Below are 57,671 nucleotides of genomic sequence, written 5' to 3'. Positions count from 1 at the left end.
AATAGATAACCTAGATAACTTTGAAAAGCAATACTTTGACTAGATACAATGCCATTCCAAATAATTGGAAATCCAGCTGTGCAAGGTAACTCGATCATTGATGCGAAAAATCCAATCAGTATAGAAGCAATAATGAAACCACTTAATCGTTCCGTGGAAAATAATTTATCTCTCACCTTCTGAATAAAAGCTTTCTTATGACCTGTTGAAATAGAAAACGTCATTTTCTTGTTTTCTTTTCCTAAAGCATCTCTAATATTTACCGATGCAAAAAAAGCTGCTAATGAAAATAATAAAAACCGAACCCAAAAATAATCAATGATCTGAATAACAACTGCAAACGTCCCTAAGATAAACAAACCATAAATAAATGATACAGTTAATATGTAGGTTCCTCCAACTACAAACATGAGTTTTCTAGATTTAAATCGTATAATCATACTGATCAAAAACATTAACGCCCATAAAGAACATGGATTGAATCCATCTACTATTCCAATAAGCATTGTTGTAAAAAACAAGGAGTAATTTGATAAATCCCACCCAAATAACTCCACATTTTCATCAGTCTCATCTAATGAAAACGAACAATCTTCATTTTCGTTATTCTCGCTACACGTTCCTCCTTCTGAAAAGGAAATATTTTCATCTCTACTTTCCCCTAAAAGTCGATTATTTAGGGATCTTTCGACTACTTCATTAAATCCTTGCCAAACTTCACCTTTATAGATGAAAATTGGGACAGACTGAGATGTTATATCATACTCATTAATTAATTCTATAAATCGATCTCGATCATTAGAAATTTCCACTCTTTCTATAGTAAGAGTGGTTTCTTCCTCCAATTCATCTAAAAATTTGCTCGATGTTTCACAAACAGGGCAAGACTCGCTCCACAAATAATAAAGCTGCTCATCTTCCGCATTAACAGAAACAACACTAGTAAATATGTTAAATAAGACCAGAAGTAATACTACTTTATTAATAAATACATATTTCATTTCATGACCTCCTATCACTGATACTGATACGTCATTCTTATTAAAAGGAAAGTATCTCTATTTTACCATTTTGACAATCATTTCTATTTAGAATGATTGAACTAATTAAGACATTTTTTCTCTAATGAAAAATGAAAAAAACCCTCCTACAACTAATCTGAGAAAGGTTTCTTAATGATAAATTTAAATTTTCGTAGTCGTTTCTTATTCTGATAAATTTTTAGAGGATTCGCGTGGTGAATGAATTTAAATTCGTTGCATTCATTCGCATTCTTGTGGCGCCAATGCTAAAACTTGTCACACTTCATATTTGTTTTAACGAACATCATTTCTATCTTCGTTTTATAGAAATTTTAAATGTTCCAAACACTCTTGATAATCATCGTTTTGATCTGCTTTAAATGAATTATTAACAAAAGTAATCTTCCCGTATTTATTTATAACAAATACGGACCGCTGTGCTGTCATATCTTTATTAAGTACGCCATAATTCGTCGCTGTCTGTTTAAACCAATCAGACAATAATGGAAACGGGAGTGTTCCTAAACTTGCTTGAAAAACGTTATGCGAAAAAATATGGTCAACACTAACTGCTAAAATTTCCGTTTCAAGTTTTTGAAGCAGCTCATAATCCTCTTTCCAAGAGGTTAGTTCTTTAATTCAACCAGGTGTGAAATTTAAAGGGTAAAATGCTAATAGTACGTTTCTTTTTCCTATGTAATCACTAAGTGCTATTTTTTCTTTTCTCGTAGAAGCCAAATTAAAATCTGGAGCTTGCATCCCGATTTCTAACACTGTCATTATATCCACCTTCTTTATTTAAGTCATCTGAACAACGAATAAGCTGTATTAATTATTGTTCTCCAAATTGTATGCAGTATACTTGAAGGAAAAAAGTTCTAACAATATTTAAAACATGCTGATTGAAAGGCAGGATATTTATATAAGTAAGTCGAATCAATCAATGTATTCTTTTAAAAAAGCCCCTACGGTTTCAAATGGCCAGAAAATTTGTTAAGGAGGTTAGTATATGTCAATTAACAACAATAATCTTGATCAAGATTATGACAAAGAAGGTTTGTTCAATGTTCCAATAAGCTCTCTTTTCAATAAATTCGCAAACGAACGAGATGTATCATTGGTTTATGGAGATATTATTGAAGTGAAGAACAAAAAAATTCTCCCTGTGGCAAAAGCATCTTATGCTTTTGGTGGTGGTAGTGCAAACATTGAAAAAACGAAGAAAAATTCGTCTGAAAGGAGCGGAGGTGGCGGTGGTCACTTTACGATCTCACCAATAGGAGTGTTTGAAATTACGGAAGAAAAAACGTTATTTAAACGAACATCAATGAGTAAAATGAGTTTCTTTCTAGGAGCTGCTACAGCTATAAGTCTTGTAAGCATGATAAGTCAAATTAGAAAATAGAAAAGGGGATTGTCAATGAACAATAATGCAAACAAATGGATAAAAGATTTAGATCTCCTTCCTCATCCAGAAGGGGGATTTTACAAACAAGTACATAAAAGTGAGGAATCTTTTACTCTTGAAAATGATAATGTTAGACCCGCATATACGAGTATATATTTCCTTCTCACAAATAAAAGTCCCTCTCACCTTCACCGCTTAGCATCGGATGAAGTTTGGTATTACCATGACGGTTCCCCTCTTAGTGTTCACATGATTCATAAAGATGGTTTTTATGAGAAAGTCATGTTAGGGAGAAATCCAGAAAAAAATGAACACCTTCAAACCGTTGTTCCGAAAGGCACTATATTTGGCTCATCCGTTGATGACGAAGAGGCATTCGCATTAGTTAGTTGTATGGTATCTCCTGGATTTGATTTTCAAGATTTCGAACTTTTCTCTCAGAAAGATTTATTAGCTGATTTCCCGGAGCACAAAAATATCATTCTAAAACTAGCTTATGAAAAACTACCAGAATAATTTTCTGATTACAGAAGTTTGAGTGATTGTAAAGAGAGAAAAGAGAAGAGGTTCTAATGGAGCCTCTCCTCTATCTTTATCTGTTCCATTCAAATATCTCTAACGTCTCCCTCTAAAAATCATGATGAATTTCAGCAATTGTAAAACAGCCATTAACGTACTTGCCACATAAGTCAGTGCCGCTGCATTTAAGACCTTTCCAATTCCTTTTTCTTCTCTATTCGCAATCATACCAAACTCCAGTAATTTATTTTTCGCACGATTAGAAGCGTCAAATTCAACAGGAAGAGTGACGACTTGAAACAATACAGCTCCTGAAAAGAGTACGATACCTACACCAATTAAGTTTGTCATTCCTAGTAAAAGCCCTCCAAGAAAAAGCATTGGTGCAAGTTGAGATCCTATACTCGCTAATGGAAATAATTTATGTCTTAATACAAGCATGGAATATTTTGTATCATCTTGAATAGCATGTCCAACTTCATGAGCAGCTACTGCCATTGACGATATAGAATTTCCACGGTACACAGGTTCGGATAGGCGAACAGCCTTTGCAGTCGGATCATAGTGGTCAGATAATGCTCCACTTTTCGAAAGTTCTACTCTCACATGAGACAAACCTTCTTTATCAAGGATATGTCTTGCTGTTTGAGCTCCCGTCATATTAGATGAAACTTTTACATTAGACCATTTTTGAAAGTTACCTTTTACTCTTGATTGTGCCCAAAAGGCAAGACCTAAAGCGATAATAATGAGAAAATCCATTGGATGAAAAAACACGAAACTGCCCCCTCGATGATGGTATTTTTTAAATAATGAACCAATCTATTTGCGAATACATTTTTTGTACCGGCTTTTCCAATACAATATTGTATCTATTCATTATTATAAAAAATCAATATGAACAGAAAATGAATTACTATTTTAACTAGTACGTGTATAAGCGATAAAACAGAAAAAACCCGAATAAGGAGCACTTTCAGCTTCCATTATTCGGGTTGGCTTTTTTTATTTTTAAAAACGAATGCATGATTTATAACCTAACCTTCATGACTATTTACTTGTTTACGTGTCTCTCTAAACAAAGATAAAAATAAGAATATTAGAGCAACAATATTTAAAACGAGCATTACTATATAATAATTACTTTGACTACCTTCCACTAGATAAGTTAAATATCTCACTCCATTTAGAATTAGAATGACGATCAAAAAAATCAGCGACTTCCTTCCCAACAAATTCATTCCCCCTAGATTATAATCGTTTCTTACTATGTATACATTGATATATTTATATTCACACGATGATGAACGAGAAAATGAATGCTTTACCACGCCACTCTTTGGAATTACATTTCATTTTTTATCGACCAGTGGCCTTTAGATGATCCATATTTATAACAAATTCTATTTTCCACTCTTGTATTTTATCAGTAAATCGAATTTTCATCATCTTTTGATTTTATCAGATAAAGAAATTTTATTTGGAGAATTAAACAGGCATCTATTTAAATGATAGATGCCTGTTTATTATACGAATTTATCGGATGAATCGATGTTGCAGAGTTTTTCGAAATGGTTTTTACCACCAGCTAGTATAGTAAAGTTTACCTTTTTTAAAATCAAATGTTGTTATGATATTTTTTAATTCATCTTTCGTTCTTTTCAATTCATTAAAAAAATACTTATCATATGCTGTACTCCCAAAAAAGAATCCATCAAGTGTAGGTAAGATTTCATGCGCTCTATCTTTCTGACGAAGTGCTGACCGACATGTGTTATATAACCTAATCAAGTCTTGATGCGTCACTTCATAGACTTCACATTTATCCTCTCCTTCTTGAATATTTTGCACAAACCAATGATGAATTTGATTGGCCTTTCGCCAATATAAGACAACATCTTCATTGGACATAACGTTAGAATCACTTTCCTTTTTATTGATTAAATACATGTCTAAACCCATCCTAATCAACTCCTAAGATTAAAAGGATCGAATCATACTAGGAGACTTTAACAGAGTATAATAAAATAATTTCTGAATCAATTTGAAAGTATCTCATATAGGGGTTCTTAAACTAATTGTGGAGTGGATTTTCTGATTAATAAAATCGAGAAATAAGAAATGTGTATTAGTAGCTTACACACAATGAGAGGTAGGAGAGTAAATAGATAACCTGTTATTGCAGGAATTACTCGGGAAGCAAATCATTAGGTTATCAAGTGAATATTAATCGGAAGGCAAGAAGCATTCTCACACAAATACGTGATGAAAGTAGTATCTTAGAAAACAGTCTATTAGATGATTCGTCAAATATATTATATCGCAGATAAGGAGAAAATAGAATGGATGTTCTATAACAATCTTTCAAAATATTTTTATTTCAAGTTATTTTAGCTGAAATATAATCTTTATGTTTCTTATAATTAATAAATCGAACGATCGTTCATTACCTATATTTTCTAATCATGTTAAACTATTAAACAACAAAGGAGTTGAAATGATGAGAATCAAAAATGTGTCCTTTACTTTAGGAATGCTTACTTTCTTATTACTTGCAGGCGGGTGTGAAACAAATAACGAGTCAAAAGAAACAACTGAAAATAATAATATCATCGAAGAAAATATGGAAGAAGCTGAAAATAATCAAGAGAGTTATTTAGAATCAGAAAATGAGAACACGAATAATCAAATTAATAATAATCAAGATAATAATAATGAAATAGTAACAAATGAAATGAATAACAACGAAACAAATGAAAAAGATGAAATCGTTGAAAGTGTCTCGGAAGCCTCTGAAAATCTAGATGAATTATCCGTTCATTTTATTGATGTTGGACAAGCTGATGCAACATTATTTAATTTTACATACGAAGACGAAGAATATACTGTTTTATTTGATACTGGAAACTGGAATCGAAATGATGTAAAAACTTATATAAAGAGTCAAGACATCCATTCTATCGATGTCTTGATTGGAAGTCATCCCCACGCTGATCATATTGGTCAAATGGACCTAATTATTCATGAATTTAACATAGATGAAATTTGGATGTCTGGAGATATAGCAAGTTCTCAAACATTTGACCGTGTGTTGGATGCGATAGAATCTAGTGATGCAGATTATGATGAACCTCGTTCCGGTGATGAGTTTCAGGTTGGTCCACTTACGATCGAATTTTTCAATCCAGAAAGCTTAACTGGTGATCTACATGAAGGATCTCTTTCTGCTAAATTCTCCTATGGTGAGGTATCGTTTCTCCTGACTGGTGATGCTGAATCTCAAACAGAGCGAGCAATGATAAATCGTGGGCATGATCTACAATCAGACGTTCTACAATTAGGACACCACGGATCAGACACCTCTACTACTTCTGAATTTTTAGAAGCTGTATCTCCAGAAAAGGCAGTGATTTCAGCGGGGGCCAATAATTCTTATGGACACCCTCACGATAGTGTCGTCGATAGAGTCGTTCAGGCTGATGTGACACTTTATAGCACAGTCGATCATGGGACAATCATTATGGAAACAAAAGGAAAAGATATAAATACGCTCACTAGCAGCGAAGGAACCATTTCGCCATCTTCTACTAGTGGTCAAGGAAGCAGCGATCCAACAAATTCTTCTTCGGAAACTTCTGAAGAAAGTGACGATTATTCTTCAAACGAGACAACAGCTCCTAGTCATTGTATAAATATTAACGATGCTTCATTAGAAGATCTTCAGGAGATTACACATATTGGCCCTGCTCGTGCGGAAGAATTAATTGAATTACGTCCCTTTGACTCTGTTGAAGATCTAGAAAGAGTTAATGGAATCGCTGCTGGAAGATTAGCAGATATTATATCTGAAGCGAAAGCTTGTGTAGGAGGATCTAATGAATAAAAAGGGCGTTATTGACAGATTAGAAGACAATAAATTAGCAGTTATTTTAGTAGAAAGCGAAGGATTAGAATATGTTGTTCCTAAAGAGAAATTGCCAAAAGAAGCAGGTGCAGGAACATGGCTTACTTTCGTTGTTGAAAACAACAACATGACAGATATTAGCATTGATTATGCTAAAACTGACCAATCTCTAGTCAATGCAAATGCTAAACTCAATCGAATTCGAAAAAAATCGGCAGGCAGTAAATTTAAAAAAAAGTAATTTGAAAATAATAAAGCATGAAGGAAAGCCCCTTCATGCTTTTTATAGTCGATTAATTTTCTTTTTTAGACAGCTTTAATGCTTGTTGAATTCCTGTTTTGAACGAAAACTTCCCATACATAAGAACGCCACCTTTATAAATTCGAGCTGCCAAAATGTTAATTAAGATCGCACTAATAATTAAAATGCCAATAATTAATGTAACTTCCCATACAGGAACAGTACCCATCCCTATTCGAAGGAAAAGCAGTTGTGGCGTGAAGAACGGAACGTAAGACAGAACTTGAATAAATGTTGTTTCAGGAGCATTTAAACCAAACATGGAGATGAAAAATGCTATCATCGCTAAGAAAATCAACGGTTGAATCGCTTGGTTCACTTCTTCTGCACGACTGACAAGGGCTCCGAGCATTGCAGCAATACCACCATAAACAAAATAGCCTAAAATGATAAAAACTAGTGCATAAATGATTAATGAATAATCGATGACTTCTGTGAAAATTGTCGTGATAAAGTCATCTCCACTCATCGTTGACCCAATGAAAACAGCTAATGCTAATGCTGCCAAATTCACCATTCCTGCTAAACCAATCCCTAATATTTTTCCGAGCATTTGTGTCACTGGATTTATACTTGAAACAATGAGTTCCATCACTCTCGAAGACTTTTCCGTTGCTACTTCCGTTGCAATCATGGATCCAAACGTAATGACAATAAGATAAATGGCAAAAACAAGGCCGTATACCATCCAATACGCTTGCATATGAGACTCTTCTGTTTGCATTTCTCCATTTTGACTTAAGGAATTTTCAATGAATGTAACCGGATTAAAAATCATCGCTAACTCTTCGTCATTTAAATCTAATTCCGTTGTCACTAACGTTTCTTTGACTCGTTGCACATCTTGATTCACTTCTTGTGCAACAGTAAAATCCGTTCCTTCTCCAAAAAACTCTGCTTCCATATTTGCAGATTCTCCGCTAATGGCAAGAACATAATCGTAGTTATTATCGTATGCTTCTTCCAGTGCATCATTCACATCCCCATACGTAAAATGGATATATTCAAATGCCCCCTCTTCCATTGATGCTAACATTTCTGCATACTCTCCATCGCTATCCGTATTGTCAACAACAGCAATACTAGATACTAGTTCGTCGTCATCGCTTGTGAAATTTTCTAAAATACTGTTTAAATTTAATAACCCAATAATTAAAACAACCATGATTCCAGTAGCAAAAATAAAGGATTTCGATTTAATTCTTCGACTAGCGGTATGAGTAAACGTTGTCCAGAAATTATTCATCCGAATCACCTCCTGCATGATCTATGAAAATATCATGTAGAGAAGGTTCTTCTACTTCAAATTTCCTAACAAATCCACTATTGGCTACTTCTTTGAATATTTCTTCTGCTATACTTTCACTTTCAACATTGATAGCTGCCCCATCTTTATTTTTATCAACATTTAGGACACCTTTAATATTCTTTAAAAAATCAAGTTCATAATCTGCTTTAATAGTAATCGTTTTCATTCCATAGGAACGCTTGATATCTCTTAAATTTCCTTGTAGTACAGCTTTCCCATGTTTTAACATAATAATATCTTCACAGAGTTCTTCAACATTATTCATTTGGTGACTAGAAAATACGATCGTTGTCCCTTCTCGTTGTATATCTAAAACCGCTTCCTTAAGCATATCTGCATTTACTGGGTCCAATCCACTAAAAGGTTCATCTAGAATAAGTAGGTCTGGTTTATGTATAACGGCTGCCATAAATTGAATCTTTTGTTGATTTCCTTTAGATAATTCTTCTATTCTTTTGTTTTCATACTCTGGAACTTGGAAACGTTGAAGCCAATGGCGAATTTCTCTAATAATGTCGGGTTTTTTCATTCCCTTTAACCTCATAAGATAAATAAGTTGTTCTTTTACTGTTAATTTTGGAAACAGTCCTCGTTCCTCAGGTAAATACCCTACCAATTTTGTTCGTTTATATGATAATCGTTCCGCATCCCACGTAACGAAACCTTCAGTAGGATCGATCAAGCCAAGAATCATACGAAAAGACGTTGTTTTCCCTGCACCATTAGCACCCAGCATGCCAAATATTTCTCCTTTTCCTACAGTTAACGTTATACCATCAACTGCACGATGTTCATCAAATCTTTTTTTAAGGTTATTGATTACTAACGTCATGTTTTCTTTTTCCTCCCTTGTAAGTAATTCATGATAATGAAAGAATTTTTCTTTCGGTTTATCGTACGTTTCCTTCGATCTGTAATACTTACTTCTAAATGCTCCCTCTTAAAATTCACAAGTATTTCCATTATACGATACGATTGTTTCATTTAAAAGGTTTCAAAAAATTACTCTTCTTATCTCTATGTATACCATGAATACGAATTTGAACCGATTGATTTCCTGGCAGGTTAATGAAATATTCTGAAGATATATAGACATCATAGTAAAACAGATGAAAGTAATTGTTCTTGGTAGCACAAAAGTGGTTACTTTCCTCATTTTCTTAAATATAGATATGTACACAAGCAGTTGCTTCTCATTTACATACATTGTAGAGATTTAAAATAATAAGGAGGAATCAAAATGACAGTTAAACATCAAAAATTTACCGATGATTGTGTTTGTAACGTTGTAAGAGATATTGTAGCAGCTCAAGACGCAGTAATTAAGAATGACGATTGTTGCACAACCAGTTGTGAACAGTCTATTGACCAATTACTTTCACCACGAGTGGAGAATCTTGTTAATACAACTATTCCTTTCATCCTTTATTGTAAAGATTGTACGCCATTTATCGGTAGTGGTGTATTTGAAGGTGAATTAGGAGCATCTGGAAATACTTTTTTCGGTTGCGTAGAAAGTCCCATTTTTAGAGCTAAAAGATTTGTTAAAGGAAGTGACTGTTGCGTTCAGCTAGAGTTGTTACTGCCAGTCACAGAAGGTGGGGCTACTCCCGGTCCAACAGATAGTGGTGTAAGTGATGTATGTAAGTTTTTCCCTGGTAGAAGTATTAGAGATTTCCAAGCTACTGGAATCTGTTTAACAGTAGACTTAAATTGCTTCTGCGGAATCACGTGTCTAGACCCTATTACACCTATCCCTTCTGGACAATTTTCAATGAATAGTAATGATGACTAACTTTATTTATCTTAGGTCAGTCTATCGAGCCAAACTACTTCAAAAGCTAAAAACTATCTAAAAATAAAAGCTAGGTCGGCGGACCTAGCTTTTACATTATATATTAAAAAGTTCACGCTACCTTACAGTTACCTTTTCTAGTTGTTCACTAATTTCCTTAGAACGGTTCATGGCACCTTGAATCGCTGCTTTGATCGCCTTACCTCCACCATTCGCTGCTAAAGCTTCTAACCCTGATGCAGTTGTTCCATTTTTAGATGTAATGTTTGTTCTCAGTTGTTCGGGGGATTCTTCTCTCTCAAGGATCATTTTTGCAGCACCTAAAATGGTTTGAGCACCTATCTGTCTAGCTTGTGACGGGTCCATTCCATTTTCTGTAGCAATTTTTTCAATATGCTCCATTAAATAGTAATAATAAGCTGGACCACTTCCAGCAATTCCAGTGAAAAGATCCATTTGCTCTTCATCAATGACATACACTTCACCAATGGCTTTCAGAAGAGTTTTCGCTAATTTAACGTTTTTCATCGTTACGTTTTCACCTGGTGAAATAGCTGTTGCTGATTCCTGTATCATACTAGAAGTATTCGGCATTACTCGAATCACTTGTTGGTCATCTTGTAAATGTTCTTCCATAAATGATGTAGAAATACCTGCTAACACACTCATAACAACTTGATTAGGTTTAATCTGATTTTTAATAGATGCAAGGCAAGTTTCTGCGTCTTTAGGCTTCATTGCTAAAATAATTACATCTGCAGATTCAATTGGTAAACGATCTCTCACCATTCCTTGAATCCCGTAGCGATTATGCAATTCCAGTAGTCGTTCTTCGTTACTATGATTTGTTACAATGATTTGTTGTGGTTCGAGTGTTCCTGTTTTTACAATTCCAGAAATCATCGCTTCTGCCATGTTTCCTGCTCCAATAAATGCGACACGTGTCGTTGTTCCTGACATCCATATCCAACTCCTTGTGTTGTTTGCATACCCGTATTCTTCTTAGTCCGTTTACAATCTTACCATGCAGTTAATTGACTTCAAGGGGGTTTTGTGAGGTAGTGAGTATAAACGGCAATTAGTCCGTGTAAGCGCCACCATTCACTGATTAACTTAAGGAAATCGTCAAATTTGCCGTGAGAGAGCTTGAGAAAACGTTAGACGCATTTTCAAAAGGCTATGTCCTTCCACATAAAAACCTTTGCTCAAAACAAGCAAAGGTTTTTTGGATATTACTAACAATCACGATGATAATTAAACCAAGAGACTAATCTCTCGAATCGATCAAGTTGATGGGAAGGTCGAGATAAGCCATGGAATTCATCGGGATACCTTATCATAATCGCTTCCTTCTCTATCCTTTTCAATGCGACAAAAAACTCTTCCGTTTGCGCAATGGCTACGCGGAGATCATTTTCACCATGCATAAGCATCATTGGGGTGTTTACTTTATCTACATGTCCCAGTGGAGAATGGTTGATTAGATGGCTGCTATCTTTCCAAGGGGTTCCACCATACTCATATTCGTCAGCTAACGTAATATCAGATGTTCCGTATCCACTAAGTAAATTCGTCACACTGGCGCCTGCGCAAATTGCCTTGAACCGATCCGTTTGCGTGGAAATCCAACAAGACATATACCCTCCATAGGACCAACCATGGACAAACATTTTGCTCGTATCAATGAATCCTTTTTCAACAAGTGTATCAACCCCTGCCATCACATCTTTATAATCAAGATCTCCCCATTTTTTATCGATACAACTAGCGAAATCCTGCCCGTAAGTTTCACTTCCCCGAGGATTTGTGTACAAGACAATATACCCCTCGTTCGCAAATAGTTGTGCATCAAACATAAAGGTTGGACCATAAGCGGCATGAGGACCACCATGAATAAGTAAAATCAATGGATACTGTTTCGTTTTATCAAATTTTTGCGGGTAAACAACCCAGCCATCAATTGCCTTCCCATCATTACTTTCATAAATTATTTTTTCCGAATCACAAATCAAAGTTTCTTTGAGAAAATCGTTATTTATGTTTGTAATTTGTTTTTCTTCCCCATCCCACAAGTATAATTCTTGCGACTTTGTAGGTGTTGTAAATGTATAGACCAATAGATCGTCATCAACAGCTAAGGTTGATAACGAGCGATTCTCGATTTTTAAAACCGGTTGCGCGAACAGAGATAATGGATCAACTTCATACACGTTGTTCGCCCCTTTATCAGCTACCAAAAAAATAAATTTATCTTTTTGCCAACCTCCGCTACCTGCGATCGGACGATCAAACCTTCTCGTAATATTGCTCGCGTCGCTTGGTAGCAAAGGCGTTGTTTCTTGATTGTTTTGTATCTGAGACAAAAACAAAGAAACATTTAAAAGCCATAAATCTGTTGAGGTTGATGCGCCAACTCGCTGATCGTGTCCAGAAAAACAAAGGTATTTCCCACAAGGAGACCAGTTTGGACTAGACGTAGGTCCAGGTGCATCATATAGTAAGTGTTCTTTTCCAGTATCTACTTCTATTAACCATAAATCGGATTTATCTTCAAGATCTGCTCGTTCACTATGACGAGAGCTACAGACAACGTATTTTCCGTCTGGAGATAATATTGGATCAGTATAGTCATAATCCTTCTTCGATAGTTGCTTGCCTTGAGGTTTTCGGTCCAATTCAGGTTCTTCCATTACAGGAGTAATAAAAACATGATTTCTCCTATCCCCATAATAACCATGACGATCAAAACGATAGCTGAATCTCGTAATCACTTTCACTTTGTTTTCCTTTTTATCTTTTTCATCTTCCTTGTTTTTTTCTTTATGTACATTATCAGCTAATTCTTTTAACCGTTTTCCATCGTTTTCTGGTGCTCCTTGATATGGAGTCCATTGGTCCTTTTCATGACTAAACACTTCTGAACAGTATACAATTTCATTACAATGAGGTGTCCAATGTAAAGGAGGCGACACTGCCTCCTTCGTTTTTAAACACCATGCTTCTCCACCTTCTAACGATAAAATCCAAATTTGACTTTTTTCCGTGCGAGAAGAAATAAATGCAATTTTTTTACCATCAGGTGAAAAAGAAGGGGCGCTGTCTTCACCAGAGAAAGTTAATTGCTTCGTTTTACCTAGATTATAATCATATAAATATAAATTTGATTGTGATTTGTCCTTCTCTTTATCCACTCTACTTACAACATAGGCTACCTTATTTCCTCTAGGTGCAATCGAAGGACTAGCTATACTTTTTATCCTTACGAAATCTTCCACTTCCATTTTTCTTTTCATAAATCATAGCCTCCATTATCCTCTTTTACTCTTTATTCTTCCATTCTACATTCTTATCCTCTATACTCATACTTTTTTCTCATACCTGAACCTTAATATTGTCCTAATAACCCTTTTTTCATCGCAATTTTTTCGCATCGATGAAATACAATTAACCCTAATATGAAGTAAATAAAAGAATTCAATAATAAAATAGTGACATCTGAAAAGGCAATTTCAGACAAGGTAAGATTCTCTATCATCACTGTTCGAACGAGGTTGACCCCTTTAACAAAAGGAGCAAAGGCTAATATTGGTGCTACAGATAATGGAATGAAAACTAAACCCATTAATACAAACTGAAAAATTTGTAAAAATGCTTGAATTTGTTTCACAATAATCGCAAGACCAGCAATCATGAAACTAACACCAACCATACTAACCATCGTTATTAGTATAATTGGTATCGTAGTCATTGGATTTAAATTAAGCCATTGTCCTGAGGTACCCATTGCTGCAAACAGTAAAATGATCATGAGGATCGACTGCAAGGCGAATTGTCCAATGATTCGAGTAAGCATGATTTTCCATACTCCCATCGGTGACATATATAGTTGTTCTAACGTCCCCCTCATTGCCTCAGTAACCACTGAAAATCCTATGAAATTCATCGTCAGCATCGTTAAACTCCAAAACACAACACTAACAATCGAATATTGCACATTCGCTTCAAAACTTGCCGGATCACCAATAAAGACAATCCCAAAAAATGCTGCTAAAAAGATAATATAAAAAGTAACTAAAAGCGCCAATGTATTTGGAAAATAGCGTTTCATTTCAATATATTCTTTACGAAAATTTGCCTTTAATAAGTTAAGCCATCTCATAAATAGACTCCCCTTTCACTATTTGCATAAACACTTGTTCGAAATCTATGGATGTACGATCAATACTGTCGATAATTGTTTCTACCTCTTTGAATATATCGATAAGCTCATAAATATCTTCACTTCGGTCTAAATTCACTTCAACAATAGTTTGTTTCTGTTGTTTTTTATAGTTACACAGAGGGAATTTACGAAATAAACGTTTTTCTTGCTCACGACTTAACGGTTCTCCTAATTTAATAGAATAGGCTCTTGTTTCAAAAAAACGGAGTGAATTCTCGACATTCTCATCTACAACAACCGTTCCTTTATTAATAATGATCGTTCGATCGCAAAGTTCTTGCACAACTGGCATATCATGCGAACTAATGATAATCGTACGGTCTTCCTCTTTAACAACCGTTTTAAGTATTTCTCTCAATTCATAACTAATTTCAACGTCTAACCCTAAAGTAGGTTCGTCTAATAAAATAACATCCGTATTTGCCAATAATGCCACAGCGATAGCTAGCTTTTGTTGCATCCCACGAGATAATCCATTCACAAGTTCATTCTCTTTCTCTTTCAAATGGAATTGTCCGAGTAGCTTATCTACCTGTGCATGTACTTCTTTACGAGAAAGCCCACGATTCCCAGCGAAATATTCTAAGTTTTCCCTAACTGTCAAACGCCAATATAAATTTCGATTTCCTTCTAACACTGCACTGATATGACGCAATGCCTTTAATCTCTTCTTTTGTATATCTAAACCATTAATCAAAATCGAACCTTGATCTGACTGTAATAGCCCACAAATCATTTTGATTGTTGACGTTTTTCCAGCCCCATTAGGCCCAAGTAAACCAAGCACCTCTCCACGATGAACATCAAAAGATATGTCATTTACCGCGGTAACTTTTTCTTTCGTTTTTCTTTTAACGTACGTCTTATGAATACCATTCACTTCAATGATTTTTTCCACTCTCTGCACCCTCTCTTTTTTTACTATATAAAAAATTATAAATTGATTTGAACATCCGTCACACCTGCCTTAGGTTGAATAAAACTCAGCCTCTGGTTGGATATTTATTACATTTGAGATACATTATCGAAAAAAGACAAATAATTAATGATCAGAGATTTTAGTGCTTAAACATCGATCAACTATATAACACCAAGCATAATTCTAGAAATGTTTAATAGTTATTTATAAAGAAGGACAAATCGTATTTTCTATATTAAATGAAGAAAAGAAAGGAGGAAAAATGAATACGCTTACGTCATTATCAACTAAATTAATGCAAAGGTATTTACCGGATCCTTTTTTATTCGTTGTCCATTGTTCTTATAACAAATAAACCTATCCATCCTTTCCTTCCCGAATACGCGCGGGTAGCTGCTGAAAGGCACTATACATACCCTTTCCTTCCCCAATACGCCGCGGGTAGCTACTGAAAGGCACTATCTATCTCGCTTACTGCCTTTCATCGTCGACGCTTTCGCTCGCCACGAAATTATCTAACGTGCGTTTCGTCTGCTGTAAAAAATGCGGGAGGAATTATTATTCAATTTCCCTTTTACGCTGGAATAATGGGCATGATGGTGACATCAGGATTAGCAGTAACGTTTTCGGAATGGTTCGTTGCTATTTCGACGGAAACAACATTCCCATTATTTGCGTTTTTGAGCGCTGGTATTGTGAATTTTTTTGTGCCATCTGGCGGCGGTCAATGGGCTGTGCAAGCTCCAATTATGCTAACTGCAGGAGCGGATCTTGGAGTTAGTTCAGCAAAAACTGCTATGGCGGTAGCATGGGGGGATGCTTGGACAAACATGATACAACCATTTTGGGCACTTCCAGCATTAGCTATTGCAGGTTTAAATGCTAGAGATATAATGGGCTTTTGCATTTGGGTTCTTTTTCTAAGTGGGGCAATTATAGGCATAGGGTTGACGTTATTCTAAGAATAGTCATGTAACAGAGGAATTTGTTTATATCGAGGAAATACATTGTGTAATCAAATATTAATGGATGAGGTGGAATTCTAATAACACCTCATCCTATCATTCGTTACTCTATTACATAAACTGGAATGATTAACTCATGTAACTTTGATCCGTCTTTTGCACTTTCTTCAAATAAGATCACTCTTCCTGAATAATCAACAACGTCATCTAGTTCAATAACGATTTCAAATTCTCCCCATCCAGGTCCCCCTGCAGAAGCTGTTGTGAAACCTTCATCTAAAATATAATGACCATCTTCAAATTCATATGAGACGGTTCCTTCATAGACTCGGGCTAGACCTCTTACAACAATTTCACCTTTCACTTCACTATCTGCAGCTGGTTCATAAATTTTAAATGCATCATTTTTCATGGTAATTTCACGAGAATCTTTTTCATCGATCCATAAAAAATCGTCAGGCTCATTTGCAAAAAACGGCTCTCCGGAATAAACATGACCAAAAAGCGATTCAAGTACTTTCCCTTCCACTAAAACTTGTGTCTGTGCATATCCAAATTGCTCCATTATCATTGCAATCTGAGTAGCAAACATGGATTCGCCACTTGATCCCATGCTAGTCTTTAGAATTTCTTTAGATAAACTTACGTGGGCAACACCATCCACTTCTTCAATATATTCTACGATGACACCTGAATAAACCCACCCTGATAACTCTTCATGGTCAGGTCCCTTTAACCACTCTCCAATGGCAATTTTTTCTAAATCATCTCCAACATTTATTTCTACTTCTTTTTTAATGCGATACGTATCCATTAAATCACGATCAGAGAAATAGAGAATAAGATGGTGAGTTTCCTGTTCAAGTTCTAAAGCTTCCGATTCGTTTGCTTCTCCATTTATATCTTCATTTGTTTCTTCTTTGACATTTTCAACTGGATCATTCGATTTGGTTTCGTCTATTTCCTTGTTCTTTTCCTTCTCTTTCACATTATTTTCTTCCTCATTATCTTTAGTTTGATCTGATAAATTATTTAAATTTTCATTTACAATTTGATCATTACTATTACTACTATTCGCTGCATCGTTTGAACAAGCTGATGTTAAAGAAAAACAGATAAACATAAGAAATAACAATTTTTTCATCATAAAAACCTCCTCTTGAGATTTTTTCAAGAAAAATCATGTCCTTTTCTTAACGAACTATCAATATATACACTTACATTATACAGAATTTTCTGAATTTATGTGACGTAATATTTTCCTGACTACCTCTCACACGTTTTAACATTAGATGAATAAGATACTATTAAATTAGAAAGTGATTTTCTCGAAGTCATCATCTAAAAAAATTCATTCTTCAGATATGATAGGATATAGAAACTTTATAAGTAAGGAGTATGATCATGAAGAAAAAAAGAAGACATCCACCGCCAAAATGGTCGAAGTTGAACAAAGATAATTTAGAACCTTTACAACCTGAAGCTGGCTCTTGGCCAATGTATTATTTTCGGCGTAACTTACTTGGACAAATCACTGATTTAAATGGAAAGTTAGTCCATTTTAAAATAAAGAATCCCTATTTTATTGATTTTATGGAATCAGAAATTGAGATTGTAAAAAATACACTTAATAAACTGACGAACCAAGAAAGAGATATAGCAAAGTATTATAGTTTTGGTCCACCTACAAAACAATGGACACCTGTGATTGATCGTTTAATTGATACCTACGAAGTGACACCAGTGCATACTGCTAGAATTATTGCAATCACACAGGCAGCAATCAATGATGCGATGGTCATTACATGGCGAATAAAGTATTTAACAGATATTGCTCGACCAAATCAAATTGAGCCAAGTTTAAAAATAGTTATACCAACACCCGCTTTTCCAGCATACCCATCCGGCCATGCAACGATGTCCGGCTGTGCCGAAGTCATTTTAAGTTATTTCTTTCCGAAAGAAGCCACTCGTCTTAAAGAAATTGCCGAAGAAAATGCCTATTCTAGATTGCTTGGAGGCGTTCACTTTAAAGCAGATAATGATGAAGGTCTTCGGCTTGGACGACAAATCGGAAAACATATATTAAATTACGTTAGGAGACAAAGAGACGCTGCGCGTAATTTTATAGATAAACCTTTTGTAGAAAATAAAAACGCTATCCTTCCCCCACCGCCTTATGAACAAATAATTCCATTTCCACCTCTTAAAGCATGGCATGAATAGACGAACAGTTATGGCACTGTTCGTCTATTTATATTTGATCGAGATTCAAATTAAATCGGCTTACACTCTTAAGAACGGTAGGTTATATTTCTTTATAATCCAAGTCAATTTGTTTAATTATTTTCGCAGGATTACCACCAACGACTACGTTGTCCGGTACATCTTTTATAACGACAGATCCTGAAGCAATCACAACATTATCGCCGATTGTTACACCAGGGTTAATTACTGCTCTTCCCCCTATCCAAACATTATCACCAATTATCACAGGTTTTGAGTATTCTATTCCGGAATTACGTTCTCTTGGCGTAATAGGATGAGTAGCAGTATAAATATGAACACCAGGTGCCAAGAAACAATACTTCCCTATTTTCACAGGGCTAACATCTAAAATGACACAGTCGAAATTTGCATAAAAATGGTCACCAACATGTATGTTGTAACCATAATCACATCGAAAAGTTGGTTCTACAACGATGTTTTTTCCAATCGATCCGAAAAGCTGTTTGAGTGAATCATGTCGCTCTTCTATTTCAGTCTCGCTCGTTTGATTATACTTTCGCGTGATTCCTCTCGCTACTAAACGTTCCTGTTCTAATTGGTTATCAGAAGGATTATATAACTCCCCACTTACCATCTTTTCTTTTTCAGTTCTCATCCTATCTCTCCTTAAATGATTTTTTTATGTAAAATAGAAAATAGATAATAATCCATCATCGAATAGTTACATCTTTTAAGAACTTATGATACGATTTATCTTATCAAAAGTTCGTCTTAAAAACGTTCATTTCATTTAATATTCTTAGAAAACAATCTCTCACTTAAGGGTGTGTATCACATGCGTATAAACAAATTTATAAGCGAATCCGGAAAAACTTCAAGACGGGGTGCCGACAAATTAATCAAAGAAAAACAAGTGACAGTTAATGGTAGAATCCCAAAACCAGGATATCAAGTGAAACCCGGTGACAAAGTCCTCGTTAGCGGTGACCCAATACAGATGGCCAATAATTATGTATACCTCGCATTAAATAAACCTGTTGGGATTACAAGCACGACTGAAAAAAATGTCAAAGGAAATATCGTAGATTTAGTCAATCATCCACTACGAGTTTTCAATATTGGTCGACTGGATAAAGATTCCGATGGGTTGATACTACTTACAAATGATGGAGATATTGTCAACGAAATTTTACGAGTAGAAAACGAACACGAAAAAGAATATATTGTCTCTGTGGACAAACCGATTACGGATGAATTTTTAAAAAATATGGAAGAAGGAGTAAATATTTTAGGGACAAAAACCCTTCCTTGTAAAGTATATCAAAAATCAAAATTTGAATTTCAAATCATATTAACACAAGGATTAAACCGTCAAATTCGTCGTATGTGCGGAGAACTCGGATATGACGTGTTAAGACTTCAGCGAACGCGAGTGATGAATATTACATTAGGCAATCTTCCAGTTGGACAGTGGAGGGATTTATCCAAAAAAGAACGTCAACAATTGTTTAGAGAATTAAATTACCAACCGAAAGAATGGTAAAACTACGTCCATTCAAAGAAAAACGATCAGATTTCCTGATCGTTTTTTCATAATCACTTCAAAAGCAGTCTTTGTAGTTCGTTCTCATTTACTAGGAGATCGCTTAATGTATAAGAATCAAGTACGTTCATGTAAGCTTCCAACGCTTCATGTAAAACTCCTTTTAATCGACATGCCGATGTAATTTTACATTTATTGTTTTCTTTATCAAAGCACTCAACAAGATGCAATGGTGATTCTGTATGTCGAACCAATGATCCGATATTTATATCTGAAGGTTGTTTGGCTAGTTTAATGCCCCCATTCCTCCCTCTAATCGTCTCCACAAGACCAAATTTACCCAATTCAAACACAACTTTACTTAAATGGTTGTTTGATATGTTATATAAGTCTGATATTTCTTTTATATTTGATTTTTTATTTTCAGGTTGAACACCTAAGTAAATTAAAACTCTGAGTGAGTAATCTGTATAGGTCGTTAATTGCACCATTATCACCTATTTCCATCTAAATTATTGTCATTTCACTTTACCACATAATAGATATATAGAACCACAAATTGAGCTCGTGTTTTTAAGATGTATTTAATATATTGCTTTAAAGCACATTTACCTATACAATAAAAGATGTATTTCAAATACAAGTTTTATACTGTGACTATATTACAAAAGGGGTTTTTAATAATGTCAGCACCACAATTAGATGCAAAAACGATCGAAACAGTAAAAGCAACGGTTCCTGTATTAGCCGAACATGGTGAAGCGATTACGAAACGATTTTACGAAATGATGTTTGAAGATCATCCAGAATTAAAACACATCTTCAACCAAGCTAATCAAAAACAAGGAAGTCAGCCAAGGGCTTTAGCGAATACAGTCTATGCAGCTGCCCAGTACATAGATAATTTAGAAGCAATTGTTCCTGTAGTGAAACAAATCGCCCATAAACATCGAAGCTTACAAATCACACCAGAACAATACCCTATCGTAGGAAAGTACTTATTACTTGCCATAAAAGAAGTTCTAGGTGACGCCGCAACGGACGAAATTATCGATGCATGGGAAAAAGCTTATAATAAAATTGCTGAAGTATTCATTCAAATAGAAGAAGAAATGTATAAAGAAGCGTCCAATTTAAAAGGAGGATGGGATGGATTTAGAGAATTTGTGATTGCTAAAAAAGTTTCTGAAAGCAGCGTTATTACCTCTTTTTATCTAAAATCAAAAGATGGAAAAGCAATCGCAGATTTTACACCGGGGCAGTATATTAGTATAAGATGCGACGTTGAAGGAGAAGAATATACTCAAATCAGACAATATAGCCTATCTGATGCGTCAAACAAAAATTATTATCGTATCAGTATCAAACGGGAAAAAACAAGTGACAACACCCCTGATGGTATGGTCTCTAATTTTATGCACGATTATATTAATGAAGGGGATGTTGTAGAAATTACCTCTCCTGCTGGCGATTTTGTTTTAGATATGAAAAAATCTGATCCTGTCGTTTTACTAAGTGGCGGTGTTGGTTTAACACCAATGATTAGTATGTTAAGAACGGTCGTTGAACAGCAACCTGAGCGAGAAGTTACGTTTGTCCATGCCGCTATCAATAGTGATGTTCATGCAATGGACGATCAAGTGAGAGAGTTATCTAATAATCATGAGCATGTTAACTATTATTTATGTTATGAAAAGCCAACAGCGTCTGACCGTGCGAATCAACAATTCCAAAAAGAAGGATTTATCGATGAGAGGTGGTTAGAATCTGTTTTAAAAAACAAAGAGGCAACATTCTATTTTTGTGGACCTTTACCATTCATGAAAACGATAAAACATATTTTAGCAGATTGGAAAGTACCTGAAGAAAAAATTCACTTTGAATTTTTTGGACCAGCCGAACAATTGAATTAGATTAAAAGACCGACCAAGAGTTACTTTAACTCTTGGTCGGCTTTGGTTATTGTAACCTTATGCACCTTGACTGTCTTTTTCATGCACATATTTATGTTGTTCTAGAAAAGAAATCGCACTATCATTAAATTCTGCACTCTTTTCTAAATTGCACACATGGCCACAATTAATTAACTCCACTAATTGACTATATTGGTCTGTTGGCACATGTTTTTTTAGTAGTTTAATAAAGAGATGGTCTTCACTGCCAGAAATATAAAGACGAGGAACTTTACACTTTTCAATATTACGCGAAATAGACTTAACATATTTCGTCAATTCAAACCAACGAAAAAATTCGTCTTGCCGCATTTTTCTAGCTTCCACTATAAACATTGTCCGAGACTGCTTATGATTATTTTTCGGCATCATAATGTGAGCAAACAGTTGATAAAGCCACATATATGGTACAAACTTTTTCACCATATGACCAGCTGCTAACAATGTTTTTGATAGCGTATTAAATTGCATGATCATACCACCTAATACAGCTGAATACATTCTTTCTGGATACATTTTCGCAAAATGATGAATAAGCACTGAACCTAAAGAAATTCCGATAAAATGAGCCTTTTTAATTTCATATTCATCCATGATTCTTAAAATCATATCAGAACAAAGGTCAAATGAATATCCAACGTCCCATTCTTTCATTTCCGGATTAGGATAATGACCTGGAAGATCAATCGTCATGACATGAAACCCTTTTTTAAAATGCTTTATTTGCTTATACCAAATTTTCGAGTTTCCTCCAATTCCATGAAGAAGAACAATCCAGGGAGCGTTCGGGGTTTTTTTATTCTTAAAAATTTGATGATTAAGAATCGATTTAGGTAGAGACATGATAGCATTTCTTCCTTTCTATAACAAAAGCACGAAACAATATATTTTTTAGAAATCACTATTTGAACCTTATTAACATACTAAATAAGTATACCACCCTTAATATTAAACTTGTGACCGATATTTATGGTAAAAAAAGGTCCTGTTCTAATATAACAAGACTTTTCTAGTCAATCAAATGAGGAAGTTTCTATACAGGCAACTATTCTGCTTCAACACTAAACTTGTTTTGACATATTCGTTTCCTCATTTTCACCGTCCGGTTGTTGTTTTGGGAGAAAACTTGCAACAACTACACAAGCGATAGCAAGTATAAACAAAATAATAAATACAGATTGGAGCCCTTCAGCTAAAAGATCAGGGGCAACATTTGTCCCATTATTTGTTTGCCCACCAATATGTTGATTTAATACAGTGCCAAGAACAGTAATTCCTAGAGTTTGACCTAACGTACGAAGAAAAGCATTCGTTGATGCCGCAGTGCCACGATTATTCCAATCAACAGATGATTGGACGATAACGGAGAATATCGTCATTGATAAACCAAAACCTAATCCTACAAAGAACATGATAATAATTAATGTAAAATTAGGAGTGGTATTCGTAATAAAGGTAAGGGCAAATGTTCCACCAGCAATGAGACTCACCCCAGTTAGAGAAATCGGTTTGGTCCCTAAACGAACGATAAATTGACCACTTAAATAAGCTCCTAGAGGCCAGCCAAGTGACATTGGTATTAATGTTAAACCTGAAGAAGTAGCTGCTAATTCAAGTACCCCTTGTACCCATAAAGGTAAGTAAGCCGTTAAACCAATTAATATCGATCCTAGTAGTAATCCACAAAGGTTTGCTACTAATAAATATCGATTCCTAAACAAACGAAATGGAATCATTGGCTCTTTCACTTTCAATTGAATAATAACAAAAGCAACTAAAAAAACGATTGCAGTTGAAAATAAATAAACCATGCTCTGGTCATTCCATGCAATTTCATTCCCTCCTGAAAGAAGGGCGTATAACAAAGCACCTGTCCCTATTATAAATGTGAAAGCTCCTCCGAAATCAATGGACCGTTTACGTTTTTCGATCTTTTCTTCAAGATTTTTACCTATTAAATACATTGCGACGAGTCCAAATGGTATATTAATATAAAAGATCCAATGCCAAGTTAGAAAATCAACAAAAAACCCTCCTACAAGTGGACCAAAAATCCCTGCAATACCCCAAATTGAGCCAATAATCGCTTGAGCTTTTGCTCTCTTTTCATATGTAAATACATCACCAACGATTGTGAACGTCATCGGCATTAATGCACCTGCACCAATTCCTTGAAGAGCTCGAAACATGATAAGTTGCTCCATCGATTGTGAAAGTCCACAAAGGGCAGAACCGATTAAAAAGAGCGTGGCCCCTGTGATAAAGATCTTTTTTCTACCGTATAAATCTGCTAGTTTCCCAAAAATTGGTGTCATAACAGCATATGTTAATAAATAAATAGCAAAAACCCAACTAATTAAATCTAATCCACCTAAATCTCTTGTAATAACAGGCATTGCCGTACTTATAACCGTTACTTCAATGGCTGCTAAAAATGTTGCAATAACAAGTGCAGTAATTATTTTTCGTTGATATGGATCCATCTGCGTCCCTTCTTCCAGCAAAAAACAGTCTATTCGCTCATTTTACTATCAATTAGATTAGATTACTATCATTGAAAGTTGGATAAAAACAACACCCTAAACAAAACTCAATAATATTTTTCTCAAGCAAGACAATTGCAATTTCATCAACGGAAGAGGTAAAATACACCAAAGTCAACGTTTTATATGGTAACGTCAATGTTTTAACCATTCAATCATCCATTGACTGATTTTATTGACAAGGTGTGTTGGGAATGCCAAATAAATTTAAAGTCTGTCACAAGTGCAAAGCGACAAATATTGATACACTAGTTCCAAAACTAGAACAACTAGACCCTAATGCAAAAATTAAAATAGGTTGTCAATCATATTGCGGACCTGGGAAAAAGAAGCCGTTTGTCATCGTAAATGATAAAGTCGTTTCCTCAAAAAAAGAGGAAAAACTAATAGAAAAAGTGGAGAAACGAATGAAAAAATAGATAATTAAGTTTATGGAAGGAAGCGGATTATCATTTACCTTAATCCACTTATTTAACTTTTTTATGTATATCTTTCATTGATCCAGTTCGTTTTTAGGGCTCATACTTTTGCAAGTGCTCCTTTGCATGAGAGTTATACTTAGAAGTCCCTTAAAAACATCAATCAAAAGAAAAACTCCTGCTACATTGCAAGAGTTTGTAAATGATTATTTTATTCTTCTAGAAGGGAGGCTTGACCAAGTTTCTTCTAACCAAGAATCAAATTCTTCGCCCTTTTCTCCTTCATACGTATCGTACAAATCAAGTCTCATTTTTTTCACTTTGTCTTTGAAATCTTCATAAGAATGATCCGCAGGAAGACTTTTTTTAATTCGAATGAGAATCTTTTTCGTCCCTTTAATAGGGTCTTCATTCTTATATTCTGGCTTTGAGACTTGCTCCCCTAAAGCCTTTAATTTTTCATAAGCTGCTAATTGGACTTTGTAAACTGGGTCTCCTAACATGCTATGTTTTAATAATTCCATTGTTTCTCTGTCTTTCCATTCACCTAATTCTTCCACTGCATCCAAACGCTCTCGCCAATTCGACTTCCGATTTATTGATTTTTTCAATTCTGCGAGGTTTTCTGGTCCCTCTTTATTCGTTTCATTATTACTCAAACTATTCCATCCCTTTCATTCCAAAACTCTAGGTAAGTTTTTCCTATCCATTATTGTACCATGATAATCGAAATGACATACGTACAATTTAATACTTTTACTTCAGTCATTGATTTATCTTCTTTTAATATGGTTCAAGAAACGAAAATGTTGTGTCCTCTTTTAGTGATAATATAAAAGCTTTTAATAAGTTTTTCGTAGCAATGAGATCATTCATATCAATAATTTCTAATGGTGAATGAGCATATCTCGAAGGAATAGACAAAACGCCTGTGGGAATCCCTCGATTTGCCAAACTCATTGCTCCACCATCCGTCCCTATTCCAGGAAAGATTTCCATTTGGTAAGTTATTTTATTTTTGACTGCTAATGCAATTAGATGATCTTTTACTGCCGGATGAGAAATCAAACTAAAATCAAGAACTTTAATTCCTGTTCCTCCTCCAATAGATAACGTATTATCCATCATTTCTTCTGGGGTATCGCTAACTGCAGTTGCATCAATAGCAACTGCAACATCCGCTTCTGTTTGTTTTGCTGCCACTTGTGCCCCGCGCAAACCGACTTCTTCTTGCACAGTAAAGATCGCAGTTAATGTTCCAGAAAATGATGTGTTTTCTAATTCTTGCAATGTTTTAATGAGCACCGCACACCCCGCTCGATCATCAAATCCTTTCCCAACAAAACGACCTGTTGTCTCGTTACCGAGAAAATCCATATTTGGTGCCCATGTGATTGGAGAGCCAAGTTCAACTCCCATATCAATCGCTTCCTGTTTGCTTTTAATACCTATGTCGATGTACATTTGACGATGATTTCTCACTTTATTTGCATCATCAAATTTTGCATAATGGGCAGGAATACTTCCAATTACTCCAGTTAACAATCCTTTTTTAGTTCTTATTTGAACTTTTTGTGTTAAAAGAATTCGATCATCATGACCACCTAATTTTTCAAACCGAATTAATCCATTAGATTCTATTTTTTTCACTATGAATCCTACTTCATCCATATGTGCGGTCATAACCATTGATGGCCCTGGTTGTCTGCCTTTTTTTATAGCTATCACATTTCCTAAAGAATCAATTTTAATTTCATCGACAAGTGATTTCACATTGTCGCGAATCCATCGAATCACTGGTTGTTCATATCCACAAGGTCCATGGAGAGCCGTTAACGTTTCCACTAAATTTTTCACAATAAAACCTCCTGTATTCATTAGATTATAATACCTTTTTGCTTAGTAGAGTTATTCAACAAGTGATAGTTAGACTTCTACGAATATTTTTTAACCTCACGTTCTTTTTTCTCCATAACACCCTTGCATAGTGGACAAACCTTAGGATCTAGAGTTTCTTTTTCATTTTTATTCACCTGTTTCCAACCATTGCAACGAGAGCTGGTACATTCCCAAACAAGAGCATTTACTAATTTAAATTCTCTGTTTATAGGATTACTCTTTCTTTTCTTACTAGTCTTATTCATTTCTTCATGAGATCTGGTTACTTTATCTACACCGTAAGCCTCCATGATAAATCGCGACACAGCAACTTTTCTACCTCGATACAGAGAAGGGGAACTAATAATAATTTCCTCTTTTGCTCTCGTAATAGCAACATACATTAGGCGACGTTCTTCTTCTACCGCACATTCTATCTTTTTCTTTCCTTCTCCTGCAATCAGTAAATCTTTTCTCTCGTCTGCTTCAAGCGCGGAGCTGTGTGGCAAAATTGTTTCCGAGGCTCCTATCAAATAAATAACAGGATACTCCAACCCTTTTGCTCGATGAATCGTCATTAATGAAATAACGTCATTTTCCATTTTGTTTCTTTGATTAAACATTTGGTTATGTTTATAATTAATCTCATCAATAAACTGAATATATTCTTTCACAGAACTAAATTTCTTCGCTGATGTAAGTAACTCTGATAGCGTTTCTTTCATCATTTCTTTATCTGTTGTTAGTGTTTTTCTATCATTCGCTTCCAAATATTTATCATAAAAACTTCTAACCTCTTTGATCGCTGATGTTGGCGACAATTCATGCAGTTTATCAATCATTTTCATACGTTGGTTAATTTGTTTCTTTTGATAATCTTTTAAATGCGGAAGACGCAGCAGATAGTTGACTAATTTCTTTTCGGGAGTAAACATTTCTTCAGTTTCAATGTACTTGATCGTGTTTTCCCTGTTTAAATACATGCTAGGTAAAATGTTTTCTAGTGCTATTTTGTTTTGAGGGTTTAAAGATAACCTCAAATAATCAAGCACTGGTTTGACAATCCCATGTTCATAGAACGTTTCCCCTTTAGTATATGTGATAAATGGAATTTTTTTCAAAACCATTTGATCAAAGATCGCTCGACTATTGGTTGCCGTTCGATGCAATATCGCTATATCAGAGTACTTACGTTTACCAAATTGCACATCTTTTATGATTTTTTCGACTAACCATTTCGCTTCATCATCTGTCGTATCAGGACTTAGATAGATAGGCTTTTGATCTGGATCTTTACTTGTCTTAAGCGTTTTTTTATGTCTTAACTCATTATTTTTTATTACGTTGTTACTAAGGGAAACAATATGAGATGTTGACCGATAATTAATATCTAAAGTGATTTTTTTCACTTCAGGGAAATCGTCGGAAAAACGAAGAATAATCGAACTATCTGCTCCATTAAAACTAAAAATCGTTTGATCATCATCTCCTACTACGAAAAGATGGTTAGATGGTTTGGCGATCATTTTAATCAGTTCATATTGTATCCGATTCGTATCTTGCCATTCATCACACAAAAGATATTGAAACCTCTTTTGCATTGCAGTTAACAATCGCTCATCTGTTTTTAATAATTTATACGCTTCTAATAACATATCATCAAAATCTAATAATTGTTTTTGCTGTTTCCAAGATTCATACTCTGTTAAAACAGCTTTTATTTCTTTTTCTAGAGAGTTTTCCGCTTGAATATCTTGTACAGTTTTCATGTTGTTTTTATGTGAAGATAAAATTGCTAATAGTGTTTCAGGTTCGTATAAGTCTTGTAACTTACGTTGTTTTAGAATCATTTTAATCGCAATTTGTTTTTGCTTTTCACTACTCAATATTTGTTGATTGTATCCTTGGCTCTTTAATAATCTGTAAAAAATGGAATGGAACGTTCCTGCCGTAATACCATTAACCATTTGCTTTGATAGTCCTGGTAGTTTTGCAATTCGGTCTTTCATCTCTTCCGCTGCTTTTTTTGTAAAAGTAACAAGTAAAATATTCTTTGGATTGACGTTATGTACAGAAATTAAATATCCCGTCCTCGATGTAAGAACCCTTGTCTTACCACTACCTGCTCCCGCTAACACAAGCGCTGAGCCCTGATAATGTCTCACAGCATCAATTTGAGATTGATTTAATTGCATCCCTGTAGCTTCGAGGGATCTGAAATAAAAGGCATCTGACTCTTGATCCGATACAAGATCAACACTCGATTTATTTGAAGCTAGCTCTGCTAGCGCTAATTCTAATTTTTTTGCTCCTTTTGGGTATGTTTGATAGGCATTCAAATTTTCCATAATGTATTCACCGACTTTAGGATATATTCGTTAATTGCTATTTTAAATCGTTATGGCTTTGATTTCAAAAAACGCTGAACAACTTCTAATATGTTCATATTCGCATGTAGACAACATCTCCATCAAATAGTTTAACTATTGATTTTTGAAATCACAAGCATAAGTTTCAGGTTACTTGATGTTATTATAACCTCTAATTATACATACTACTTAATAGTTTCACGCACACTTTCTTTCTTTTACTCGAACATGTACGGCAATTTCTTACCTATTCGTCTTTATGAGCAAATGTTATTCTAATTATTCATAAAACAATGTTTCATCTCTAATATAATTATAAAAAAACTTGCACTAACTCTCTCAAAAAGAGTCATGCAAGTTCTGATCACTAAACCAATAATTAATAGGCTACTAGTTCATTTCTTATTTCTAAACTCAACATCTATTTGTAACTTTTTTCTAAGTCTTCTACTAGTGAGCCAACATACGCAACAGCTTTTTGAATAGGTTCAGGTGTTGTCATATCTACACCTGCAAGTTTCATTAGTTCAAGAGGTTTTAAAGTTCCACCTGCCTTCAAAGCAGTTAGCCATCGATCCACGGCAGGTTGACCTTCTTCCTTGATCATTTGTGCTGCAGCTGTTGACGCTGTTAAACCAGCGGAATACGTATATGGATAAAGCCCCATATAATAGTGTGGCTGACGCATCCACGTTAAACCAGCGCCTTCATCTATTTCGACAGCATCTCCCCAGAAATTAGAAAGAAGTCCCATTTTTTGCTCAGATAAGATATTTGCTGTAATTGGTATTCCTTTATCAGCTAAATCATAGACTCTACGCTGCAACTCTCCTTCAAGGATGTGAGTCACGAAATTATGGTAATACGTGCCTAGAGATTGAAGAATAACCCACCTTCTCATTCGGTCATCATGAGATTGTGCAATAATATGCTGACTTAACAACATTTCATTCATCGTAGAAGGAGCTTCAATAAAGTATCTCGACGGACGAGTATTTGCTAATTTTTGATAACGACCAGCAAGACTAAAGTGTCCCGCATGACCCAATTCATGAGCTAACGTAAATGCATTTCTCATGGAGTCGTCCCAAGTGAGTAAAATATATGGATGAACGCCATAAGGACTAGAACAAAACGCACCAGATCTCTTTCCTACATTATCCGCAAGATCTACCCAGCGATTATTTACTCCCTCTTCCATGATCTCCATGTATTCTGGTCCCATCACCTTCAACGAATCAAGAATGAGTTTCGTTGATTCTTCATACGTTGTCTCAGGATCAAAATCTGGATCCAATGGCGCTTTTAAATCACTATAATACATTTTTTCTAATCCTAACATTCGTTGCTTTAACTTAGCATAACGACGCATATGAGGAGCTAGTTCCTTTTGGATTGTGTCTAACTGATTATTGTACATTTCTTTAGTCACTTGCTGATCATGTAAGAGCATGTCTGTCGCAGAATCGTAATTTCGTAATCGAGCTTCCACAACTTGTTTCTTCACTTCTGTTGCATACGTCGCTGCATACGTATTTTTATACTGGTTCATCGTCTCCACAAAACGATCATAAGCTTTCCTTCTTAACTCTGTATTCGCTGACCCTTCATACGTTGGAAAGGAGTTAAAAGTTAGCGGATATTCCGTTCCGTCATCCGTTCTAAATGATGGAAAAGTCATATCAGATGTTTTACTTCGTTCATAAATCATAAATGGTGCACTATGAATTTCACCAAAAGCAGCTAATACTTCTTCTGCTTCTGATGATAATTTATAAGGTTTTGTTTCTAATAAGTCCATCAACGGTTTGCGGAATTTGTCTAATCCCTCTACTTCTTGTATGTATTTTTCCACTGTCTCATTTGTTAACTCGAGAATTTCTGAATTGAAAAACGACGTGCTCGCACTGTAACTCGAAAGCATCGAATCAACTCTTGCAGCATTTGATTGGTTAGTGGAATTAGTACCATCTTCAGATAAGCGAAGAGATGAAAAAGCTGCTACACGCATGACCCTTTCCTCTAAAGCGTCTTTTGCTTCTAGACACTCTAACAAAGTTTCTCCACTTTCAGTAAGACGACCTTTATATTTTGTTACGAGATCAAAATCATTTTGTACCGCTTCTAATTCTTTCTCCCATTCCTCTTCCGTATTAAACAGATCTTTTAAATTCCATGTGTGCTCTAAAGGAACTTCTGAACGAGTTAACGTTTCTTTGTACTCTGTTTTCATAAATATTCCCCTTTCAAATTTTAAGAAATGACTATTATGAAAGATCACTTATATTTCGACATACGAAATATATATACCTATTGTATCCGAAATATCAGAATATTGAAATGAATAATTACTAGTTTCTTTCATATTTCATGAAAAGTATTGTTAATTTGGTATCAATATAAGAATTTGTGTTTTTAACATGGCTTCTCCTTCTAATACATTTCATTGTTTTAATTTAAAAACAACTCTGCATGTCTTTTTAAAAATTTGGCCATAATATAAATGAAAGGAGAGGATATGATGAAAATAGATATGGAGTCTTTAAGCAACCAATTGCCTGACTTTGATGATCATGAAACAGCAAGAGCTTGGTTCAAAAATAAGTTTGATGATCGGTTTTCTTTAAAAAATAGTGAAAACGATAATGGTAAAAAAGTACATTATTATCATATTATCAAAAATCCAGAAACATATAAGTTATATATGGAAAGTTTCTCCAAACCAGTTAAACATGAAATTACGGAAATGGAGACCCTAGAAAGTTACTCAACCGTTGAAATTACGGAGGATGGTGACATAAGTTTAACGTTATAAGTATAAATTCAAATAAAGGCTACGTAAATTTGGCGTAGCCTTGTTTTAACATTTATTCTTTATCTTCATCAAATGAGTCTACTTCCGAATCTGACGTTCCATGTTCACTAACCGTGTTCCATGTATCTTGTCTTAACTCTTCTTTAAAACTCGTTCCATCATGGTCTAACGGTTGAATGACTTCTTCTTCTACAGGACGTTCTCTTTTACTTTCTTGTTCAATAGCATGAGCATGATCGATACAATATTTTGCTGTCGGTACAATTTCCATCCGTTCAATCGGAATCTTTTTATTACAAACGGAACAATAACCATAGTTACCATCTTCGATCGCAGTAAGCGCCTCGTTTACTTCTTCTAATTTATCATTAGTATGTTGGTCTAACGCTTTATCTTTTTGTTGTTCAAACATTTCTGTACCAAGATCACCAGGATGATTAGAAGTATAAGATAATTCTTCTCCTTTTGAATATGTTGCTTGGTTATAGCTAGATTCAGAAAGGGATCCTTCGTAATCCTCTTTCATTTTCATTAATTCTTTTTTAAAAAATTCGCGTTCAGTTTGTTTCATCTTTGTACCCTCCAAAATAAATGCAAGATAAATTATTCAATGGTCCTTCTATTCACGAATAATCTTTATATTAAACACCCCCTTAATTATCTGAATTTATTGACATTTATTTCTTGTCGTCGTATGATTGTCTTGAATTTGAGATATTTACAATCGGATCATTTCCCATGGTTCATACAAAAATTAAAAGGTCCTTCTCCGTGCAATTTTCGAAAGGGGGTGAATCTATGTCAGATGTTAAAATAACAGTTACTGATAATGGTCCCGTTTTAGTAAAAGGCGATATTGAACTTGTAGATGGTGAGGGGAAGAAATACGAAACGAAAGGAATGACAGCTTTATGCCGCTGTGGTTTATCATCAAATAAACCATTTTGTGATGGAACACATAGTTCCGATTTTAAAAGTTGTGTAAGAGTAGACTAAAATACAACAAAAACGGGAAGACCTTAATCAAAGGGCTTCCCGTTTTTGTTGTCTCATTTAATCTATTAAACTGAAATGCTTAAACTAGGACTTCTATCACTATAATGCGTTATACTTAAGTTATCTATATTATCGACTGAACGTAATAATCAATTAATTACTAAAGGAGAGGCGCTCATGAATACTAATCAAACCATCCCACTACGAAGACTAGGTCACTCAAATTTGAGAATTTCCGCTTTGGGCTTAGGATGTTGGCAATTCAGCAAAGGTGAAGGATTTGCAGGTAAATTTTGGCCAATAATGAATCAAGATGACATTGATGAAATTATTAAAATGAGTCTTGAAGGTGGAATTAACTGGTTTGATACTGCCGAAGTTTATGGAAAGGGAGAGTCTGAAAAAGCCCTTTCCCAATCGTTAAATAACCTAAATATTCAAGAAAAAAATGCCTTAATTGCTACAAAATGGTGGCCATTCATGAGGGGAAGCAGTTCCATCACTACTACAATTGAAAAACGCCTTGAAGCTTTGTCTGGTAGAAGTATCGATCTTTATCAAATTCATCAACCTTTTTCTTTATCAAGTGTAAGAGCTGAAATGAAGGCAATGGCAAAACTATTACGTAACAATAAAATTAAAAATGTTGGTGTCAGTAATTTCAATGAAGATAAAATGCGAGAAGCACATGACGTGCTTCAAGACGAAGGTTACTTCTTAGCTTCCAATCAAGTGAAATATAGTTTATTAGATCGTAGAATCGAAAATAATGGCGTATTAGCAGCTGCAAAAGAACTAGGTGTTACTATCATTGCTTACTCTCCATTGGAACAAGGTATCTTATCGGGGAAGTTTCACCATAATCCAGAATTAATTGAAAATTTATCTGGACCTAGAAAATACAGTTCGCTATTTAAAGCTTCAGGATTAAAAAGAACAAAACCATTAATTGATTTACTTGAAGAAATGGCAATTAAATATGAGGTCAGTGTAACTCAAGTTGCCTTGAATTGGTTAATTCACTATCATGGTGATACGGTTGTCGCTATACCTGGCGCTTCAAAACCTAATCATGCGAAAGAAAATATTGGCACACTGCAATTTACGTTATCTGAAGAAGATATGGCTGAAATTGATAAGGTTTCAAGAGCTGTCGGTAGATTTTAACAACTACGATTTAATAAAATGATACAAACACCCTAGTATTTATGGGTGTTTTTGTTTTTCTTATCTCTTTAAACATCTAACGTTTTTATACATTTATGGTACGATAGTATTAAATATTGAATACGCTTTCAAATGATTGGAGGAATTATTTTGCATTATCAAACAAAAACGATCGTTCAGCAATCACTGGATGCATTAAGTGAAAATCAGGCGTTCTTAATAGATTTAAAAGGCGAAGAAAGAAATAGAGCATTTTCATCATTAGCTTCTATTTTATCTACACCTAATAAAGTGCATAAATCATTTTTAAGAATGCCTTTAGAAAACGGCAAAGTTGTACGGATACCATCATTTCGCGTTCACCATAACGATACGTTCGGCCCATATAAAGGCGGAATTCGCTTTCATGAATCAGTAAATGAAGAAGAAGTAATTAATCTAGCTTTTTTAATGACGTTAAAAAATTCGCTACACAACATTCCATTTGGCGGTGGAAAAGGTGGTATTGTAATAGACCCACGAGAGTATTCCTTGAAAGAGTTAAATATTATATCAAGGAAATATGTTCAATATTTTGCAGATGTTATTGGGCCAGATAAAGATATCCCTGCTCCCGATTTAGGTTCTAGTGAGCGTGAAATGGATTGGATGATGGCAGAATATAAAAGCATCAAACCTGGACAACCATATCGAGGAAGCTTCACTGGAAAAAGTGTCGTAAACGGTGGATCACTTGGTCGCAGAGAAGCTACTGGAAAAGGGGTTTATTTTTCTTTTCGCTATATGCTTCATGATTTTTTAACAAATCAAAAGGATTGGCTAATTAAAAATGATACAATTTATGCTAAAACTGCCATAGAAGAAGCAAAACACCCGTTAAAGATCGCTGTTCAAGGATTTGGAAATGTGGGATCGGTTGCTGCTTTAGAAGCACATTCATGCAAATATCTTCAAAATAAAGTCGTTGCTGTTAGTGATAGAAATGTTACGTTGCATAATGAAGACGGTTTGGACATACTAGGACTAGTGAAATTTATTGCAGGAAATGAAAATGATTTACCTTCAACCAACGAGCAACTTGAAAAAAGCGGTATAAAAGCAACCATTCTTGACCGAGATAATTTACTAACTTTAAATGTAGATGTACTTATCCTAGCAGCTTTGGAAGACCAAATACACAGAAAAAATATGGAACAAATAAAAGCTAAGATAATTGTTGAAGGGGCAAATGCTCCTACTACTGCTGAAGCTGACAAGTATTTAAGCGAGAAAGGTGTGATTATCATACCTGATATTTTAGCCAATGCTGGTGGGGTGATTGTATCCTACTTTGAATGGTTACAAGGAAGAAAAACACAATTTTATAATGAAAAAGAAGTATTCGATATGCTCTACCTACAGATGAAAGAAACGATGGATACCATTTTACCTAAGTTTTTCGGGGACTCCTTTCCGTTAAGACAAAATTGCTATATCCATTCTGTCATGAAGTTATCTGTCGTTTTATACAAACAAGGAAAGTTGTATTAAATGAAATCTTGATATTAAAAGAAACCCTTTCACTATTAACTGAAAGGATTTCTTTTTTCTTGTAGCCTTTTATCGTTTTTCTCTTTCTTTAGTAGATCTTCTAATTGATCTTGCTTTAAAGGTTTACTGTATAAATAACCTTGCATTTGCTCACAGCCTTGTGCTGATAAGAATTCTTTTTGTTCCTCATACTCTACACCTTCAGCAGTTGTCACATTTCCTAGTGATCTAGCCATGCTAATAATTGTTGTGATTACCGTTTTCGCGTTTTGGTCAAACGTCATATTTTTTACGAATGTGCGATCTATTTTCAATGTATTAATAGGAAATTTAGTAAAATACGCTAACGACGAGTAGCCCGTTCCGAGAAATTGACTCTACCTAGTTGATTTATTCTAAGATCATAAATTCAGAAAATATATTCTCTCCGAAAACTGGTGACGTGTATATCTGTTAATTAAATGCTGCAGAATATACATAGTTAATAAAGTGAAATGGTAATAAAAGAATATGATGGAGGGATTAATGTGACCGAAAGAAAGAAAAATAAAACAAAAGAAAATGTGAATGCTGAACTTGGTGGCATGCGTATTTATGGCACAACAAGTAATGTTGAAGTGGAGGGGTACAAAATGTCTGGTGATATTGAAAATGCTGGACAACTTGATAAAGGATTTGAACGAATGAAAGAAAGAGATGGCGAAGTAGCCGACTTTATCGTGGATGAATTACCTAAAGAAAAAAATGATTTAGGTGGTTATGATTTGGAACACCCTGATGATACAGATACAGAATCAGAAGAAAAAAATCATCAACAAACGAAATAATTAAAAAGAAAGAGCAAACCTCAATGGCTGCTCTTTCTTCTAACATCACCTCTTAAAGAAGTTAAGTATTTACCCCATTTTATTTTCATCTGGAAATGAATACTGACTTAAGTTCTTTTTAAATCTATTCATCACCCACAAATGTACATAAGCTTGAGTGAATACATAGATAAACCATGGAAGAGAAGGCGTATAATCATGAATCGCTGCTAAGCACTCATTTGTTTCTGGGATTTGCCTGAACTCTAATCTTCCTCGAGGGTTCTTTTCCGTATCAGCTAATTTGCCACCACTAATATAAAATAAAGCCCGCTCAGGAGTGCTTCGATCTTTAGAATACGAAAACTCCATTAACGGCTCTTTCAAAAAAATCAAATTAAGCTGACAATGATAGTTCTCATCTATTTTCACTTTAATTATCGGTTTTAATAATTTTGCTAACCATTTAACGTAATATAAAGCAACCCATTTTGCATTTTTTCCTGCCGGCAAAGGTAAGCGTTGAACAGAGCGAACTGTGTCTTCCGTGACGGAGGAACTTCTATTATTCTTATGAGAAAGTTTAACCTTTGTATGTTTCTCTTCAAAATCTATCGCATCTTTGGCCGCTTCCAAAAACGGTGTTTTACCATAACTAATCCCTTCTACCATTCGTTCTCGTTGAGCTGTCATTGGATGAATTAAACTCTCAATAAGTGGATAGACTAAATTTTTTGGTGTATTTGTTGTTAAACTCACCCATAATCTAGAAAGTTGAGGAGTAAAATATGGAATATTAACAAGGTATCTCTCTTTATCCAACGATTTCGCAGTTCGAATCATCATTTCTTTGTACGTCATCACTTCAGGTCCACCTATGTCAATCGTTTTCCCATAAACGTCTTTATTACCAATACTTTCCTTTAATCCAGTTAAAACATCAATTAATGCAATCGGATGCGTTAATGTGTTTGTCCACTTTGGAAGAAGCATCACAGGAAGCCTTCTCACTAGTTTAATTAATATTGGGAAAGAAGAACCTTGTGGACCAACAATCAAACCCGCTCGTAAAGTGGTAACAGGTACACTATAGGAACTGAGAACTTTCTCCACTTCTAAACGACTCTTCAAATGTCTAGATAAGTCCTCTGTATCAGGTATAAGTCCCCCTAAATAAACAATTTGTTTCACACCTTTTTTTCTCGCTGCTTGTGCAAAATTATCTGCTAAAATGAGATCCATGTCTTCAAAAGTCCCTTGTGTTAACCTAGCAGAAGAAAGCATAGAGTGAACGAGATAAACGGCGTAATCGGCTCCTTCTAAACATTCTTCGATTTCTACCATCGAAAACAAATCACATGAACGCCATGTAACTTTCTCACTACTCTCTTTTTGTTTCGATGCATTTCTTGAAAGAGCAACAATATCGGCTCCTGTTAACTCATTGATGATGTTTCTACCAATATATCCACTCGCCCCAGCGATAACTATCTTAGGTTTGGAATCTTTTTGTACATCATAAGGTGACTCTTCCATATCTTTCACTCCTGCTAAAAAACATATTTTACTGAAGATGAGTATGGGCTAATATTACTTTGATAATAGGAGAATAGTCAAATATCTTATTTTCAAGACTTACAGACCATAAAATTAATATGATAAAATAGAACTTCACAAAAACAAACTCCTATCATTAATTTCATAAATCGGTGATCTGAGAGAGGATGATGAACGATGAAAAAAATAGTTCTGACTATCTTTATTATAAGTTTATTAAGTTTTCCATTTGTATATTTTTCGATGCAACAAGATTTTGAGAATGGGTCGATGATTGGGTACATGATGATGATTATCTTTATGGCGATGATTGCATTTTTTGGTAAACTATCAAACGTAACAGTAGCCATCATCATTGGAAATATGATCTCTGCACTTTTGTCTTTTTATTTGATTGCAGATATGACAACGAATAGTCAATGGGAAGACTACTTTAAACCGCTGACTCCGATGCAACTTTTTATACTGGTAAGTATCTTGAATATTATTCCACAGCTCTTTGCAATGAAATTAGCAAGTGTAATGAAATTAAAATTAGCTTATATATGGGAAAAATAATGAAAGAGTATCATGATTAATGAAGGTTATTTTTCGAGACGTGGTGTTGACTAACATGCTCGTTCAAAAACGTTATTAATTCTTTATTTAACGATTCAGGATTATCTTGATTAGCGATATGATGTGCATCTGAAATGACGACTAATTGCGAATTAGAGCGATTTTGATCCCACTTTATTGACAGCTTTTTAATGAACGCAAGATCATGATCTCCGTAAATAATTAACATTGGTTTTTCTATAGGAGCCGAAATCCCACGAATCATATCATTTAACATCTCTTTTGTTAAATGAGCAATGACTTTTTTTCCTCTCTGAGAAGTCACTTTTTCTAAATAATTTCTCGTATCTTCTTTCAACGCTTTATGCTTTGCAAAAGATTTATACAAAGATTTGCTTGGATAAAGGTTAATCATGAGTGACATAAGCGGACTGAATAGTTTTAAAAGGGAAGAATACTTCGGGTATAGTGAGCCACCGCCAATATGAACCGTTGCAAGAACCTTATCAGGAAACATATTCTCCACATGTTGAACTACAAAACTACCAAGCGATTGACCAACAAATACTGCTTTATCAATGTTATAAGTGTTTAAGATTTCTACTAAAAATTCCGCTGCTGTTAATGAAAATTGCAGGTGATCATCTATATTTGTTGATTCTCCATGATAAGGCATGTCCCAAACAATAATACGGTAATGATGTTTCAAAGCTTCAACCTGCTTTGAAAAAGTCTCATGATTCATACCTACTCCATGAGAAAAAACAATCGTTGGCTCTCCTTCTCGTCCATGAACTTCATAATAGACCTGACCTTTATCATTTTTAAAATACACGATCATTCCTCCTTTATCTGACATGTAACACTTCATTATTTCGACTTTATTCATGTTAATTCCTTCACAAAAATCATTGAAAAGAAAACAATTTATAATATAAAAGACATTATCCTATACACCTTCTCTTATCTAAACATAGAGTTATCATAAGGGATTATGTCTTCCCTTATAACCTTTCTCATGAAAGGAGGTTATTATTGTGAGTCATAAAAATGGATTTGCGTTAATTGTTGTGCTGTTTATTTTGCTAGTTATCGTAGGAACCGCCTATACTTGGTAATTAGATATTTCCAACCTAAAAACAGAAGGCTCGACGGCCTTCTGTTTTTAGGAATTATTTTCTCACTCTTGTTACTTCCTTTTTTTCGAACATTGACTTGAAATAAGGTGTCGCAAAACTCATAAAAAATATAATCGCAAATGCCAAATACAGCATCCAAATAGACTCACTCGCATTTTCACCAAGATACGAATATAAAATTGTTGCAGGAGTTTGACCAATAGCCGAACCAATGATGTACGTTCGAAAACGAAGTGACGTTAAACCAGCTGTGTAACTAACAATTCCATACGAAACGACAGGGACAATTCTCGCAGTAATAATTGATTGTAGACCAAACCTACTGATAAACCGATCGGTCCAATTTAATGCTCTTACACTAACAAACTTTTCAACAAATGGTCTTCCTAAATTTTTAGCTATATAAAAGGCAATCGTTGCACCGATGAGCGCACTTGTCCATGAGAGAATGAATCCAAAGAAGGTGCCAAATAAAAGACCATTAGCAAATGTCGGTAAAAATGCTGGAATTGGTGCAATTAAAACGGAGAGTATCATCATAAAAGTAGAAATTATTGGTGCCCACATCCCAAAAGTCATTAAGTAATCTCTTACTTCTGATATGTCACCACTTGCTAACCTCATGACTGACTCGTCTATGAAAAGACGGACGCTCGGAAAGGATAAGTATATGATAACGAATAAAACAAGGGCAAAAATTATAAAAAGAACATTTTTTTTACTTACCATACACATTATCCCTCCTTTCTCCTCCTACTATAAACGAAACATATGTAGAAATTATGTATTTCCATAAATTATATTTTTTATCCACAACGATTTCACTTTTCATAAAATATAAAAATTAACTTGAACATTTTTAATTTATCATCTTTTAATAATTCCAAGCTATCTTCCCTATTATGAAAATGAAGAATTTAATGAAACATCTTACGATAACGACATAGTATAGAAAGACACTGCAAAGGAAAGGGTGGATTAAATGATTCATATAGTTAAATCTGGAGAAACATTAACGCTAATCTCAATTGATTATCGTACCTCACTTGAAGAAATTATTCTAGCAAATCCCGGAATTGATCCAAATATGATATATTCTGGACAATCACTTTTGATCCCTGGATTCCCACCAATTGAAACGATCCCTTATCAAATAGATGTCTCAATCGGTGAGCGTCAGCTTAAGTTATTCTATAACGGAATTATTCAGAAGCAATACCCAATTGCCGTTGGAAGAATGCTTCACCAAACACCTGTAGGCGATTATATTATTATTAACAAAGCTCCAAATCCCGGCGGAGCTTTTGGTACAATGTGGATGAGCTTGTCTAAACAACATTATGGCATACATGGAACAAACGATCCTGCTTCGATAGGCCAGGCAGTTTCAAGAGGTTGCATACGTATGTTTAACTCAGATGTGGAAGAATTAGCGTCGATTGTTCCTATAGGTACGCCTGTTACCATACGACCATGAAAAATCAGGACATATATTAAAATCGATGTATGTTATTGAAGTTCTAATTCATATATTTCAGCCTTATACCACGTAAATAAACCATCTTCCAATACGTATGACACATCAACTTTTGTTGGAATTTTCACTCCATTAATGATTTGGAATTCTTTCGCTACCCCAATACATTCTTTATAAGAATCTGATTCTGTATCGTAGCGCCATGCACTACTTTTCACGTACTCTCCTTCTTCTGTGAAAAAGAACTTCGCCGTTCCGACCAACCCTTTGTATGTCATCGTTGCTTCAGCAGTCATATTATCTATTTCTTTCCACGTGATATAAGGACTTAATGCACCAACTGGATACCAAGGTAATTCAAGCAAATATCTTTGCATCGTCGATTGATCAGCCTCCTGATTGTTCTTCACATTTGCAACCGTCAGTAATGAAGCCAATTTCATTTGAATGTCTCCTTTGCCGTCGATAAACGTATCTCTTCCTTTGACATTCATCCACGGATTCATTGCTATATCGACTTTCCAGATAAAACCTGGTTCCTGTGTCGTCACATATTGACCCGAAGTTGCTTGATACCAATTTTTTTGATCTGGCTTAAGTTTCATTCGAGCTTGGTGCTTAAATGATATATTGGTTAATAACTTTTTTCCAATTACCCCGCTGTTTAATAACCATTTCTGAACAGGTTCCGGTAAAGGATCTATCATTTCTTCTGTAATCACAGTCGTTTTATTTTCTTCTTGATTAAGTAATACATCCACCTCTTTATTTATCTGCTGGTCGAATCTTAAAGCAGCAAAAGCGAATATAATAGCAATGACAATAAATATATTTGCAATTGACCCCATTTTTGCATCTCCCCACGCTCCAAAGATGAGGACTTGTGACAAGATAACAGCAATAATGGCGTTTTTCCACCATAAGTCATGATTAAAAAACAAAAAACTCACAGATATGAAAAAAAACAGGCCTGCTCCAAGCCATAATATTCCTTGTAACCTAGATATAGGAATCGTTAATTCATTTATTTCTGCCAAATTAAAACCTTTCAAAAATCCCAATAAATGAATGATTCCGTGTAATGCCATCACAATAATAATAACTAATTTCATATAAACACCCTCTTCAACTATTAAATAAACTATTTTTACAGTACGAACATTCTATTGTTCAACAAATCACATATATGACCGTACTTTCGTTCGCTAATCCCATCCCTCGAGTGTAGTAAGTAATTTTTCAAAAACGTTCATCGTTGTTTGCATTTCTTCATCACTAACATCTCCAAATAAGTGATGTATAAAGTGATTGCCGTCTTTTTCCCTTCCTTTCCAGTAAGCATCGCTCTTTTCTGTAAGACATAAACGTAAAACACGACCATCTTTCTCATCTTTTTGAAATGTTAAAAAGCCGTTTTCTTTTAATTTATTCGCTAATTGCTTCGTATTTTGGTGAGAAGTGCCCATTAACTTCGCAACTTCACCAAGCGTTGGTTTATGTTTATCAAATTGCAAGATCATCACTGTTAAAAACCATTGGCGAAGTGTCATCCCATTTTCATCACCTAAAAATTCGTCCCCTTTCATTTGTAACTTATTCGCCAAAAAGAAAAAACTTCCAAATAAATACGCTTCCTTTTTTGTTCTGTTATCCATTTCATCACCTCTATATATGTAACATATTACATAAATACTAGGATGTCTCGAGTGAAATGTGAAATGTCTATGACAAATGTTGTTTAAACTCTTATTATCGGAATAATATCTAGTTAATATGTGATAGTTTTAAAAAGAGTCCTTGATCGATAAATAATCCCCTCTGAAAATCAGAGGGGATTATTGGCTCAATCCATCACTACTTGTCTTTCAATACGTTTGACGAGATCACGACAATTACATAGCAAGTCAAATTGTTTCGTGGATAATACACTCATATGTGCCACATCATTACGCACATCTCTTAATGAGAACAAACGGTAAATCTCATCATTTGTGAAAATACCTTTACAAATTGGACTGTGATCATAAAATGTCACAATATCATGATAAAACATTTTATCTAAAGGTTTCGTTAATTCAGGGGCACGATCCCAATTCACACTATATTTCTCAAAAAGAGTCGATTGTATATTTGCTTTTAAGATCGTTTCTATTTCATACAAAATTCTGTATGCTGATGTCATATACTCTATATCGTTTTCCATTAACAATTTCACTCCTAGTTTACATATAACCTAAAAAAATTATTTAGACCTTATTAAGCAATTTTATCTAGTTTTATAACAATTCGCAAGCGTTTTCATTTGTTATTTCATAACTAATATCGATAATCTCTTTTTTACTAGCGTTATAATCGTTCCTTCCACATTTTTAGTGGATTAAATTTAACGGCTCGGTCCTAAATTGTAATTATCTATCATTTATCTTTTAAAACTCTATTATTCAGATGAAATAATAGATCCAACCTTCTTTTTTCACATCATTGTTTTTAGGAGCTTCCGCAAGTTTTGGTAAAATAGCTCCGTTCGTTTGACTCGCCACTGCATATATCGCGCAAATACAAGCATCGTAAGCGTCTGTCCCTGGCATCGTATCCTTTGGGAGGAATTGTTTTAAATGGTCATGAACTTCTCCAAACCGTTTTTCTTTCACTAAAGCTGGATAGACTTCCAGTATGATTCGATTATCGGTTACATCCTTTTCTTTAAATGGATAGACCTTAAACTCTGCTTCTCTTTCCCAGTGCCTTGCATGAAAAATAGCTAACGTCGCGTTGTTTCCAATCCGATCAAAAACGGCAGATAACGGCTTCTTCCCAAATACTCTGTAAATTTCCTTGTCAGTGAAACGGTAAGCTAACGGGTTATAAATTTCTTTTGAAGGTTTGAACATGTCAGGTAATCCACCATCAATCAGTTTATTAAACGGAACAGGATAGCCTAACGGCGCATCAATTCCTATCACAACAACTGTATCGTCATCCAACTTATCAAATTCAAAAGAAGAATCAGCCGTTCCCGTCAATTGTTCTATAGACATTAAGGAGTCATCAGGGAGAGAAGTCTCTGTTGCTCTACCCTTCCAGCGTAACTTGTTTGATTGTCGGTCCCATTCACATATTGCCACGCCGTGATTATTTCCCATCCAACCGCCTACATCCCAACCGATGCCAATAACTTTCTCTACACTCACATAACCACTCCCTATTTTTCAGAATCATAGAATATTATGAAGCTTTCTTACTTTTCTGAGCGACATGATACTCTTTAAACAACTTCTGAAGTTGTTCGACAACATGTTGATCGCGAAGATACACTTTTTGTTTTCGATGTAGTTTTTTATCTACATGAATTATGATTTCTTTATAATCACCTGATTGTTCAAACATCCCATATGCCTCATCGCCGATTTTAATCGGAGATATTTGATAACTTTTGACCCTCTCCCATTCGTAAAAGCGTTCATCAACATATAAACCATTGGAAACAACTAAGAAACTTGGTACATGAAACGTTGTTAAAGTCATGATAGGAATATAAAGAAAGAAAAGCGACTGAGACCACGACACATTTTCATCTAACACAATTAATAATCCAAGAAAAAGCAACATCAACAAGGAAACGCCAATCGATACCCTCTTTTTTATTTTCCAACTCTTCATTTGCAAACTAAGTTTCTCCACTTTCCCTTTCGGTGTGATAATTTCCCATTCTTCCATTGGTAAAAGAGCTTCGTTTGACGACATAATCATTTTCTTTGTTCGTATATTGTGAATTGTGATCATTGTAATGAAAGATAGAAGGATAACAAGAATAATGAATTTAATAAACAAATCGCTCTCCCCTTTTAGCTAAGATTCTCATATTTTTACAAACTTCGATTCTAGTCATATTCAACATCCCTCCCCTTTTATCCTTTTCCAACTGTACTTCTCTTTTAAAAGAAAGGGATGATGAATTGTTATTAAAAAATAAGTATGTCGTAGAAAAACATTGGATTACAAACCATGTGAATCGTAGTCGAAAGAAGCTGATGAATCGAAAGTTTGGTGTGGCTCATGAAACTGCCAACAATGATGCTGATGCCCTTGCTCATGTAAGATACTTTCAAAACAACAATGTCTATGCATCTTATCATCAATTAGTAGATAGTGAACGAATTGTTGAATTGATTCCTCTTAATGAAATAGCCCTCCATGTTCGTCGTGACATGGATCGACAAACACTTAAACTTGGACACGCCAATGATAATGCCGTAGCTATAAGCCTTTGTAGAACTGGAGAATTTGCTATCGCGTATGACCGTTTCGTTTGGGCTTGGGCGAACATTTGTGTCCAATATAACTGGAACCCGACCAAAAGAATTTCTGCTCATCGATTTGAAGATCCAACACGAAGAAGAGATCCACAAAGTTGGTTAGAACCAAACGGTATCTATTGGAATACTTTTTTAAACGATGTTTCTGAGTATGTCGCTTCATGGGAATCACCGCTATCCATAACTAATATGACGAATTCGTCTTCTAAAACGAATACTAGGAACATCGTGGAAGAATCAAAAATGATTCCTTTGCCAAATAAAATATATAAAGCAACGTTCCCTTATCCTCGTGGTTCAGGGGTGCGATCAGTCCAGAAAGCACTTGTGAAGATTCACTTTTATCCCGATCGATTTGAGAAGAACTTTGGAATTGATAGTATATATGGTCCAAAAACAGCTGACGCAATAAGGAGATTTCAAAAAGTATATTTACCATATGAAGTAGACGGTATATACGGTCCGAATACTCGAAGGATGCTCTTAAAACAAATGAACTAAGCTATAAATATAAAGCACGATAGCTATGTGTATCGTGCTTTACATTTGCTTCTTTCCTTATTTCATCATTTGGGTGACCCATCAGTTAACACGTAAGGACCTACGTTAAATAATATACCGATTCTTATGGACGTATAATTATTTCTATTTCTAACGCATCTTTTTCGGTTTTCATAACAGATAGAATTTGTTTAGCTACGGTTTCTATCGTTAATCCATGAGATTTTTTTGAAGCTGAGACGCCAGCGAAATCGGTTTGCACTAGTCCTGGTGATACAGTGGAAACACGAATTCCATATTTTTTCCCTTCTTCATTCATCGTTTCAGAAAGGCCTAATAGCCCCCACTTACTGGCACAATAGACAGAAGCCATTTCTCTTCCTTTATAAGCAAGGTCTGATGCAATATTAATAATTTGTCCTGATTGATTTTTCATCATTATTCTGTAAGCCGCTTGACTGCATAGAAAAGCACCCTTCAAATTCGTATTTATTTGACTGTCCCAATCTTCTTCGGTTATGTCCTCGAATCGTTTGAAGACACCTACTCCAGCATTATTAACTAATATGTCAATTCTCCCATATTTTTCAGCAATGTTATCCATTACATCTGAAACTTCTTCGCTAGAAGTAATATCACATTGGTATGCATCAACAGTATTGTTGACCGCTTTTCTTAAATTAGCAATTGATTCTTTATTTTTTGCTAAAACAATTGGTATTGCATCTTCCCGGAGTAATAAATCAACGACACCTTTACCAATTCCTCTAGTACCTCCAGTAACGACAATAACGTGACCTTTCAGCATACGACACACCCTTTTTTCTATATTTTGATAAGTTAAATAGTTGATATATCTTCATTATCATTGAAATGGAAAACGATCTCAACAACTAGATAACGAAACGTAAAAAAAAGAATGTTACTAACTCACCCGTTCTATTAATTGATATGGAATGTTATGAAATTTATAAAAACAACAATGCTTCTCCCTCCTTTATAAATGGTGTAGCCACAAAGCAATAAATACACCAATGGAAGTCACAAAACCTACGGTCGGACCGCCTTCTTTATATGCTTCTGGCATCATTGTTGATGCAATCATGGCAATAATTGCACCACCAGCAAAACTACTTATAATAGCTTTAATATTATTTGAAGCCATTTCAAGTAATGTAGCTCCTGCTAATGAACTAATCGCAGAGAAAAATACGACTAATACCCACATCATCATAATTTTTTTATTAGTAAATCCACTTTTTCTTAATCCAACTGTACTAGAAAGTCCTTCTGGAATATTACTTATAAATACCGATACTAAAAGAGCTAAACTCACCGAACTTCCTCCAATTAAACTCATGCCTATCATTGCAGACTCGGGAAGGGTGTCCATAACTGTTCCAATGAAAATACCCATTCCTGAAGTTTTTCCTTTCTCTTTCGAATTTTTCCTTTTAATAGGTGTTAATTGATTGCCTTCGGTCAGATGATCTTTTCGATCCGAACCTTTACGCTGATTTCCACCTTTATGAGAAATAAAATAATCTAATAACGTAAAAATCAACGCACCACCTAAAAAACCTATTCCAACTTCTTTAAATCCACTAATTTCTAGCGAGCCTTCAAGCAATTCGTAAGTAGTAGCCCCAATTAGTGCCCCAGTACCTAGTGCCATAATATATCCTATTATTCTTTTTGGTATCGAAAGCTTCATCGCTAATATAGCACCAAACATTGTTGCTGATGCCGCAAGCGTTCCCCAGAAAATTGCATTCCACATTTGGAATTGCCACCTTTCCCCTCTTCTAGAGTTTGTACTAGCTTGAAGCAGACTCCTCTTTCATATAATCTCCTTCAAAGGTTTAAAAATACACAAAAGTTAAATACCATCTTGTGATATTCTTTCACCAGATTATGTTAAATACATCATCCTTTTTGAATGAATTTTTATTTCATTGGAATTTTATGTTAATATAAAGAGACTTAATTTCTCAAAAATTCCATTATTTTTGAAACTAAAATGATTTATACACGTAACTTTAAAATACGGCAGTTCACATGAAGGAGCGTTTTATGAGTAGATTGGATATCCTATTATCAAATATAAAACCAGTTGAAATAAACCGAAATGCTGGCGGATTTATTAGACTTTTAGCTTTGTTTTATGACATAGTTGTACTTTCGATGGTACTGTTCATGGTTGGTGCATTTACAACACTCTGGATGATGGTGTCTACAGACAGTCCATTTATAGCAGATCCAATTAGAACACGTGATTACATATTTAACAATGAGTTCCACTTATATTTCATTAATTGGCTGATTTTAGGTACAGTATTTATTATTTATCAATACATCTATCCGATGTTCAAAAGACAAACGTTTGGTATGATGTTTACTGATTTAACCGTCGTTGATGAGAACGAACAACATGTAACGAAAAGAAAATATTTTCAAAGAGAATTATTAAAAATTGTTCTATTCCCTACTTTTTTTCTTTCGTTTACAAAAGGAAGAAGACCATTATACGATAAATGGAGCAAAACGTACTTGAAGAAATAATACGTTATTCATTAAAAACGCTTATTTGGAAACGGTAGATGAAACAATGTTTTATAAAATGGGTTATGGATCCTCCATATGATACTTTAATTAACAATGACTTCAATGAAAACGAGACAGCCCAATTGGACTGTCTCGTTTTAATACTTTAGTTTAAGTTTTACATAAAATTTTGTAAGAACAAACGAATCACATCGGCTCCACCGATCATTGTTCCAATGGTACTTCCGATGTTACTTAAAACGACAACGAGCAATATCCTACTCACTTTGTTGTCTCTAAATCCTTTAAAATTATAAACATCGTCAGATAAACTTTCAAAGTCTCTCACATTAGGACGCCGGAAGTACGTTTGTGCGATTCCCGCAAACCACCCAGCAGCAAGCATTGGGCTTAGGGAACTTAATGGCGCCACGACGAGAGCTGTAAGAATCGCCATTGGATGACCAAAGGCAATCAATGCACCTAGCGCCGAGAATGATCCATTCCAAAGAACCCAACTAATGATTTGTTGCATTCCTGCAGCGGGATTGTTAAATAACGTGTATGCAATAATACTTATAATAAACAACGGTATCGCCCACGCAAGAATTTTAGGTACTTTCGATTTAGGTGGCTTTTCACATAAAGCTTCTAAATTATGATCTTGTTTAATTTCTTCTTTAATACCTGGAACATGGGCAGCTCCCAAAACAGCAACTACTTTGTTTCCAGGTGCATCTTTTATTTTCTGAGATAGATATTGATCTCTTTCATCAATTAAAGGTACTTTTAGTTTCGGAAATGAACGGGTAAATTCTTCTAGCACCGAATTAAGCATATCCTCCGACTTCATTCTTTCCATATCTTCTTCGGATACTTCTTCTTTATTAAAAATACTTGCGATTATCGACGTCATTAATTTCGCTTTACCCCAAAAACCAATACCATGCCAAATACGAGCAAATGTGATTTGGATATTTCGATCGGCTAAAACAATCTCTGCACCAATGTCATTCGCCGATTCAATTCCCTGAATCATTTCTTGACCAGGTTTGATTCCAAATTGTTTTGCCATTCTCTTTTGGAACGAGGATATAAGTAAATTCATTAAAAGTAAAGAAGCTTTCTTCTCTTTAATCACTTTAAAAATATCCATATCTTTCCATTGATTACCATCCGTCACAGCCTTATATCTTTGCTCATCTAGTTCCACACAGACGGTGTCAGGATTTTCTGCTTCAATAACTTCCTTTACTTGCTCCGCACTATGTTTAGATACATGAGCAGTCCCAATAAGAATGAGTTCTTTCCCATTGATATTTAATCTAGTAATGTTTTGTTCTGCCATAAACGACCTTCCTTTTCCTATTCCATTTATACTTATTATCTTGATTTGTTTTAGACTTTTTATTGGATAATGAAGATGACACTTTTTCAATTATAGCACTTATCTTTCGAAGACGTTTGAGTTATGGATAAACTTCTCTATATCACATAAAAAAATATAATTATTCTAGATAATTATTGCTTAAGTCAGAAATATTTTCTTTCCACACTCCCTTAACGTTTAATTATACTTTTTAAGAATATAAACATAAATATCCAATTGGAATCAAAAAATAATGGAGGTACTCCTCCACTATTTCATCATTTTTTTATTTTTCAACAACGATAATGGGTAAAAGGTTCCTCTCCATACAATTCCTCCACGAACTGTCGTTAATACCATTGCTCGAATGATACTGTACATAAATAGAACCGATGTGACCGGGAAAACAGCAAAGGTTTTAGTAGATTCCTTCACTTTGCTAAATGACGTTTGCAAATAGACTAGAAAAATCAATATAATTACTAATAAGTTTAATAATCGTGTTGTTCCATCAGTAACAAATAAAGCAATAAAAGGCCAAAGTTGAGAAAAGAAAATACCGAAAATAGATAAGAAAACCATAAAATAACTATAATATAATCCAGCAAACGTATTTTTCTCTAAACCGATCAACGCTTCTTTTAAAGAAGGATACCACTCCACTTTCAGATGTGATAAAGCCATAGCAACTCGTTGTTTCTTCCCGCTTTTTTTAATAGCTACACCGAGCATCAAGTCGTCATCTGGTCTTATTCTTATTTGTTTATGTGTACCAATCTCTTCATAAACATCCTTTTTTATTAAGTTAAATGCACCAATTCCGAGAGCGTGATTACTTTTATCATCGTTCGTTTTCCAAGGCCGTTTGAAATATGAAAAACCAAACATAAAGAAACTTACAAAAGCATTGGTCCAATAACTTTTAACGTCCATTTTTGGTGCTAACGTTAAATGGTCAACCTTATAATCCAACACATAAGAAACTGCTTTTCCAAGTGTATCCTGGTGAAACATCACATCAGCATCTGTAAACAAAAGATAGTCTCCTTTTGAAGCAAGATAACCTTGATAAAGGGCATGGTTTTTACCTAACCATCCTTTTTCCAGTTTTTTAATGTGGATCGATCTCATTCTAGACTCTTCTAACGATAACTGATCGATAATTTTGCCTGTTGCATCATCCGAACGGTCATTCACAACAATCCATTCAATCCTTGGATAGATTTGAGAGAATTGCGATCGTAAACTTTCTTCGATTTTCGTTTCTTCATCTTTTGCTGCAACAATCACAGATACTAATGGAGAATCTCCTTTCAAGGAATCTCGCATATGAATTTTTTCTAGCCGTGGCATCTTTTTCATTCCAAGAGATGCATCAATAAGGACAAGCACCCATAATAGACAAGTAACGGCAGCTAAATATATCATGTCTTAATGACTCCAATGTAGAATGGAGATACGTGAATTAATCTGATTATCTTTCGTTCCAAAAAAATCCCTTTACCATTTTTCAATAACACATCGTTCATCCCCTTTACATTATAATGTATATTTTCCACTCCTCTATTTGATTTAAACCGACGAACTCAGGAAACTCGAGAATCACGCAAAAAAACCCTTCCTCTATGGAGGAAAGAGTAATTGTATCTAAAACTCTTTTAGGAAATATTCAAAAGGTTTTATCTAATAAACCATTCCATATACTTATTTTTATCTAAATAAATCGATTGATTTTTTAGCTCCTGTCCTCTATGTTCAAATAGGAAAAATTCAACCTTTGCCTTGTCTAATTGTGAGTTTTTCTTATTATCTATAGCTTCATGCTTCTCTTCATAATCGCAAATAAAACGATAGCATTCCCATCTTTTTGAATGTCCCATACCTATCACCTTTACCTTTTTAATCTCATTTCAAATTTTAATTCCGTCATAAATCAAGTACAATTCATTATCGAATTTATTGTATCATAAATATGACGAAAAATAGGAAGGCATTTTTTATCGTTTTCCGACAGAAGACTCCCTCTTCCATCGCGAGAAGGGCTTTTAGCCCAGTGATAAGGGGGAGATGAATGGCGATTGGCGATAGCCACTCACCTCATGATATAATTAGAACAAACGTTCTTGTGAAATGAGGTGATGTCATGTTCGTAAAAAAAGCGTTCAAATTTCGTCTTTTTCCTAACCAAAAACAGGTCGATCTCATTCATAAAACGCTCGGTTGTTCTAGATTTGTGTTCAATTTCTTCCTCGGTAAGCAGAAGCAAAAAGACGCTTACTGGTACATCGTCGAAGACATGGTGCAAAACGGTCAGCTACCTTCAAATAACTGGAAAGGGGAGTTTTTCAACAAATACGACTCGATTAAAGCGGTTCGCCAGTTAAAAGAGCAGTATCCTTTCTTAAAAGAAGTGGATAGTATTTCCCTGCAAAAATCCGTTGAAAACCTCGCTGATTCTTACCAACGGTATTATAAAAAACAAACCAAAGCCCCTACATTTAAAAGTAAAAAGAACAAGGTACAGTCCTATACCACAAAGCAAACCAATGGAAATATCGCTGTTTCAAGTAAACACATCAAGTTGCCGAAGCTTGGTCTTGTTCGGTTTGCTAAAAGTCGTGACGTGGATGGACGAATCATCAATGCGACCATACGACGCAATCCAAGCGGTAAGTACTTTGTGTCGATCTTAGCTGAAACAGACGTCGTTGACATGCCGAAGACAAACGCCAGTACAGGCGTTGACTTAGGACTAAAAGACTTCGCTATCCTTGCAGATGGAACAAGATACAAAAACAATCGTTATTTCAAGTCGTTAGAACAAAAGTTAGCAAAGGCTCAACAGATTCTATCAAGGCGAGTCATCGGTTCTAGCAACTGGAATAAGCAACGAATCAAGGTCGCTCGAATGCACGAAAAGATGGAAAACAAGCGGACAGATTTCTTGCATAAGACTTCGACGGATATTATCAAAAATCACGATATTATCGGAGTGGAGAGTCTGCAAGTATCGAACATGATGAAAAATAAGAAAACAGCTAAATCCATCGCTGACGTATCTTGGTTCCAATTCAAGACCATGTTGAAATATAAAGCTGAATGGTACGGGAAGACGGTGGTGGAAGTGAGTAAAACCTTCCCTAGCTCCCAACGATGTTCCAATTGTGGCTATAAAAACAAAGACGTGAAAGATTTGAATTTGCGGGAGTGGACGTGTGTTTGTGGTGTGCATCACGACCGCGATAAGAACGCAGGATTAAATCTTAAAAACGAAGCTATAAGGCTTCTAACCGTCGGTGCGACGGGGATAGCCTAATCAAAACTTTCGGTTACGAAGGTGTTCTTAGGAATCCCCCACTTCAAATAGTTCGCAAGAGCAATGAAGTGGCGGGTAGTTCAATTATGAAATTATCATTATAAATAAAAGGATACAAGACTCGAAAAAATGAAGCCAATATATTCAAGGGTTAAGCAAAACTTGTTTTGATGCACTCATTAAGGATTGGTGACAAAAACACCTTCACATTCGCGACGAACGTAACAAGGAGTGACTCAAACAAATGTAGGGGGAATGAAAATGACCAAGGGTAATATCGTGCGTTCGTTATTTCTCTAATGCTTGATAAGCCAACTGATACTTCCCACCTTCAGTCACTTCGGCATGATACAATGCCTTCATTGCGTAAGGTTTCTCCAAGTCGTGTTCTTTCATAAGTACTTTTAACTGCTTTTGTAGCGCTTCATTTTCTTTAATTAATTGTTTCATTTGCGATTTAACATATCTCATCTTATTTCAACTCCTTTTCGAATAACACTCTTTCATAAGCATAACATTTAATGATGTGCACTATCATTTTTCACACAAAAATCCGAATCGCCTTGTCGATTCGGGTTAGGTACATGCTTTATTCAGTTACTAACTCTAAACACATTACACTGCAAATGACCGAATAACATGTTGTTCTATAAATTCAGCCAGCCCGTCCTCTTCATGATGACTCGTTACAAAATCTGCTTTCGCTTTAACAAAGGTTGATGCATTACCCATAGCAACTCCTTTACCTGCTCTAGAAAGCATTTGAACATCATTAGGTCCGTCCCCCATTGTTACTACTTCTTTTGGAGATATTCGATAAGCACGTAAAAGTGTTTGAATAGCTGACCATTTTGATACTCCTCGAGCAACCATCTCAAAACCATCATCCCAGTTTATCACATCCGTTGCATCTGAAAACAATGTCGAATAGTCTGAGCTTTTTTTCTCTGTACGAATACTGTATTTTAATACGTCTTGATAAGTCGCCTTTCTTAAATCACCAATATATCGAGGAGGAATTTGCCCTTCTCTTGTCCATTCATCAATTTCTGCATTTGATCGCTTACAATAAAGACCATCCGCTGCATGAATGATAACATTACATGAATCATCACTCGTAAGATGATGTAACCGTTTGTTATCTAAAACGACTGGTTTTGTTTGGATCGCTTTCCCTGTTCGTCCATCATGAATCGATGCTCCGTTTAAACAAATCATCGGTGTTTTTAAACTTAGCGATCGGTGATATGGGGCAGTAATTTCATATTGTCTCCCAGTAGCAAGAAACACTTTTACACCTTGATTAATAAGACTGTAAATTGCTTCTCTATTTCGTTTAGATATTTCGTTTGAAGTCGTTAGTAACGTTCCATCCATATCAATAAACATCGCACGTACATCCATTTTATACACCTCCATTTTAAGATAACCTTATTATAACAATCCTTTGTTAAGAACTTATTAATTGACTATGTTGTTTAAGTAAACGTCATACTTGCTAATTTAGCAACAAAAACTTTGACAAGAGCATCAAAATGATGTAAATTATCCTATGGACGAACATTAAAAAAACAAAATGAATCTAATATTCGTTTTTAGGAGTGATATCATGGATAATGCATTTGATTATGAAGACATCCAACTGGTTCCAGCAAAGTGTATCGTAAAAAGCAGATCTGAATGTGATACTTCGGTCACTTTAGGAGGACGCACATTTAAATTACCAGTCGTACCTGCTAATATGCAGACGATTGTTGATGAAAAAATCGCGATATTTTTAGCTGAAAATAATTACTTTTACATTATGCACCGTTTTGAACCAGAAAAAAGACTCTCTTTCATTAAAGACATGAACGCAAGGTTCTTATACTCTTCTATTAGTGTTGGAGTAAAAGAAGATGAATATAAATTCGTACAACAATTAGCCGATGATGGTCTCTACCCAGACTACATTACGATAGATATTGCTCACGGACATTCTAATGAAGTCATCGAAATGATACGCTATATCAAAAAAGTCTTGCCTGAGAGTTTTCTTATCGCAGGAAACGTAGGGACACCAGAAGCTGTTAGAGAATTAGAACGAGCTGGTGCAGATGCAACAAAAGTAGGTATTGGTCCAGGGAAAGTATGCATCACAAAATTGAAGACCGGATTTGGCACAGGTGGTTGGCAATTAGCTGCTCTTCGTTGGTGTGCGAAAGCTGCAAGTAAACCAATTATTGCTGACGGAGGAATCCGTACTCATGGCGACGTAGCTAAATCTGTTCGATTTGGTGCTACCATGGTTATGATTGGTTCGTTATTTGCAGGGCACGACGAATCCCCTGGAGAAACGGTTGAAAAAGAAGGGAAACGTTTTAAAGAGTACTTTGGATCTGCTTCTGAATTCCAAAAAGGTGAAAAAAGAAACGTGGAAGGCAAAAAAGTATTTGTTGAACATAAAGGTTCTTTAGTAGATACGTTAAAAGAAATGGAACAAGATCTTCAATCAGCCATTTCTTATGCTGGTGGAAATAAGTTAGAACATATTCGTCAAGTTGATTATGTCATCGTAAAGAATTCCATCTTTAATGGTGATAAAGTTTACTAATTTTTCTTTTCCATAGTGACATTTAATATAAATAATTCTCAAAAAGCGGCTAGATAGTATCTAGTCGTTTTTTATGCACCTGAATGAAATAATAAAGAGCAAGTACCCATCAGGGAGTACTTGCTTCTAAGATTTCGTCAAACAATTCCTTCATTTCACTATCATAACGAAAGGTCTCTCCACGCTGTTGATTAACATCCGTTGAAATGAGAACATCGTCTTCACGAATATCTAAGTTGAAAGATAAATTTCCACCATCGCGTTCTTGATATCCAAGACTCATAAAAAATCGTTCGCGAGATAATCGTTCGTCGACTCGTTCTGGCAAGTCCTTCTCCACTAAGTCTTGGAAACGTTCAAGCCATTCCTCATCTTCAATGATTATCGACTCCTCTTCTTCCCCTTCCACCCAAGTGCTTTGATCATCACCTTCGAATGGAGAAAATTCTACTTCAGTAATCGTCATACTAGGCCAAAAAGAATACCAAGATAATAAACGATCTCCTACTTCATGACTTAATTGATAGACTTCTGATTCTCCAGAAACCGATACGTAAGTAACCTCTCGTTGGAATTCAAAATTCAATAAATTTTTTTCTTCATTCGTTTTGGTAATTAATACTTGAAAGTCACTGTCAATATCATGATCCACAATGGAATGTTCTCCTGCCGCTAGTTCCGTGAATTCATCGATTTGCTCTTGATGACGAATTTCAAGCGTTTCATCTGTATATCTTTCCAATAACCATTCCTGTTCATCCGTTCCTCTTTCTAATGCTAAATGATCGATGGGAGTTCCTTCTTCCAAAAAAGCTCTCTTCTGACTTCCATCGCTATTTAAGAATTCAGAAGTAACAAGGATTACAAGGATACATAATGCAACAATTGTAACGACTGGTTGCCAAAAAGATTTCTTCCTTGAAGATGTGTTCGGTTCACGAAGTCGATTTTGAATTTTTTGAAACGTTTCTTCTTTTGCTTCTTCTGACCGGTTAAAACGACGGAGTTTTGTCCACTTAAGATTTGTTTTCATCTTGAAAAACCTCCTCCGATCCATAATTAACTTGTAACTTTTCGAGTGCTCTTTTAAGTGTCATCTTTACTTTTGCTTCCGACCATTCGAGCGTATCGGCAGTTTCGGCGATGGACAGTTCATGAATTTTCCTTAACATAACCACTTCTCGATACGATCGTTTCAATTTGGATATCTTTTTATATAATTCCTGCGCTTCTTCATCAGCAACGACTGAACGTTCCACATGTTCTTTGCTTTCCAAGTGAATACCGGTTTCTAATGAAAAAAGGAGAAACGGCTTTCGCTTTCGTAAATAATCAATCGTTACATTTCGAGCAATTCGAATTAACCATGTCGTCGTTTGGGATTCATGGCGAAAATGACTTTGACCTTGAAATGCTTTGACAAATGTATCCTGAGTTAAATCTTCAGCAAGTGTCTCGTCTTTTACAAGCATACGAATATAAGAGTAGATACGATCACTTTCTGTTCTATAAACCCTCTCGAAGTCTTCCATATTCTTTCCTCCCTTATCCCGTTAGACGAAGCAACATGTCAAAAGTAACACATTTTCCTTAAAAACTTATTTTTATTTCCAACTTTAAAAAGATTTACGGCAATAAAAAAAGCAATAAGCGCCATTTAAATAATCGGCTTATTGCTTTCAATATATAT

At 35.0% G+C, this 57,671-nt stretch carries 58 protein-coding genes and 2 pseudogenes (1 of these 60 only partly in view); 22 read left to right on the top strand and 38 right to left on the bottom strand.

Features of this window, described 5'->3' with window-relative positions; translation table 11 throughout:
- Together QDN89_RS14440 and QDN89_RS14435 are read right to left on the bottom strand one after the other, a co-directional pair.
- A protein-coding gene (locus QDN89_RS14440) for a hypothetical protein (RefSeq protein WP_280770861.1) crosses the window boundary here: on the bottom strand, positions 1–1,001 show its 5' portion. It extends 256 nt beyond the left edge of the window; the window shows 1,001 of its 1,257 coding nt (coding positions 1–1,001); it begins with the start codon at positions 999–1,001; the stop codon falls past the left edge of the window.
- Between the two features lie 342 nt (positions 1,002–1,343).
- Entirely contained in the window at positions 1,344–1,781 is a 438-nt protein-coding gene (locus tag QDN89_RS14435) for a redoxin domain-containing protein (RefSeq protein ID WP_280771038.1), read from the bottom strand.
- 250 nt (positions 1,782–2,031) lie between these two features.
- Between QDN89_RS14435 and QDN89_RS14430 the strand changes: the two genes are divergently transcribed.
- Complete coding sequence (locus QDN89_RS14430; protein ID WP_280770860.1) at positions 2,032–2,427, top strand: spore germination protein GerW family protein; 396 nt, start codon at positions 2,032–2,034, stop codon at positions 2,425–2,427.
- Positions 2,428–2,442: 15 nt separating this feature from the next.
- Positions 2,443–2,946: a cupin domain-containing protein gene (locus tag QDN89_RS14425; RefSeq protein ID WP_280770859.1), complete on the top strand. Its 504-nt coding sequence runs from the start codon at positions 2,443–2,445 to the stop codon at positions 2,944–2,946.
- Between the two features lie 99 nt (positions 2,947–3,045).
- On the opposite strand, the gene QDN89_RS14420 is transcribed toward QDN89_RS14425, so the two are convergent.
- Together QDN89_RS14420 and QDN89_RS14415 are read right to left on the bottom strand one after the other, a co-directional pair.
- Positions 3,046–3,726 carry a zinc metallopeptidase gene (locus QDN89_RS14420; RefSeq protein WP_280770858.1) on the bottom strand — a complete coding sequence of 227 codons (681 nt, stop codon included), beginning with the start codon at positions 3,724–3,726 and terminating at the stop codon, positions 3,046–3,048.
- Positions 3,727–4,527: 801 nt separating this feature from the next.
- Complete coding sequence (locus tag QDN89_RS14415; RefSeq protein WP_280770857.1) at positions 4,528–4,911, bottom strand: hypothetical protein; 384 nt, start codon at positions 4,909–4,911, stop codon at positions 4,528–4,530.
- A gap of 538 nt (positions 4,912–5,449) precedes the next feature.
- Here QDN89_RS14415 and QDN89_RS14410 point away from each other — a divergent pair.
- A complete protein-coding gene (locus QDN89_RS14410; protein ID WP_280770856.1) occupies positions 5,450–6,832 on the top strand; it encodes an MBL fold metallo-hydrolase in 1,383 nt (460 codons plus the stop codon).
- The gene (locus QDN89_RS14405) at positions 6,825–7,094 is read left to right on the top strand and encodes a DUF3006 domain-containing protein (RefSeq protein WP_280770855.1); all 270 of its coding nucleotides are present in this window, start codon (positions 6,825–6,827) and stop codon (positions 7,092–7,094) included. The genes QDN89_RS14410 and QDN89_RS14405 overlap by 8 nt, the downstream gene beginning before the upstream one ends.
- A 52-nt stretch (positions 7,095–7,146) precedes the next feature.
- Here QDN89_RS14405 and QDN89_RS14400 read toward each other — a convergent pair whose 3' ends face one another.
- Positions 7,147–8,400, bottom strand: coding sequence for an ABC transporter permease (locus tag QDN89_RS14400; protein ID WP_280770854.1), 1,254 nt, complete (start codon positions 8,398–8,400; stop codon positions 7,147–7,149).
- Positions 8,393–9,295 carry an ABC transporter ATP-binding protein gene (locus tag QDN89_RS14395; RefSeq protein ID WP_280770853.1) on the bottom strand — a complete coding sequence of 301 codons (903 nt, stop codon included), beginning with the start codon at positions 9,293–9,295 and terminating at the stop codon, positions 8,393–8,395. The genes QDN89_RS14400 and QDN89_RS14395 overlap by 8 nt, the downstream gene beginning before the upstream one ends.
- 408 nt (positions 9,296–9,703) lie before the next feature.
- Between QDN89_RS14395 and QDN89_RS14390 the strand changes: the two genes are divergently transcribed.
- On the top strand, positions 9,704–10,258 hold the full coding sequence (locus tag QDN89_RS14390) for a CotY/CotZ family spore coat protein (RefSeq protein WP_280770852.1): 555 nt from the start codon (positions 9,704–9,706) through the stop codon (positions 10,256–10,258).
- A gap of 117 nt (positions 10,259–10,375) precedes the next feature.
- Here the strand turns inward: QDN89_RS14390 and proC are convergent, their stop codons facing one another.
- From proC to QDN89_RS14370, 4 genes are all read right to left on the bottom strand, one after another.
- The gene (proC, locus tag QDN89_RS14385) at positions 10,376–11,218 is read right to left on the bottom strand and encodes a pyrroline-5-carboxylate reductase (protein ID WP_280770851.1); all 843 of its coding nucleotides are present in this window, start codon (positions 11,216–11,218) and stop codon (positions 10,376–10,378) included.
- Between the two features lie 275 nt (positions 11,219–11,493).
- Positions 11,494–13,551 carry a S9 family peptidase gene (locus tag QDN89_RS14380; protein ID WP_280770850.1) on the bottom strand — a complete coding sequence of 686 codons (2,058 nt, stop codon included), beginning with the start codon at positions 13,549–13,551 and terminating at the stop codon, positions 11,494–11,496.
- A 92-nt stretch (positions 13,552–13,643) separates the two neighbouring features.
- Positions 13,644–14,417, bottom strand: coding sequence for an ABC transporter permease (locus tag QDN89_RS14375; protein WP_280770849.1), 774 nt, complete (start codon positions 14,415–14,417; stop codon positions 13,644–13,646).
- Entirely contained in the window at positions 14,404–15,378 is a 975-nt protein-coding gene (locus tag QDN89_RS14370) for an ABC transporter ATP-binding protein (protein ID WP_280770848.1), read from the bottom strand. The genes QDN89_RS14375 and QDN89_RS14370 overlap by 14 nt, the downstream gene beginning before the upstream one ends.
- A 521-nt stretch (positions 15,379–15,899) precedes the next feature.
- Between QDN89_RS14370 and QDN89_RS14365 the strand changes: the two are divergent.
- A pseudogene (locus QDN89_RS14365) lies at positions 15,900–16,361 on the top strand (TIGR00366 family protein); the annotation flags it as partial.
- A gap of 106 nt (positions 16,362–16,467) precedes the next feature.
- Here the strand turns inward: QDN89_RS14365 and QDN89_RS14360 are convergent.
- Positions 16,468–17,511: a Gmad2 immunoglobulin-like domain-containing protein gene (locus tag QDN89_RS14360; RefSeq protein ID WP_280770847.1), complete on the bottom strand. Its 1,044-nt coding sequence runs from the start codon at positions 17,509–17,511 to the stop codon at positions 16,468–16,470.
- Positions 17,512–17,768: 257 nt separating this feature from the next.
- Here QDN89_RS14360 and QDN89_RS14355 point away from each other — a divergent pair, with 257 nt between their 5' ends.
- On the top strand, positions 17,769–18,590 hold the full coding sequence (locus QDN89_RS14355) for a vanadium-dependent haloperoxidase (RefSeq protein WP_280770846.1): 822 nt from the start codon (positions 17,769–17,771) through the stop codon (positions 18,588–18,590).
- Positions 18,591–18,672: 82 nt separating this feature from the next.
- On the opposite strand, the gene QDN89_RS14350 is transcribed toward QDN89_RS14355, so the two are convergent.
- On the bottom strand, positions 18,673–19,248 hold the full coding sequence (locus QDN89_RS14350) for a maltose acetyltransferase domain-containing protein (protein WP_280770845.1): 576 nt from the start codon (positions 19,246–19,248) through the stop codon (positions 18,673–18,675).
- Positions 19,249–19,419: 171 nt separating this feature from the next.
- On the opposite strand from QDN89_RS14350, the gene QDN89_RS14345 reads away from it, so the two are divergent.
- On the top strand, positions 19,420–20,136 hold the full coding sequence (locus QDN89_RS14345) for a pseudouridine synthase (protein ID WP_280770844.1): 717 nt from the start codon (positions 19,420–19,422) through the stop codon (positions 20,134–20,136).
- A gap of 53 nt (positions 20,137–20,189) precedes the next feature.
- Here QDN89_RS14345 and QDN89_RS14340 read toward each other — a convergent pair whose 3' ends face one another.
- The gene (locus QDN89_RS14340) at positions 20,190–20,624 is read right to left on the bottom strand and encodes an Rrf2 family transcriptional regulator (protein ID WP_280770843.1); all 435 of its coding nucleotides are present in this window, start codon (positions 20,622–20,624) and stop codon (positions 20,190–20,192) included.
- 192 nt (positions 20,625–20,816) lie between these two features.
- Here QDN89_RS14340 and hmpA point away from each other — a divergent pair, with 192 nt between their 5' ends.
- Positions 20,817–22,049 (top strand): NO-inducible flavohemoprotein, encoded by a 1,233-nt coding sequence (gene hmpA / locus QDN89_RS14335; RefSeq protein WP_425335407.1) that lies wholly within the window; start codon positions 20,817–20,819, stop codon positions 22,047–22,049.
- Positions 22,050–22,106: 57 nt separating this feature from the next.
- On the opposite strand, the gene QDN89_RS14330 is transcribed toward hmpA, so the two are convergent.
- Both QDN89_RS14330 and QDN89_RS14325 read right to left on the bottom strand, forming a co-directional pair.
- Positions 22,107–22,931, bottom strand: a complete 825-nt coding sequence (locus QDN89_RS14330; RefSeq protein WP_280770841.1) for an alpha/beta fold hydrolase — start codon at positions 22,929–22,931, stop codon at positions 22,107–22,109.
- Between the two features lie 218 nt (positions 22,932–23,149).
- Positions 23,150–24,571 (bottom strand): MDR family MFS transporter, encoded by a 1,422-nt coding sequence (locus QDN89_RS14325; RefSeq protein WP_280770840.1) that lies wholly within the window; start codon positions 24,569–24,571, stop codon positions 23,150–23,152.
- Positions 24,572–24,825: 254 nt separating this feature from the next.
- Between QDN89_RS14325 and QDN89_RS14320 the strand changes: the two genes are divergently transcribed.
- A complete protein-coding gene (locus QDN89_RS14320) occupies positions 24,826–25,050 on the top strand; it encodes a YuzB family protein (RefSeq protein WP_280770839.1) in 225 nt (74 codons plus the stop codon).
- A gap of 206 nt (positions 25,051–25,256) precedes the next feature.
- Here the strand turns inward: QDN89_RS14320 and QDN89_RS14315 are convergent, their stop codons facing one another.
- From QDN89_RS14315 to pepF, 4 genes are all read right to left on the bottom strand, one after another.
- On the bottom strand, positions 25,257–25,709 hold the full coding sequence (locus QDN89_RS14315) for a HEAT repeat domain-containing protein (protein ID WP_280770838.1): 453 nt from the start codon (positions 25,707–25,709) through the stop codon (positions 25,257–25,259).
- Between the two features lie 124 nt (positions 25,710–25,833).
- The gene (locus QDN89_RS14310; protein ID WP_280770837.1) at positions 25,834–26,907 is read right to left on the bottom strand and encodes a M42 family metallopeptidase; all 1,074 of its coding nucleotides are present in this window, start codon (positions 26,905–26,907) and stop codon (positions 25,834–25,836) included.
- A gap of 77 nt (positions 26,908–26,984) precedes the next feature.
- A complete protein-coding gene (locus tag QDN89_RS14305) occupies positions 26,985–29,276 on the bottom strand; it encodes a UvrD-helicase domain-containing protein (protein WP_280770836.1) in 2,292 nt (763 codons plus the stop codon).
- Positions 29,277–29,718: 442 nt separating this feature from the next.
- Complete coding sequence (gene pepF, locus QDN89_RS14300; RefSeq protein ID WP_280770835.1) at positions 29,719–31,530, bottom strand: oligoendopeptidase F; 1,812 nt, start codon at positions 31,528–31,530, stop codon at positions 29,719–29,721.
- 288 nt (positions 31,531–31,818) lie between these two features.
- On the opposite strand from pepF, the gene QDN89_RS14295 reads away from it, so the two are divergent.
- Entirely contained in the window at positions 31,819–32,112 is a 294-nt protein-coding gene (locus QDN89_RS14295) for a hypothetical protein (protein ID WP_280770834.1), read from the top strand.
- A 52-nt stretch (positions 32,113–32,164) separates the two neighbouring features.
- Here QDN89_RS14295 and QDN89_RS14290 read toward each other — a convergent pair whose 3' ends face one another.
- Positions 32,165–32,683, bottom strand: a complete 519-nt coding sequence (locus tag QDN89_RS14290; protein WP_280770833.1) for a TraR/DksA C4-type zinc finger protein — start codon at positions 32,681–32,683, stop codon at positions 32,165–32,167.
- Between the two features lie 227 nt (positions 32,684–32,910).
- Here QDN89_RS14290 and QDN89_RS14285 point away from each other — a divergent pair, with 227 nt between their 5' ends.
- The 3 genes from QDN89_RS14285 to QDN89_RS14275 all read left to right on the top strand — a co-directional run bounded on the left by QDN89_RS14285 (position 32,911) and on the right by QDN89_RS14275 (position 35,805).
- Complete coding sequence (locus QDN89_RS14285) at positions 32,911–33,108, top strand: CDGSH iron-sulfur domain-containing protein (protein WP_280770832.1); 198 nt, start codon at positions 32,911–32,913, stop codon at positions 33,106–33,108.
- A gap of 177 nt (positions 33,109–33,285) precedes the next feature.
- Positions 33,286–34,275 carry an aldo/keto reductase gene (locus QDN89_RS14280; RefSeq protein ID WP_280770831.1) on the top strand — a complete coding sequence of 330 codons (990 nt, stop codon included), beginning with the start codon at positions 33,286–33,288 and terminating at the stop codon, positions 34,273–34,275.
- Between the two features lie 150 nt (positions 34,276–34,425).
- Complete coding sequence (locus tag QDN89_RS14275; RefSeq protein WP_280770830.1) at positions 34,426–35,805, top strand: Glu/Leu/Phe/Val family dehydrogenase; 1,380 nt, start codon at positions 34,426–34,428, stop codon at positions 35,803–35,805.
- Positions 35,806–35,840: 35 nt separating this feature from the next.
- Here the strand turns inward: QDN89_RS14275 and QDN89_RS14270 are convergent.
- Positions 35,841–36,161, bottom strand: a pseudogene (locus QDN89_RS14270) (EAL domain-containing protein); the annotation flags it as partial.
- Between the two features lie 171 nt (positions 36,162–36,332).
- Between QDN89_RS14270 and QDN89_RS14265 the strand changes: the two are divergent.
- Positions 36,333–36,632: a hypothetical protein gene (locus QDN89_RS14265; RefSeq protein WP_280770829.1), complete on the top strand. Its 300-nt coding sequence runs from the start codon at positions 36,333–36,335 to the stop codon at positions 36,630–36,632.
- A 69-nt stretch (positions 36,633–36,701) separates the two neighbouring features.
- Here QDN89_RS14265 and QDN89_RS14260 read toward each other — a convergent pair whose 3' ends face one another.
- The gene (locus tag QDN89_RS14260) at positions 36,702–38,147 is read right to left on the bottom strand and encodes an NAD(P)H-binding protein (protein WP_280770828.1); all 1,446 of its coding nucleotides are present in this window, start codon (positions 38,145–38,147) and stop codon (positions 36,702–36,704) included.
- 198 nt (positions 38,148–38,345) lie between these two features.
- On the opposite strand from QDN89_RS14260, the gene QDN89_RS14255 reads away from it, so the two are divergent.
- Positions 38,346–38,726, top strand: a complete 381-nt coding sequence (locus tag QDN89_RS14255; protein WP_280770827.1) for a hypothetical protein — start codon at positions 38,346–38,348, stop codon at positions 38,724–38,726.
- A gap of 16 nt (positions 38,727–38,742) precedes the next feature.
- Here QDN89_RS14255 and QDN89_RS14250 read toward each other — a convergent pair whose 3' ends face one another.
- Entirely contained in the window at positions 38,743–39,561 is an 819-nt protein-coding gene (locus tag QDN89_RS14250; RefSeq protein ID WP_280770826.1) for an alpha/beta fold hydrolase, read from the bottom strand.
- Between the two features lie 196 nt (positions 39,562–39,757).
- Between QDN89_RS14250 and QDN89_RS14245 the strand changes: the two genes are divergently transcribed.
- Entirely contained in the window at positions 39,758–39,844 is an 87-nt protein-coding gene (locus QDN89_RS14245; protein WP_280771037.1) for a YjcZ family sporulation protein, read from the top strand.
- 54 nt (positions 39,845–39,898) lie between these two features.
- Here the strand turns inward: QDN89_RS14245 and QDN89_RS14240 are convergent, their stop codons facing one another.
- Positions 39,899–40,594, bottom strand: a complete 696-nt coding sequence (locus QDN89_RS14240) for a TVP38/TMEM64 family protein (RefSeq protein WP_280770825.1) — start codon at positions 40,592–40,594, stop codon at positions 39,899–39,901.
- A gap of 253 nt (positions 40,595–40,847) precedes the next feature.
- On the opposite strand from QDN89_RS14240, the gene QDN89_RS14235 reads away from it, so the two are divergent.
- On the top strand, positions 40,848–41,342 hold the full coding sequence (locus QDN89_RS14235) for a L,D-transpeptidase family protein (protein ID WP_280770824.1): 495 nt from the start codon (positions 40,848–40,850) through the stop codon (positions 41,340–41,342).
- A 32-nt stretch (positions 41,343–41,374) separates the two neighbouring features.
- Here the strand turns inward: QDN89_RS14235 and QDN89_RS14230 are convergent, their stop codons facing one another.
- The 5 genes from QDN89_RS14230 to QDN89_RS14210 all read right to left on the bottom strand — a co-directional run bounded on the left by QDN89_RS14230 (position 41,375) and on the right by QDN89_RS14210 (position 45,173).
- Positions 41,375–42,454, bottom strand: coding sequence for a DUF6920 family protein (locus QDN89_RS14230; protein WP_280770823.1), 1,080 nt, complete (start codon positions 42,452–42,454; stop codon positions 41,375–41,377).
- A gap of 93 nt (positions 42,455–42,547) precedes the next feature.
- Positions 42,548–42,997, bottom strand: coding sequence for a MarR family winged helix-turn-helix transcriptional regulator (locus QDN89_RS14225; protein ID WP_280770822.1), 450 nt, complete (start codon positions 42,995–42,997; stop codon positions 42,548–42,550).
- Between the two features lie 188 nt (positions 42,998–43,185).
- The gene (locus QDN89_RS14220) at positions 43,186–43,545 is read right to left on the bottom strand and encodes a hypothetical protein (protein ID WP_280770821.1); all 360 of its coding nucleotides are present in this window, start codon (positions 43,543–43,545) and stop codon (positions 43,186–43,188) included.
- 238 nt (positions 43,546–43,783) lie between these two features.
- Entirely contained in the window at positions 43,784–44,533 is a 750-nt protein-coding gene (locus tag QDN89_RS14215; RefSeq protein ID WP_280770820.1) for a DUF429 domain-containing protein, read from the bottom strand.
- Between the two features lie 34 nt (positions 44,534–44,567).
- Positions 44,568–45,173: a hypothetical protein gene (locus QDN89_RS14210; protein WP_280770819.1), complete on the bottom strand. Its 606-nt coding sequence runs from the start codon at positions 45,171–45,173 to the stop codon at positions 44,568–44,570.
- 125 nt (positions 45,174–45,298) lie between these two features.
- On the opposite strand from QDN89_RS14210, the gene QDN89_RS14205 reads away from it, so the two are divergent.
- On the top strand, positions 45,299–46,159 hold the full coding sequence (locus QDN89_RS14205) for a peptidoglycan recognition protein family protein (RefSeq protein ID WP_280770818.1): 861 nt from the start codon (positions 45,299–45,301) through the stop codon (positions 46,157–46,159).
- 124 nt (positions 46,160–46,283) lie between these two features.
- Here QDN89_RS14205 and QDN89_RS14200 read toward each other — a convergent pair whose 3' ends face one another.
- Entirely contained in the window at positions 46,284–46,967 is a 684-nt protein-coding gene (locus QDN89_RS14200) for an SDR family oxidoreductase (RefSeq protein ID WP_280770817.1), read from the bottom strand.
- Positions 46,968–47,156: 189 nt separating this feature from the next.
- A complete protein-coding gene (locus tag QDN89_RS14195; protein WP_280770816.1) occupies positions 47,157–47,939 on the bottom strand; it encodes a ZIP family metal transporter in 783 nt (260 codons plus the stop codon).
- Positions 47,940–48,232: 293 nt separating this feature from the next.
- On the opposite strand from QDN89_RS14195, the gene QDN89_RS14190 reads away from it, so the two are divergent.
- Positions 48,233–48,721 (top strand): RDD family protein, encoded by a 489-nt coding sequence (locus QDN89_RS14190; RefSeq protein WP_280770815.1) that lies wholly within the window; start codon positions 48,233–48,235, stop codon positions 48,719–48,721.
- Between the two features lie 160 nt (positions 48,722–48,881).
- Here QDN89_RS14190 and QDN89_RS14185 read toward each other — a convergent pair whose 3' ends face one another.
- The 3 genes from QDN89_RS14185 to QDN89_RS14175 all read right to left on the bottom strand — a co-directional run bounded on the left by QDN89_RS14185 (position 48,882) and on the right by QDN89_RS14175 (position 51,952).
- Positions 48,882–50,051 (bottom strand): TraB/GumN family protein, encoded by a 1,170-nt coding sequence (locus QDN89_RS14185; RefSeq protein ID WP_280770814.1) that lies wholly within the window; start codon positions 50,049–50,051, stop codon positions 48,882–48,884.
- Between the two features lie 291 nt (positions 50,052–50,342).
- Entirely contained in the window at positions 50,343–51,500 is a 1,158-nt protein-coding gene (locus tag QDN89_RS14180; protein ID WP_280770813.1) for a glycosyltransferase family 2 protein, read from the bottom strand.
- 251 nt (positions 51,501–51,751) lie between these two features.
- Positions 51,752–51,952 (bottom strand): hypothetical protein, encoded by a 201-nt coding sequence (locus QDN89_RS14175; RefSeq protein ID WP_280770812.1) that lies wholly within the window; start codon positions 51,950–51,952, stop codon positions 51,752–51,754.
- A 263-nt stretch (positions 51,953–52,215) separates the two neighbouring features.
- Here QDN89_RS14175 and tnpB point away from each other — a divergent pair, with 263 nt between their 5' ends.
- Entirely contained in the window at positions 52,216–53,388 is a 1,173-nt protein-coding gene (tnpB, locus tag QDN89_RS14170) for an IS200/IS605 family element RNA-guided endonuclease TnpB (protein WP_280770811.1), read from the top strand.
- A 288-nt stretch (positions 53,389–53,676) separates the two neighbouring features.
- On the opposite strand, the gene QDN89_RS14165 is transcribed toward tnpB, so the two are convergent.
- Both QDN89_RS14165 and QDN89_RS14160 read right to left on the bottom strand, forming a co-directional pair.
- Positions 53,677–53,859, bottom strand: coding sequence for a hypothetical protein (locus QDN89_RS14165; protein WP_280770810.1), 183 nt, complete (start codon positions 53,857–53,859; stop codon positions 53,677–53,679).
- Between the two features lie 144 nt (positions 53,860–54,003).
- Positions 54,004–54,792 carry an HAD family hydrolase gene (locus tag QDN89_RS14160; protein ID WP_280770809.1) on the bottom strand — a complete coding sequence of 263 codons (789 nt, stop codon included), beginning with the start codon at positions 54,790–54,792 and terminating at the stop codon, positions 54,004–54,006.
- A gap of 205 nt (positions 54,793–54,997) precedes the next feature.
- Between QDN89_RS14160 and guaC the strand changes: the two genes are divergently transcribed.
- Complete coding sequence (guaC, locus tag QDN89_RS14155) at positions 54,998–55,981, top strand: GMP reductase (protein WP_280770808.1); 984 nt, start codon at positions 54,998–55,000, stop codon at positions 55,979–55,981.
- Between the two features lie 109 nt (positions 55,982–56,090).
- Here the strand turns inward: guaC and QDN89_RS14150 are convergent, their stop codons facing one another.
- Positions 56,091–57,014, bottom strand: a complete 924-nt coding sequence (locus QDN89_RS14150; RefSeq protein ID WP_280770807.1) for a hypothetical protein — start codon at positions 57,012–57,014, stop codon at positions 56,091–56,093.
- Positions 56,998–57,513, bottom strand: a complete 516-nt coding sequence (locus QDN89_RS14145; RefSeq protein ID WP_280770806.1) for an RNA polymerase sigma factor — start codon at positions 57,511–57,513, stop codon at positions 56,998–57,000. Before QDN89_RS14145 ends, QDN89_RS14150 begins: the two co-directional genes overlap by 17 nt.
- Between the last annotated feature and the right edge of the window lie 158 nt (positions 57,514–57,671).

The organism is Salipaludibacillus daqingensis, from assembly GCF_029891575.1.
Taxonomy (GTDB): domain Bacteria; phylum Bacillota; class Bacilli; order Bacillales; family Salisediminibacteriaceae; genus Salipaludibacillus; species Salipaludibacillus daqingensis.
This window is presented reverse-complemented; position numbering and strand designations above follow the sequence as displayed.

Coding starts and splice junctions, on each gene's coding strand:
- QDN89_RS14430 (WP_280770860.1), top strand. CDS start 2,032: ATGTCAATTAACAACAATAATCTTGATCAAGATTATGACAAAGAAGGT.
- QDN89_RS14425 (WP_280770859.1), top strand. CDS start 2,443: ATGAACAATAATGCAAACAAATGGATAAAAGATTTAGATCTCCTTCCT.
- QDN89_RS14415 (WP_280770857.1), bottom strand. CDS start 4,911: ATGGGTTTAGACATGTATTTAATCAATAAAAAGGAAAGTGATTCTAAC.
- QDN89_RS14410 (WP_280770856.1), top strand. CDS start 5,450: ATGAGAATCAAAAATGTGTCCTTTACTTTAGGAATGCTTACTTTCTTA.
- QDN89_RS14405 (WP_280770855.1), top strand. CDS start 6,825: ATGAATAAAAAGGGCGTTATTGACAGATTAGAAGACAATAAATTAGCA.
- QDN89_RS14400 (WP_280770854.1), bottom strand. CDS start 8,400: ATGAATAATTTCTGGACAACGTTTACTCATACCGCTAGTCGAAGAATT.
- QDN89_RS14395 (WP_280770853.1), bottom strand. CDS start 9,295: ATGACGTTAGTAATCAATAACCTTAAAAAAAGATTTGATGAACATCGT.
- QDN89_RS14390 (WP_280770852.1), top strand. CDS start 9,704: ATGACAGTTAAACATCAAAAATTTACCGATGATTGTGTTTGTAACGTT.
- proC (WP_280770851.1), bottom strand. CDS start 11,218: ATGTCAGGAACAACGACACGTGTCGCATTTATTGGAGCAGGAAACATG.
- QDN89_RS14380 (WP_280770850.1), bottom strand. CDS start 13,551: ATGAAAAGAAAAATGGAAGTGGAAGATTTCGTAAGGATAAAAAGTATA.
- QDN89_RS14375 (WP_280770849.1), bottom strand. CDS start 14,417: ATGAGATGGCTTAACTTATTAAAGGCAAATTTTCGTAAAGAATATATT.
- QDN89_RS14360 (WP_280770847.1), bottom strand. CDS start 17,511: ATGATGAAAAAATTGTTATTTCTTATGTTTATCTGTTTTTCTTTAACA.
- QDN89_RS14355 (WP_280770846.1), top strand. CDS start 17,769: ATGAAGAAAAAAAGAAGACATCCACCGCCAAAATGGTCGAAGTTGAAC.
- QDN89_RS14350 (WP_280770845.1), bottom strand. CDS start 19,248: ATGAGAACTGAAAAAGAAAAGATGGTAAGTGGGGAGTTATATAATCCT.
- QDN89_RS14330 (WP_280770841.1), bottom strand. CDS start 22,931: ATGTCTCTACCTAAATCGATTCTTAATCATCAAATTTTTAAGAATAAA.
- QDN89_RS14325 (WP_280770840.1), bottom strand. CDS start 24,571: ATGGATCCATATCAACGAAAAATAATTACTGCACTTGTTATTGCAACA.
- QDN89_RS14320 (WP_280770839.1), top strand. CDS start 24,826: ATGCCAAATAAATTTAAAGTCTGTCACAAGTGCAAAGCGACAAATATT.
- QDN89_RS14305 (WP_280770836.1), bottom strand. CDS start 29,276: ATGGAAAATTTGAATGCCTATCAAACATACCCAAAAGGAGCAAAAAAA.
- pepF (WP_280770835.1), bottom strand. CDS start 31,530: ATGAAAACAGAGTACAAAGAAACGTTAACTCGTTCAGAAGTTCCTTTA.
- QDN89_RS14295 (WP_280770834.1), top strand. CDS start 31,819: ATGAAAATAGATATGGAGTCTTTAAGCAACCAATTGCCTGACTTTGAT.
- QDN89_RS14290 (WP_280770833.1), bottom strand. CDS start 32,683: ATGAAACAAACTGAACGCGAATTTTTTAAAAAAGAATTAATGAAAATG.
- QDN89_RS14285 (WP_280770832.1), top strand. CDS start 32,911: ATGTCAGATGTTAAAATAACAGTTACTGATAATGGTCCCGTTTTAGTA.
- QDN89_RS14280 (WP_280770831.1), top strand. CDS start 33,286: ATGAATACTAATCAAACCATCCCACTACGAAGACTAGGTCACTCAAAT.
- QDN89_RS14260 (WP_280770828.1), bottom strand. CDS start 38,147: ATGGAAGAGTCACCTTATGATGTACAAAAAGATTCCAAACCTAAGATA.
- QDN89_RS14255 (WP_280770827.1), top strand. CDS start 38,346: ATGAAAAAAATAGTTCTGACTATCTTTATTATAAGTTTATTAAGTTTT.
- QDN89_RS14240 (WP_280770825.1), bottom strand. CDS start 40,594: ATGGTAAGTAAAAAAAATGTTCTTTTTATAATTTTTGCCCTTGTTTTA.
- QDN89_RS14235 (WP_280770824.1), top strand. CDS start 40,848: ATGATTCATATAGTTAAATCTGGAGAAACATTAACGCTAATCTCAATT.
- QDN89_RS14230 (WP_280770823.1), bottom strand. CDS start 42,454: ATGAAATTAGTTATTATTATTGTGATGGCATTACACGGAATCATTCAT.
- QDN89_RS14225 (WP_280770822.1), bottom strand. CDS start 42,997: ATGGATAACAGAACAAAAAAGGAAGCGTATTTATTTGGAAGTTTTTTC.
- QDN89_RS14220 (WP_280770821.1), bottom strand. CDS start 43,545: ATGGAAAACGATATAGAGTATATGACATCAGCATACAGAATTTTGTAT.
- QDN89_RS14200 (WP_280770817.1), bottom strand. CDS start 46,967: ATGCTGAAAGGTCACGTTATTGTCGTTACTGGAGGTACTAGAGGAATT.
- QDN89_RS14195 (WP_280770816.1), bottom strand. CDS start 47,939: ATGTGGAATGCAATTTTCTGGGGAACGCTTGCGGCATCAGCAACAATG.
- QDN89_RS14190 (WP_280770815.1), top strand. CDS start 48,233: ATGAGTAGATTGGATATCCTATTATCAAATATAAAACCAGTTGAAATA.
- QDN89_RS14185 (WP_280770814.1), bottom strand. CDS start 50,051: ATGGCAGAACAAAACATTACTAGATTAAATATCAATGGGAAAGAACTC.
- QDN89_RS14180 (WP_280770813.1), bottom strand. CDS start 51,500: ATGATATATTTAGCTGCCGTTACTTGTCTATTATGGGTGCTTGTCCTT.
- QDN89_RS14175 (WP_280770812.1), bottom strand. CDS start 51,952: ATGGGACATTCAAAAAGATGGGAATGCTATCGTTTTATTTGCGATTAT.
- tnpB (WP_280770811.1), top strand. CDS start 52,216: ATGTTCGTAAAAAAAGCGTTCAAATTTCGTCTTTTTCCTAACCAAAAA.
- QDN89_RS14165 (WP_280770810.1), bottom strand. CDS start 53,859: ATGAGATATGTTAAATCGCAAATGAAACAATTAATTAAAGAAAATGAA.
- QDN89_RS14160 (WP_280770809.1), bottom strand. CDS start 54,792: ATGGATGTACGTGCGATGTTTATTGATATGGATGGAACGTTACTAACG.
- guaC (WP_280770808.1), top strand. CDS start 54,998: ATGGATAATGCATTTGATTATGAAGACATCCAACTGGTTCCAGCAAAG.
- QDN89_RS14150 (WP_280770807.1), bottom strand. CDS start 57,014: ATGAAAACAAATCTTAAGTGGACAAAACTCCGTCGTTTTAACCGGTCA.
- QDN89_RS14145 (WP_280770806.1), bottom strand. CDS start 57,513: ATGGAAGACTTCGAGAGGGTTTATAGAACAGAAAGTGATCGTATCTAC.